This is a genomic window from Pseudomonas protegens CHA0, from assembly GCF_000397205.1.
Lineage (GTDB): Bacteria > Pseudomonadota > Gammaproteobacteria > Pseudomonadales > Pseudomonadaceae > Aquipseudomonas > Aquipseudomonas protegens.
Genome location: NC_021237.1, coordinates 2496657 through 2553218, shown reverse-complemented (window position 1 = coordinate 2553218; position 56562 = coordinate 2496657). Strand labels below are relative to the sequence as shown.

At 65.8% G+C, this 56562-nt stretch carries 50 protein-coding genes and 1 riboswitch (1 of these 51 cut by a window edge); of the genes, 24 read left to right on the top strand and 26 right to left on the bottom strand.

Annotation, left to right across the window (positions count from 1 at the left end):
• The 5 genes from PFLCHA0_RS11525 to PFLCHA0_RS11505 form a co-directional block, all read left to right on the top strand.
• On the top strand, positions 1-616 hold the 3' portion of the coding sequence (locus PFLCHA0_RS11525; protein WP_015635038.1) for an arginine N-succinyltransferase. 401 nt of this gene lie to the left of the window's left edge; the window shows 616 of its 1017 coding nt (coding positions 402-1017); the start codon falls outside the window, past its left edge; its stop codon occupies positions 614-616.
• Between the two features lie 49 nt (positions 617-665).
• On the top strand, positions 666-1739 hold the full coding sequence (locus PFLCHA0_RS11520) for an arginine N-succinyltransferase (protein WP_011060539.1): 1074 nt from the start codon (positions 666-668) through the stop codon (positions 1737-1739).
• 216 nt (positions 1740-1955) lie between these two features.
• Positions 1956-2159: riboswitch (cobalamin riboswitch) on the top strand.
• 152 nt (positions 2160-2311) lie between these two features.
• Positions 2312-4237 carry a TonB-dependent receptor plug domain-containing protein gene (locus PFLCHA0_RS11515; RefSeq protein WP_121528523.1) on the top strand — a complete coding sequence of 642 codons (1926 nt, stop codon included), beginning with the start codon at positions 2312-2314 and terminating at the stop codon, positions 4235-4237.
• 11 nt (positions 4238-4248) lie between these two features.
• Positions 4249-5001, top strand: coding sequence for a (2Fe-2S) ferredoxin domain-containing protein (locus PFLCHA0_RS11510; RefSeq protein ID WP_015635035.1), 753 nt, complete (start codon positions 4249-4251; stop codon positions 4999-5001).
• Positions 4994-5911, top strand: coding sequence for an ABC transporter substrate-binding protein (locus tag PFLCHA0_RS11505; protein WP_015635034.1), 918 nt, complete (start codon positions 4994-4996; stop codon positions 5909-5911). The genes PFLCHA0_RS11510 and PFLCHA0_RS11505 overlap by 8 nt, the downstream gene beginning before the upstream one ends.
• A 96-nt stretch (positions 5912-6007) precedes the next feature.
• Here the strand turns inward: PFLCHA0_RS11505 and PFLCHA0_RS11500 are convergent, their stop codons facing one another.
• Positions 6008-7090: a diguanylate cyclase gene (locus PFLCHA0_RS11500; RefSeq protein ID WP_015635033.1), complete on the bottom strand. Its 1083-nt coding sequence runs from the start codon at positions 7088-7090 to the stop codon at positions 6008-6010.
• Between the two features lie 236 nt (positions 7091-7326).
• On the opposite strand from PFLCHA0_RS11500, the gene PFLCHA0_RS11495 reads away from it, so the two are divergent.
• From PFLCHA0_RS11495 to PFLCHA0_RS11485, 3 genes are all read left to right on the top strand, one after another.
• Positions 7327-8253 carry an alpha/beta fold hydrolase gene (locus tag PFLCHA0_RS11495; protein ID WP_015635032.1) on the top strand — a complete coding sequence of 309 codons (927 nt, stop codon included), beginning with the start codon at positions 7327-7329 and terminating at the stop codon, positions 8251-8253.
• A 135-nt stretch (positions 8254-8388) separates the two neighbouring features.
• On the top strand, positions 8389-9783 hold the full coding sequence (gene hglS, locus PFLCHA0_RS11490) for a 2-oxoadipate dioxygenase/decarboxylase HglS (protein WP_015635031.1): 1395 nt from the start codon (positions 8389-8391) through the stop codon (positions 9781-9783).
• A 140-nt stretch (positions 9784-9923) separates the two neighbouring features.
• A complete protein-coding gene (locus PFLCHA0_RS11485; RefSeq protein ID WP_015635030.1) occupies positions 9924-11345 on the top strand; it encodes an FAD-binding oxidoreductase in 1422 nt (473 codons plus the stop codon).
• Between the two features lie 12 nt (positions 11346-11357).
• Here PFLCHA0_RS11485 and PFLCHA0_RS11480 read toward each other — a convergent pair whose 3' ends face one another.
• Positions 11358-11723, bottom strand: coding sequence for a hypothetical protein (locus PFLCHA0_RS11480; RefSeq protein WP_041752133.1), 366 nt, complete (start codon positions 11721-11723; stop codon positions 11358-11360).
• A 185-nt stretch (positions 11724-11908) separates the two neighbouring features.
• Here PFLCHA0_RS11480 and PFLCHA0_RS11475 point away from each other — a divergent pair, with 185 nt between their 5' ends.
• Entirely contained in the window at positions 11909-12295 is a 387-nt protein-coding gene (locus PFLCHA0_RS11475) for a hypothetical protein (protein WP_015635028.1), read from the top strand.
• Between the two features lie 269 nt (positions 12296-12564).
• Here the strand turns inward: PFLCHA0_RS11475 and PFLCHA0_RS11470 are convergent, their stop codons facing one another.
• From PFLCHA0_RS11470 to PFLCHA0_RS11455, 4 genes are all read right to left on the bottom strand, one after another.
• Positions 12565-13152, bottom strand: a complete 588-nt coding sequence (locus PFLCHA0_RS11470) for a hypothetical protein (protein ID WP_026020035.1) — start codon at positions 13150-13152, stop codon at positions 12565-12567.
• A 108-nt stretch (positions 13153-13260) separates the two neighbouring features.
• Positions 13261-14346: a lipocalin-like domain-containing protein gene (locus PFLCHA0_RS11465; RefSeq protein WP_015635026.1), complete on the bottom strand. Its 1086-nt coding sequence runs from the start codon at positions 14344-14346 to the stop codon at positions 13261-13263.
• The gene (locus PFLCHA0_RS11460; RefSeq protein WP_015635025.1) at positions 14336-16816 is read right to left on the bottom strand and encodes an ABC transporter permease; all 2481 of its coding nucleotides are present in this window, start codon (positions 16814-16816) and stop codon (positions 14336-14338) included. Before PFLCHA0_RS11460 ends, PFLCHA0_RS11465 begins: the two co-directional genes overlap by 11 nt.
• A 1-nt stretch (position 16817) precedes the next feature.
• Positions 16818-17486, bottom strand: a complete 669-nt coding sequence (locus tag PFLCHA0_RS11455; RefSeq protein WP_011060526.1) for an ABC transporter ATP-binding protein — start codon at positions 17484-17486, stop codon at positions 16818-16820.
• A gap of 164 nt (positions 17487-17650) precedes the next feature.
• Between PFLCHA0_RS11455 and PFLCHA0_RS11450 the strand changes: the two genes are divergently transcribed.
• Entirely contained in the window at positions 17651-18199 is a 549-nt protein-coding gene (locus tag PFLCHA0_RS11450; RefSeq protein WP_015635024.1) for a YniB family protein, read from the top strand.
• 44 nt (positions 18200-18243) lie between these two features.
• Here PFLCHA0_RS11450 and PFLCHA0_RS11445 read toward each other — a convergent pair whose 3' ends face one another.
• The 10 genes from PFLCHA0_RS11445 to pedF all read right to left on the bottom strand — a co-directional run bounded on the left by PFLCHA0_RS11445 (position 18244) and on the right by pedF (position 29991).
• Complete coding sequence (locus PFLCHA0_RS11445; RefSeq protein ID WP_015635023.1) at positions 18244-19971, bottom strand: PAS domain-containing hybrid sensor histidine kinase/response regulator; 1728 nt, start codon at positions 19969-19971, stop codon at positions 18244-18246.
• Complete coding sequence (ercA, locus tag PFLCHA0_RS11440) at positions 19955-21118, bottom strand: alcohol dehydrogenase-like regulatory protein ErcA (protein WP_011060523.1); 1164 nt, start codon at positions 21116-21118, stop codon at positions 19955-19957. Before ercA ends, PFLCHA0_RS11445 begins: the two co-directional genes overlap by 17 nt.
• A gap of 582 nt (positions 21119-21700) precedes the next feature.
• Positions 21701-22615 (bottom strand): pyrroloquinoline quinone biosynthesis protein PqqB, encoded by a 915-nt coding sequence (gene pqqB / locus PFLCHA0_RS11435; protein WP_015635022.1) that lies wholly within the window; start codon positions 22613-22615, stop codon positions 21701-21703.
• Between the two features lie 61 nt (positions 22616-22676).
• Positions 22677-22748, bottom strand: coding sequence for a pyrroloquinoline quinone precursor peptide PqqA (pqqA, locus tag PFLCHA0_RS31185; protein WP_011060521.1), 72 nt, complete (start codon positions 22746-22748; stop codon positions 22677-22679).
• 275 nt (positions 22749-23023) lie between these two features.
• A complete protein-coding gene (exaC, locus tag PFLCHA0_RS11430; protein ID WP_015635021.1) occupies positions 23024-24544 on the bottom strand; it encodes an acetaldehyde dehydrogenase ExaC in 1521 nt (506 codons plus the stop codon).
• 267 nt (positions 24545-24811) lie between these two features.
• Positions 24812-26587 carry a PQQ-dependent alcohol dehydrogenase PedH gene (gene pedH, locus PFLCHA0_RS11425; protein WP_015635020.1) on the bottom strand — a complete coding sequence of 592 codons (1776 nt, stop codon included), beginning with the start codon at positions 26585-26587 and terminating at the stop codon, positions 24812-24814.
• A gap of 323 nt (positions 26588-26910) precedes the next feature.
• Entirely contained in the window at positions 26911-27840 is a 930-nt protein-coding gene (locus PFLCHA0_RS11420) for a quinoprotein relay system zinc metallohydrolase 1 (protein ID WP_015635019.1), read from the bottom strand.
• A gap of 35 nt (positions 27841-27875) precedes the next feature.
• Positions 27876-28640: a quinoprotein dehydrogenase-associated SoxYZ-like carrier gene (locus tag PFLCHA0_RS11415; RefSeq protein WP_015635018.1), complete on the bottom strand. Its 765-nt coding sequence runs from the start codon at positions 28638-28640 to the stop codon at positions 27876-27878.
• 8 nt (positions 28641-28648) lie between these two features.
• Positions 28649-29524 carry a substrate-binding periplasmic protein gene (locus PFLCHA0_RS11410; RefSeq protein WP_041752130.1) on the bottom strand — a complete coding sequence of 292 codons (876 nt, stop codon included), beginning with the start codon at positions 29522-29524 and terminating at the stop codon, positions 28649-28651.
• Between the two features lie 5 nt (positions 29525-29529).
• Positions 29530-29991: a cytochrome c-550 PedF gene (gene pedF / locus PFLCHA0_RS11405; protein ID WP_041752128.1), complete on the bottom strand. Its 462-nt coding sequence runs from the start codon at positions 29989-29991 to the stop codon at positions 29530-29532.
• Positions 29992-30244: 253 nt separating this feature from the next.
• On the opposite strand from pedF, the gene exaA reads away from it, so the two are divergent.
• The gene (gene exaA / locus PFLCHA0_RS11400; RefSeq protein WP_015635016.1) at positions 30245-32140 is read left to right on the top strand and encodes a quinoprotein ethanol dehydrogenase; all 1896 of its coding nucleotides are present in this window, start codon (positions 30245-30247) and stop codon (positions 32138-32140) included.
• A 78-nt stretch (positions 32141-32218) separates the two neighbouring features.
• Entirely contained in the window at positions 32219-32878 is a 660-nt protein-coding gene (locus tag PFLCHA0_RS11395; RefSeq protein ID WP_015635015.1) for a pentapeptide repeat-containing protein, read from the top strand.
• Between the two features lie 819 nt (positions 32879-33697).
• Here the strand turns inward: PFLCHA0_RS11395 and PFLCHA0_RS31175 are convergent.
• From PFLCHA0_RS31175 to PFLCHA0_RS31680, 5 genes are all read right to left on the bottom strand, one after another.
• Positions 33698-33922 (bottom strand): type II toxin-antitoxin system RelE/ParE family toxin, encoded by a 225-nt coding sequence (locus PFLCHA0_RS31175; protein WP_230493603.1) that lies wholly within the window; start codon positions 33920-33922, stop codon positions 33698-33700.
• 101 nt (positions 33923-34023) lie between these two features.
• On the bottom strand, positions 34024-34260 hold the full coding sequence (locus PFLCHA0_RS11385; protein WP_041752124.1) for a ribbon-helix-helix domain-containing protein: 237 nt from the start codon (positions 34258-34260) through the stop codon (positions 34024-34026).
• A 42-nt stretch (positions 34261-34302) separates the two neighbouring features.
• On the bottom strand, positions 34303-34941 hold the full coding sequence (locus PFLCHA0_RS11380) for a response regulator (protein WP_015635011.1): 639 nt from the start codon (positions 34939-34941) through the stop codon (positions 34303-34305).
• The gene (locus PFLCHA0_RS11375) at positions 34941-36212 is read right to left on the bottom strand and encodes a sensor histidine kinase (protein WP_015635010.1); all 1272 of its coding nucleotides are present in this window, start codon (positions 36210-36212) and stop codon (positions 34941-34943) included. Before PFLCHA0_RS11375 ends, PFLCHA0_RS11380 begins: the two co-directional genes overlap by 1 nt.
• 2 nt (positions 36213-36214) lie before the next feature.
• Positions 36215-36373, bottom strand: a complete 159-nt coding sequence (locus PFLCHA0_RS31680) for a hypothetical protein (RefSeq protein WP_015635009.1) — start codon at positions 36371-36373, stop codon at positions 36215-36217.
• A gap of 119 nt (positions 36374-36492) precedes the next feature.
• Here PFLCHA0_RS31680 and PFLCHA0_RS11370 point away from each other — a divergent pair, with 119 nt between their 5' ends.
• From PFLCHA0_RS11370 to PFLCHA0_RS11345, 6 genes are all read left to right on the top strand, one after another.
• Entirely contained in the window at positions 36493-37677 is a 1185-nt protein-coding gene (locus PFLCHA0_RS11370; protein ID WP_015635008.1) for an ABC transporter substrate-binding protein, read from the top strand.
• 30 nt (positions 37678-37707) lie between these two features.
• On the top strand, positions 37708-38682 hold the full coding sequence (locus PFLCHA0_RS11365; RefSeq protein ID WP_015635007.1) for a YVTN family beta-propeller repeat protein: 975 nt from the start codon (positions 37708-37710) through the stop codon (positions 38680-38682).
• Positions 38679-39437, top strand: coding sequence for an ABC transporter ATP-binding protein (locus PFLCHA0_RS11360; protein WP_015635006.1), 759 nt, complete (start codon positions 38679-38681; stop codon positions 39435-39437). Before PFLCHA0_RS11365 ends, PFLCHA0_RS11360 begins: the two co-directional genes overlap by 4 nt.
• Complete coding sequence (locus PFLCHA0_RS11355) at positions 39434-40225, top strand: ABC transporter permease (RefSeq protein ID WP_015635005.1); 792 nt, start codon at positions 39434-39436, stop codon at positions 40223-40225. The genes PFLCHA0_RS11360 and PFLCHA0_RS11355 overlap by 4 nt, the downstream gene beginning before the upstream one ends.
• Positions 40226-40456: 231 nt before the next feature.
• Positions 40457-40999, top strand: coding sequence for a PQQ-dependent catabolism-associated CXXCW motif protein (locus tag PFLCHA0_RS11350; protein ID WP_015635004.1), 543 nt, complete (start codon positions 40457-40459; stop codon positions 40997-40999).
• Positions 41000-41053: 54 nt separating this feature from the next.
• Positions 41054-41719, top strand: coding sequence for a response regulator transcription factor (locus PFLCHA0_RS11345; RefSeq protein ID WP_015635003.1), 666 nt, complete (start codon positions 41054-41056; stop codon positions 41717-41719).
• Between the two features lie 94 nt (positions 41720-41813).
• Here PFLCHA0_RS11345 and nahK read toward each other — a convergent pair whose 3' ends face one another.
• From nahK to PFLCHA0_RS11325, 4 genes are all read right to left on the bottom strand, one after another.
• Positions 41814-44456: a hybrid sensor histidine kinase/response regulator NahK/ErcS' gene (gene nahK / locus PFLCHA0_RS11340; protein WP_041752122.1), complete on the bottom strand. Its 2643-nt coding sequence runs from the start codon at positions 44454-44456 to the stop codon at positions 41814-41816.
• Positions 44386-45549, bottom strand: coding sequence for a nitric oxide-sensing protein NosP (gene nosP / locus PFLCHA0_RS11335; protein ID WP_015635001.1), 1164 nt, complete (start codon positions 45547-45549; stop codon positions 44386-44388). Before nosP ends, nahK begins: the two co-directional genes overlap by 71 nt.
• 262 nt (positions 45550-45811) lie before the next feature.
• Positions 45812-46996 carry a porin gene (locus tag PFLCHA0_RS11330; RefSeq protein WP_011060501.1) on the bottom strand — a complete coding sequence of 395 codons (1185 nt, stop codon included), beginning with the start codon at positions 46994-46996 and terminating at the stop codon, positions 45812-45814.
• A 224-nt stretch (positions 46997-47220) separates the two neighbouring features.
• On the bottom strand, positions 47221-48267 hold the full coding sequence (locus tag PFLCHA0_RS11325) for an Ldh family oxidoreductase (RefSeq protein WP_015634999.1): 1047 nt from the start codon (positions 48265-48267) through the stop codon (positions 47221-47223).
• A gap of 131 nt (positions 48268-48398) precedes the next feature.
• On the opposite strand from PFLCHA0_RS11325, the gene PFLCHA0_RS11320 reads away from it, so the two are divergent.
• The 6 genes from PFLCHA0_RS11320 to PFLCHA0_RS11295 all read left to right on the top strand — a co-directional run bounded on the left by PFLCHA0_RS11320 (position 48399) and on the right by PFLCHA0_RS11295 (position 53649).
• A complete protein-coding gene (locus PFLCHA0_RS11320; RefSeq protein WP_041752120.1) occupies positions 48399-49274 on the top strand; it encodes a MurR/RpiR family transcriptional regulator in 876 nt (291 codons plus the stop codon).
• A gap of 16 nt (positions 49275-49290) precedes the next feature.
• The gene (locus tag PFLCHA0_RS11315; protein ID WP_015634997.1) at positions 49291-50043 is read left to right on the top strand and encodes a transporter substrate-binding domain-containing protein; all 753 of its coding nucleotides are present in this window, start codon (positions 49291-49293) and stop codon (positions 50041-50043) included.
• 86 nt (positions 50044-50129) lie between these two features.
• On the top strand, positions 50130-50849 hold the full coding sequence (locus tag PFLCHA0_RS11310; protein ID WP_015634996.1) for an ABC transporter permease: 720 nt from the start codon (positions 50130-50132) through the stop codon (positions 50847-50849).
• Entirely contained in the window at positions 50846-51556 is a 711-nt protein-coding gene (locus PFLCHA0_RS11305; protein ID WP_015634995.1) for an ABC transporter permease, read from the top strand. The genes PFLCHA0_RS11310 and PFLCHA0_RS11305 overlap by 4 nt, the downstream gene beginning before the upstream one ends.
• Before the next feature lie 46 nt (positions 51557-51602).
• Complete coding sequence (locus tag PFLCHA0_RS11300; protein ID WP_015634994.1) at positions 51603-52844, top strand: NAD(P)/FAD-dependent oxidoreductase; 1242 nt, start codon at positions 51603-51605, stop codon at positions 52842-52844.
• A 16-nt stretch (positions 52845-52860) separates the two neighbouring features.
• Positions 52861-53649: an amino acid ABC transporter ATP-binding protein gene (locus tag PFLCHA0_RS11295; RefSeq protein ID WP_015634993.1), complete on the top strand. Its 789-nt coding sequence runs from the start codon at positions 52861-52863 to the stop codon at positions 53647-53649.
• 503 nt (positions 53650-54152) lie between these two features.
• Here the strand turns inward: PFLCHA0_RS11295 and PFLCHA0_RS11290 are convergent.
• Positions 54153-56429: a KAP family P-loop NTPase fold protein gene (locus PFLCHA0_RS11290; protein WP_121528527.1), complete on the bottom strand. Its 2277-nt coding sequence runs from the start codon at positions 56427-56429 to the stop codon at positions 54153-54155.
• Positions 56430-56562 lie beyond the last annotated feature (133 nt).

The window sequence follows — 56562 nt, the reverse complement described above, 5'->3', positions numbered from 1 at the left end:
TACGCCACTGGCCCAGCTCACCTCCCGCGGGCGGTTGCTGTTCATCGCCGCCCACCCCCAGCGCTTCGCCGACAGCTGCATCAGCGAGATCGTCGGCTACAGCGACGCCAACGGCGAGTCGCCGTTCTGGCAAGCCGTGGGCCAGCACTTCTTCGACCTGCCCTATGTCGAGGCCGAGCGCCTGTGCGCCCTGCAGGGCCGCGGCTTTCTCGCCGAACTGATGCCCCAGTATCCGCTGTACATCCCGATGCTGGCGCAGGCGGCCCAGGACTGCATCGGCCAGGTTCACCCGGATGCCCGGGAGGCCTGCCAGATCCTGATCGACGAAGGCTTCGCGCCGACCCAGTACGTCGACCTGTTCGATGCCGGGCCGACCCTGCAGGGGCGCAGCCACCAACTGCGCTCGATCGCCCAGAGCCGGGTCGCCACCAGCTACCCCAGCCCCCAGAGCGGCCAGGGCCAGCAGTGGCTGCTGAGCAACGAGCGGCTGCAGGGCTTTCGCGCCATAGTCGCGGCGCTGGACACCGCCCCGGGCGCTGAAATCGGCCTCGACCCGGCCATGTTCCAGGCCCTGCAACTGGCGCCGGGCGAGCCGGTACGGAGCGTTGCCTTATGAACCGGCCCCTGTTGCCCCCCTGCCCGGCGTCATTGCCAGGAGCCCGCCAATGATCGTCCGTCCGATCCGCGTCACCGATCTGCCGGCGGTCTTGAGCCTGCTCGAAGGCAGCTGTCGCGAACTGAACAACCTGTCCACCGACCCCGAGCGCCTGGCCCATCGGGTGCGCTGGGCGCAGCGAGCCTTCGCCAACCAGGTGGAGCGGGCCGATGCCGACTACCTGTTCGTCATGGAGGATGACGAGCAGCAGGTGATCGGGGTCTGCGGCCTGAGCGGCGCCATCGGCCTGCGCGAGCCCTGCTACAACTACCGGGTCGGCACCACCCACGGCAGCGCCCCGGTGCTGGGCATCGAAAAGCACATCCCGACCCTGTTCCTGTGCAACGAGATGACCGGGCAGTCGCTGCTGTGCTCGCTGTTCCTGCGCCGCGATCACCGCCAGGGCTACACCGGCCGCCTGCTGTCCACGGCGCGCCTGCTGTTTGTCGCCGAATTCCCCCGGCTGTTCGGCGACAAGCTGGTGGCCGAACTGCGCGGCCAGCTCGACAGCCAGGGCCGCTCGCCGTTCTGGGACAGCCTGGGGCGGCACTTCTTCAAGATGGGTTTCCAGCAGGCCAATCGCCTGTCCAGCCACGGCAGCAAATCCTTCATCGCCGAACTGATGCCGCGCCAGCCGCTGTACACCTGCCTGCTCAGCCCCCAGGCGCAGGCCGCCATCGGCCAGGCCCACGCCAGCACCGAACAGGCGGTGAGCATCCTGCGCGACGAAGGCTTCAGCCATCAGGGCTGCATCGACATCTTCGATGGCGGGCCGCTGATCGAGGCCGAGGTGGCGAAGATCCGCAGCGTGCGCGAAAGCCAGACCCTGCCCCTGCTGGTGGGCACTCCGGACGCACAGGCGCCGGTGTGGCTGATCCACAACCGGCGCCTGGAAAGCTGCCGCATCACCGCCGCCCCCGGGCGCCTGGTTTCGGGTTGCCTGCTGGTGGACCGGCTGACCGCCAAGCGCCTGCAACTGCAGCCGGGCGACTCGGTACGGGCGGTGCCGCTGCTGGCCTGCGAGTCACGCACGGCCCTGCACGCACAGCGGCACCTGGCCCCGCAAAGCGCCCTGCTCCTGTAGCCGCAGCCGCAGGCTCGGGCCGCGTTCGGAAGCACGGCCCGCAGGGGCGCGAAATCTCAAGACCGCTGAGGCGCTCGACATGAGACTGCCAAGCAAGGCCCTGCAGGCCTTTGCGCAGCCTCGCGGGCTCGGCAGCGGCTACAGAGGCGTCAGGGCGATGAATCCGGTAACACCTGGCGGCAGGCGCAACGTTGACGAACGCCGGGGCGGATGTTCATATGCCGCCCAGTTTCAGGTGCCTCCTGCCGCCGTGCAGGAGGTGAAACGGGAAACCGGTGCGCCCCTTTTCGGGCAAGTCCGGTGCTGCCCCCGCAACGGTAAGCGAGTGCTGCATTCAACAGGCCACTGTACCCAAGGTATGGGAAGGCGAATGCCGCCAGACTCGCAAGCCCGGAGACCGGCCTGTGACGTCTGTTTGGCAATCCTGCGGTGGGCGGGCATGGGCCGGTATGGTCGCGTGCCCGTGGCCGATACCCTCTCCTGCGTGCTTCCCGAAGACACTTTCGAGAAGACCAACAATGACAACACCTGACACTTTGCCTGCACGCGACTGGCGTGCACCTCGCCGCACCATGAGCGGCGCCCTGCTCGGCTGCCTGTTCAGCCCCCTGCTGCTGGCGGACGACAGCCCCCTGACGCTGGACCGACAATTTGTTTCCGCCCCCTCGGTGGAGTCCACCACGGTGGCCGAAATGGCCCGGTACGGCAGCAAGGTGGAGATCATCGACCGCCAGCAGATCGAACGCGCCGGCCCTAGCAGCGACATCACCAGGGTCCTGCAGATGTACGTGCCGGGGCTGTATGTGGCGCCCAAGAATGGCCCCTTCGACTACGGCACCTACTCCCTGCTGGGCGGGCGCAACGACGACACCCTGATCCTGCTGGACGGCGTGCGCCTGAACAACCGCCTGTACGGCGGCCTGTACCTGGATACCCTGCCGGCCAACGCCATCGAGCGCATCGAGGTGCTCAAGGGTGGCCAGAGCCTGCTGTTCGGTACACAGGCGGTGTCCGGGGTGATCAACATCATCACCCGCAGCCCGCAGACCCGCGACGTCTCCGGCGAGGTCAACCTGGGCCTGGACAGTTTCATGGGCACGAGCGGCGATGCCCGCGCCGAGCAGATCCTCAGCAACGGCCTGGGCGAGCTCGGGCTGTTGGCCTATGTCAGCCACAACGTCTCCGATGGCTACCAGCCATTTCGCAACAGCGCCTACAACGCCAACACCCGGGACAAGAAACGCAGCTATGAAGTGACCACCTTCGGCGCCAAGGCGATCCAGGGCCTTGGCGACGCTTCGCGGCTGGAACTGTTCTACCAGTACAGCGACGCCAACCTGGATTTCGCCCGCCCGGTGAACAACCGGAAAACCACCAACGACCGCATCCAGCAGATCGCCACCGCGACCTTCGAGCAGCGCCTGGACGAAGGCTTCAGCTACTTCGTCAAGGGCCATGTCAACGACTGGGACACCCGCTACACCAGGATCGACAGCCTCGACGACGCCAGCCTCAAGGTGCGCAACCACAACGACTACTGGGGCTTCACCGACTGGGGCCTGCAGGCCGAGGGCAAGGCCGAGCTGGACGGCGGCCACGTGCTGGTATTGGGCACCGACAACCAGTGGTTCAAGGGCCAGGACGACGTGCTGAAGATCGATAACAAGCAGGCCCAGGCCAATGCCCTGTACACCCAACTGCGCCCGGTGTTCGACGCCCTGCCCGACTGGCACCCGAGCCTGGGCGTGCGCCACGAGAAAATCAGCGGCGGCGAGAGCGCCACCGTGGGCATGCTCACCTCGCTCTACGACCTGACGCCCCACTGGCAACTGCGCGGCCAGTACGGCAGCGCCTTCAAGCTGCCCAACGCCGAGCAGCTGTACGCCAACGAGGACTACGAAAAAGGCAACCCCGACCTCAAGCCGGAAAAGAGCCTCAATGCCGAGCTCGGCCTGGACTACAAGGGCAGCCTGCTGGCCGGCGAATTCAACGCCAGCGTCAGCGCCTTCCACCGCAAGATCGACGACCTGATCACCCTCGACGCCAACGATGTCTGGAGCAACGGCCAGGGCCGGATCAAGGTGCGCGGCATCGAACTCGACGGGCGCTGGCAGTTCAGCCCGCAATGGACCCTGCAGGCGGACATGACCCGCAACCTGTTGGAGTCGCGCAACGGCGTGACCCTGAGCAACATCCCCGGTTTCTTCGCCCGTTCGCGGCTGGGCTTCGAAGCCCCGGACCGGATGTGGGGCGTGGGTGGTACGGTCCGCTACATCGGCCAGATCGACAGCCCGAAGAACGTCGACTACGGCCACTATTCGGTGGTCGACGCCGATGCCTATCGCTACCTGGATACGGCCCAGCAGCACCGCCTGAGCCTGCTGGTGGAGAACCTGTTCGACCGCGACTACAGCACCAGCATGACCAGCACCTCGCCCTCGGTGGACAACCTGGGGCGACCCTTCACCACCGAAGTGCGCTACACCTACCGCTTCTGAGGCCGACCGACATGCATGAGAACTATCAACGGGTGCTGTTCGTCGGCCCCGGCCTGCACGGCGGCGCCCTCGGCGAAGCCTTTCGCAAGGAGCTCCAGGCCCTGCGCGGCGACGGCGCCGACACCCGGGTGATCGACACCCTGGACAGCTTCGACAGCCTCTGGGCGGCGCTGGGCGAAGCCCTGCCCGAGGACGGCGCGAAGCTGCTGGTGGTGGACCTGGAACCCAGCTCCGACAGTGCCTACCTGGACTGGCTGCGCGATGAGCTGGGGCGCCTGGCCCAGGCCCACCCCCAGGCACCGCGGCTGTGGATCACCGCCCAGGCCCTGGGCCGGCGCGGGCTGGACGCGGCCCTGGCCTGCGCCAGCATCGGCCAGCGCGAGCGCCACCTGGCCTGCGACAACGTCAACGCGGTGCAGAGCGACCCGGACTGGTCGCGGGTGCCGCCCCATGCCCGCCAGGTGTTCCTGTGCACCGGCCCGCGCTGCGTGCGGCGCGGCGCCCTGGCGCTGTGGAAGACCCTGCGCCGCGAACTGCTGCGCCTGGAGCACATGGAGACGCCCGGTGGCGTGCTGCTGACCCGCACCGCCTGCCAGTTCCCGTGCAACCTGGGGCCGGTACTCACCGTGCACCCGGACGGCTGCTGGTACCGGGTGCGCGATGACGGCGAGGTGCTGCGCCTGGTGCAGCAGCACCTGGTCCAGGGCGAACCGGTGGCGGACCTACGGATTCCCGCGCCCTACGGAGGAACCGCGGATGCCTAGCAGACTGCTCGGCCTGCTGCTGTGGCTGGCGGCCCTGCCAGCCCTGGCACACAGCTACCAGAACTGTGGCCGGACCTGGACGGTGGACGGCCCGCCCCAGCGCATCGTCGCCCTCAACCAGCACAGCGCCGACCTGCTGCTGGCCCTGGGTGCCGGGCCGTCGATGATCGGCGTCGCCTATCTGGACGACGATGGCCAGGCGCAGGCCGAAGGGCTTTACCACGGCGTGCCGGTCATCGCTCGCCAGTACCCGTCGGCAGAAGTGCTCTATAGCCTGAAACCCGACCTGGTGGTGGGCGGCTTCGCCTCGGCCTTCCCGGAAAACTTCAGCTCCCGGCAACGCCTGGGGGCCATAGGCGTGGGCAGCTACCTGCTGGAATCGGCCTGCGCCGGGCATGACCAGGACTACTTCGGGCATATCCGCCGCGACCTGCTGACCCTGGGCCGGCTGCTGCGCCAGGAGGCCCGCGCGCAGCAACTGGTGGGCCAGATGGATGCCGACCTGGAGGCCGCCGCGGCCCTGTACCGCGGGCGCCCGACGCCTTCGGTGTTCTACCTGGACAGCGAAGTCAACGGCCTGGCCAGCCAGGGCCAGCGCGGGTTTGTCGGCGTACTGCTGCAAGCGGCCGGTGCGCGCAACAGCTTTGCCGCCATCGACCGCCCGCGCCTGACCGTGGACAGCGAGACCCTGCTGGCCAACGACCCCGACGCCATGCTCCTGGCCGACGCCCTGTGGTCCCCGGCCCGGCGCAAACGCCAGCTGCTGCACAGCGACCCTGTGCTGTCGCGATTGCGCGCAGTGCGCGAAGACCGGCTGATCGACATCCCCTTCGCCCGACTGGTGCCGGGCATCGCCAGCGGCCGCACCGCCCTGGAACTGGCCCGGCGCCTGCACCCCACCCACGACTGACCCCCACCCCTGTAGGAGCCGGCTTGCCGGCGAAGGGAACACCCCCGATCCCTCGGCGTACCCACAGACGCCTTCGCGGGACACAAGGAACAGCGGCTACAGGGAGTTGAGCAAACGCCTGGACGGCTGCTCCGGCGGGTGGCAGGTGACGTTGTTGCGGCCGCAGGTCTTGGCCGCATACAGGGCCTGGTCGGCATCGTTGAGCCAGCCCATGGCGTCGTCGTGCAGGGGGTTGAAGGCCGCCAGGCCGATGCTCAGGCTGACCTGCAGCGCCGGGCTCTGTTCATAGCCCAGGGCCCCAAAACGACCGCGCAGGGCCTCCATCAGTTCGGCGGCATGGGCCAGGGGCACGTCCGGCAGGATCACGCAGAACTCGTCGCCGCCATAACGCCCGGCCTGGTCGCTGACCCGCAGGTTCTGCCGCAGCAGCTTGCTCAACTGGCGCAGCACCACATCCCCGGCCACATGGCCGTAGGTGTCATTGATGGCCTTGAAGTGGTCGATGTCGATCAGGGCGATGGCGCCACCATGGGCCTGGCGCTTGCAGCGCTGGAACTCGATCTCCAACTGGTCCTTCCAGGCGCCATGGTTGAGCAGCCCGGTCAGGCTGTCGGTGCGGCTCAGGGCCAGCAGCTCGCGCTTGTGCCGGCCCAGGGTCACCGCCTGCTGATAGCAGATGTAGCCCAGGGCCAGCGGGTACAGGGTCAGCATCGGCAGGCAGGCATACACCTGCTCGGGGGTGGTCTGGGCGACAAACGCCAGCCCGAACAGCCACAGGGCAACGCCCATGCCCAGCACTTGGGCCGCACTGCCGGCGAGGAAGAAACGTAACCCGCCCAGGGCCATGTTGTTCATGGCCATCATCCCCAGGGTGGTGGCCAGCGGCAGCGGATTGAAGTGCATGGCGCCGACCCAGAAGCCCCCCAGCAGCGAATCCACCAGCAGGTTGCGGTACTCGGCACGAAACGGCACCCGGGCCAGCCGCGCCCATTGGTAGGCCAGGTGCGGCCAGGCAAATGCATTGAACAGCATGAAGCCCCAGACCCAGGGCGCCGGTTGCAGGGGCGCCATCCCCGCGGCCACGCAGAAAAATCCCAGGGCCAGGCCCAGGGTCCGTGACCGATAAAGCCTCCTGGCCAATGACAGTCCCTTCCCTCTGGTGTCCTGCGCAGGGAGCAAGTCGCCTCCGATCAGCAATGGGTAAAGGTGGAACGAGCGGGTGGCAAGCAACCGGTGAAAGTCTATCAGTCGCGTTTCAAAGCGCCATCACTGCCAACGCCCAGTTTCGGCCTGCCAGCGCCAGCAGGTGGGGAATATTTGGCTATAACTGAGGGGCGGCCGATAACCGACTTCGCAGTGGCGAGCACGGCGCGCGCCGCCCCTGAGCCGATCCACCCTGCCCCTGGAGGCCACCGATGCTGGTGATCCTGGTCCTGCTGCTCCTTGCCGCACTCTGGTGCTACCGCACCTACCCGCGCATCGGCCACCTGCTGTACGACGCCAGCGTGGCCCTGGAAGCACGCCTGTACCGACTGCAGAAAGTCCCGGTGCAGATCGGCGAAGAGACCCTGATGACCTACCAGGGCGGCCCGGCCCAGGCGCCGGTGATCCTGCTGCTGCACGGCCTGAGCGCGGACAAGAGCATCTGGCTGCGTTTTGCCCGGCACTTCAACCGCGACTACCGGTTGCTGATCCCGGACCTGGGCGGCCATGGCGAAACCGCCTATGCCGCCCACCAGGACTACCGCGTTCCGGCCCAGGCCCAGCGCCTTTTGCGCTTGCTCGACGCCTGCGGCATCCAGCGGGTGCAGGTGATCGGCAACTCCATGGGCGGCTATATCGCCGCCTGGCTGGCCGCCCATGCCCCGCAACGGATCAGCGGCCTGGCGCTGTTCGACCCGGCCGGCGTCGAAGCCCCCGAGACCAGCGACCTGCAGCACCTGCTGGAACAGGGCAAGAACCCCTTCCTGGTCCGCTCCCGCGCCGACTTCCAGCACTTCTACAGCCTGACCATGGCCACCCCGCCCTGGGTGCCCGAAGCAGTGCTGGCGGCCATCGCCGAACGCTATCAGGCGCGCCGCGGGCAACTGGCGCGGATCTTCGCCGAGCTCCAGGCCAGCCCGCCCATGGAGCCCGAGCTGGCGAAGATCCAGGCCCCGACCCTGCTGCTCTGGGGCCGCGAGGACCGCCTGCTGCACCCCAGCAGCGCCCAGGTCTGGGCCAAGGGCCTGCCCCAGGCCCAGGTGCAACTCTGGGAGGGCATCGGGCATATGCCCATGGTCGAACGCCCGGTGCGCAGTGCCCGGCTGTACCAGCAGTTCCTGGAACGCCAGCGGCACTGACAGCGGCCCGCTCATGCATTCATTTGCAGAATGAAGTTCAGAGGAAACTTCGTTTGTCAGCCTCGGGCAGGCCCAGCAGAATCGAGGCCGATCCGCCCTTTCACGCCTCGCCCCTCTACCACGGGAAGCCTGTTCATGAGCAACCAGCACTTCGTCAGCCCGGACCTGATCCGCCAGGGATTTTCCCGGGCGATGTCGGACATGTACCGCGAGGAGGTGCCGCTCTACGGCGCCCTGATGGAGCTGGTGGCCGAAGTCAACGCCCAGGTCCTGGAGCGGCAGGCGGCACTTGCCCGGCACCTGCAGAGCAGCGGTGAACTGCAGCGCCTGGACCTGGAGCGCCACGGCGCGATCCGCGTCGGCAGCGCCGCCGAGCTGGCGACCCTGGCCCGGCTGTTCGCGGTGATGGGCATGCAGCCGGTGGGCTACTACGACCTGACCCCCGCCGGGGTGCCGGTGCATTCCACGGCCTTTCGCGCGGTGCACGAAGCGGCCCTGCAAGTCAGCCCGTTCCGGGTCTTCACCTCGCTGCTGCGCCTGGAGCTGATCGACAACCCGGAGCTGCGCAGCTTTGCCGAACAGGTCCTGGCCCGGCGCCAGATCTTCACCCCCCAGGTGCTGGAACTGATCCAGCAGGCCGAGGCTGCCGGAGGCCTGGACGCCGAAGACGCCGAGCGCTTTATCCGCCAGGCCCTGGAAACCTTCCGCTGGCACCACCACGCCACGGTGACCGCCGCCCAGTACGCCAGCCTCAGCGCCCAGCACCGGCTGATCGCCGACGTGGTGGCCTTCAAGGGCCCGCACATCAACCACCTGACCCCGCGCACCCTGGACATCGATGAAGTGCAACGGCTGATGCCTGCCCGCGGCATCACCCCCAAGGCGGTGATCGAAGGCCCGCCGCGCCGGGAATGCCCGATCCTGCTGCGCCAGACCAGCTTCAAGGCCCTGGAGGAATCCGTGGCCTTCACCGACCAGGCCCAGAGCCAGGGCAGCCACAGCGCGCGTTTCGGCGAGATCGAACAGCGCGGCGCGGCGCTGACCCCCAAGGGCCGCGAGCTCTACGACCGCCTGCTGAACGCCGCCCGCGACGCCCTGGGCGACTTCCCCAACGAAGCCAATGCCCAACGCTACAACCAACTGATGCAAGAGCACTTCAGGGAATTTCCCGACAGCCACCCGGCCATGCGCGAACAGGGCCTGGCCTACTTTCGCTACTTCGTCAGCGAAACCGGGCTGGCCGCGCGCAACCAGCCCCAGCGGCCCACCACCCTGGCAGCGCTGCTGGCGGCCGGGCACCTGAGCGCCGAACCCCTGGTGTATGAAGATTTCCTGCCGGTCAGCGCCGCCGGGATCTTCCAGTCCAACCTGGGGGACGACAGCCAGAGCCACTACGCCGGGCAATCCAACCGCCAGGCGTTCGAAGCCGCCCTGGGCCGCCCCACCCTCGACGAACTGCTGCTCTACGCCCAGACCCAGCAGCGCTCCCTGGAGCACTGCGCCGCCACCCTGGGCCTGCCGGCGCTCTAAGGCGCAGGGCAGGCCCGCGGGTCGATGCCGGCCTTGCAGCCGGTGCGCTGCCCCCATGGTCATGGACCCGTCGCGGCGTTATTCTGCCGCCACTTGCGCGCCCATCAGCGGCGCGCCACCACCAGGGATGGACAAGGCGAATGAGATTCGCGATCGGCCTGTTTTTATGTGCGGCACTCGGCGGCGCACTCACCACCCACGCCGCAGAAACCGTCAACGACATCACCCAGCTCAACCCCATAGTGGTAGACCAGGTGGTGCGCCCCACCCGCCTGGAGCAGATCGTCCAGCTGGTGGCCGGGCACCCCGGCCCTATCGCCATTGGCGGCGGGCGCTACAGCATGGGCGGCCAGACCGCCACCGAACAGGCCTTGCAGATCGACATGCGCGGCTTCAACCGGGTGCTCGACTTCTCCAAGGAACGCAAGGAAATCACCGTGCAGCCGGGCATCACCTGGCGCGCCGTGCAGGACTACATCGACCCCCACGACCTGTCCGTGAGCATCATGCAGAGCTACGCCAACTTCACCGTCGGCGGCGCCCTGAGCGTCAACGCCCATGGCCGCTACATCGGCCACGGCCCGCTGGTGAGCTCGGTGAAATCCATCAAGCTGGTGCTGGCCGACGGCCAAGTGGTGGACGCCAGCCCGCAGCACAACCGCGACCTGTTCTACGGCGCCATCGGCGGCTACGGCGGCCTGGGGGTGATCGTCCAAGCCACCCTGCAACTGAGCGACAACGTGCGCCTGCTGCGTAGCGTCGACGAGATGCCCCTGGGGGACTACCGCCCCTACTTCCAGGCCCGGATCCAGAACAACCCCAAGGTCATCCTGCACAACGCCGTGCTCTACCCCGACCAGTACCAGACCCTGCGCGCGGTTTCCTACAGCCAGACCGACCTGCCGGTCACGGTCAAGGAACGCCTCACGCCCCTGGACCAGAACTACTGGAAAGAACAGAAGGCCCTGAAAGTGGTGAGCCAGTGGCCCGGCGGCAAGACCCTGCGCCAGGAAGTGATCGACCCCCTGGTGCTGAAAAAACCGCAAGTGTCCTGGCGCAACCACGAAGCCAGCCTCGATGTGCGTGAACTGGAACCCGACTCCCGGGCCAAGCGCACCTACGTGCTGCAGGAATACTTCGTGCCCCCCGACCAGCTGGAAAGCTTCGTCCAGGAGATGGGCGCGACCCTGCGGGCGCACAAGGTCAACGTGATCAACCTGTCGATCCGCCACGCCAAGGCCGACCCCGGCACCCTGCTGGCCTGGGCCAAGACCGAGGTCTTCGCCCTGGTGCTGTACTACCAGCAGAGCACCGCGCCAGAGGAACGGGAAAAAGTCGGCGTATGGACCCGCGCCCTGGTGGACAGCGCCATCGAGCGCGGCGGCAGCTACTACCTGCCGTACCAGATCCACGCCACGGCCCAGCAGTTTCGCGCGGCCTATCCACGGGCCGGGGAGTTCCTGGCGCTGAAGGCCCGGGTCGATCCGCAGAACAAGTTCCGCAACAAGTTGTGGGATGCCTATGGGCTGGGGGCCACAGGGGATGGGGCTGCCCAACCTTAAGGCTGGGTGCCATCAATGGGCCGCGGAGCGCAGTGGCGCCAATACCTTGCGTTGCTGCAGGTAAATCACTCCGTCACCGTCGAAGGCCAGCACCTTGTCGGTGGTCAGGACGCTGGCGTCGCCGTCCTCGTACTTGAGCCAGCCCTCATCCCACAAGTCGCCACTTTCATGACGCACCTGCACAAAGAAATAAGGCGGCTCGGAGCGGGTGATCTCAATGTAATGCCCACCATCGCCCCCCCCCTGCCACCGCGCATCAGGGTGCTCGGCCAATACATGGGCCGGCGTCGTGGAGAAGCCGTTCTTGAACACGACCACCGCCAGCAATACCAGCGCCAGTACGCCCACCGACATGAGCAAACGTTTTAACCAGATCAATCCAGGATCTCCGCTATCATTCACCGCCCTCGACCTGTCCCGGTCGGGCAATCGCGCATTCTGTTGAAGGCCCGCGTACTGTGCAATAACAAGCGCAGTGGCCGCTTGCCATCCAGCCCGGCCGCCCCCCCCGGAAAGCCGGCTGGACGCCTCTTGAACCCGCAGTACCAAGGAAAGGATTGGCCATGCGTATCACCCTCAACACCCTTTATGTAGAAGCCGACCATAGCCTGTGGGTCAATTTCAGCAGTGCGTTCGGCGAAGGCCGGGGCCAATGGCTGGGCACGCTGCCACAGATGGGCCAGGTGCATGAGGTGGAGTTGAGCCTGGAGGACGATTTTGTCTGGGATCACAACCTGTGGGCCGCGACCCAGGACAGGCCAAGCATCAGCCGGGAACAGGCGGGGCTGCGGGTCACCGGGCAGTTGCTGCCCCGGGAAGACGAGGCTGTCGCGGCGCTGGCCATAGGTCCGAACATCGTCCTGCTGTCGCTGCAGGGTGGCCACGCGCAGCCAGGCGGCTTCGTCAGCCTGCTTGCACGCCAGGTCAGCTTGAGTCCGGTGGCACTGTAGAGGGAGCACGGCAGGCTCGCGCCGGAGCATCCAGCCAGGGTCGATTCAGGGTGATGTACAGCGGGAAAGTCGCAGGACGCGACAGGGAAAGGTGTTCGCCCAGTGCTCTGGCCTTGGCAATCCTTGCACCGGTAAAGAGCCCTTGCACCGGGCGAACGGTTGGCATTCTAGTGCAACTGGCGGGGAAAGTCCGTGGGCAGATTCTGAATAAAACTGCACAGTGCAGTTAACCCGATTGCCCATTGCCTCCCCCGCTCAGTCCTGCCCCCTCAGCCTTCGTGGGCAGTGCTGACCTGCAGGATGTCGGTGTAGGTCACCAGCACGCTCTGGCCCACCTTGAGGTCCTTGAGGCGCTGCTGGACTTCGGGTTTCTCCACGCTCACCACTTTCTTGTTGCCCGCCGGGCCTTCGAAGGTCAGCTGGTTTTTCTTCAAGTCGATGGCGGTGATCTTCAACTGCACCTGCACCTGGCGATAGGCCGCGCCGCCGGGGTTGGGGTTGTCTGCGGTAGCGCGGACCACGCCGCTGGCTTCGCTGGAATCGGGCTTGCCCTTTTCAACGTCGGTGTCGAGCACCGCCACCACCGAGTGGGTGACCGTGACCTTGACCTGATCGCCGACCTTGAGGTGGCCCAGGTCCTTGGCCTGATCGCTCAATTGCACATGCACCGGCTTGCCCCCGGCGCCTTCGAGCACCACCTGGTGCTTGGCGGCGTCCACCGACAGGACCTTGGTCACCACCTGATCGGCCTCGATGGCCCCGGACAGCGGGATATCGGCGGCGTGTGCGGCAAGGCTGGCGGTGCCCAGCACAGTGGCCAGGGCGATGGCGCGGGCCAGGGTATTGAGGGTTTTCATCATGAACATTCCTTGTGGTTGAGAAACACACTGACTTTCAGTCAGGCCCTTGAGCATAGACGCCCTGCCAGCTTTCACCGGGGGATGGGTGCAAGCGTCGCGGCGCCCTCAATAACCGGTCATCTCCAGGTAGCCGCTGCCACTGTGGCTGCCAGCGAATTGCAGCGGCCCTTCCCAGTAGGGAATGCTCAGGTTCATCCAGGCCTGGGGGTTCAGGGCCCGGGTGGTGATATCCAGGCCCTTGGCGGGGATCTTCAGTTGCCAGGTGGTGGGCAGGCTGCGGCCCTGGACCCTGGACTGGGCCAGCGGCAGCAACTGGATCTGCTCCTTGCCCAGGCTCTGGGTGTGGCCATCGGTGCTGATCCAGGTGCCGGTGATATAGGGCGCCTTGTCCCGCTCGCGAACCCGGAACAGCATTAGCCGCTCGCCGCTGTCCAGGTGCAGAGAGAACCAGTCCCAGCCGCTCTGGTCGGCGCCCAGGGGCTGGCTGCTCCATTCCCGGTCGAGCCAGGCCGGCCCGCTGACCTGATAGCGCTGGCCATCGATCTGCAACTCCCCCGCGGCCTGGAAGAACGGCTGGCTGTAGTAGTAGGAGGCCTGCCCCTGGTCGGACTTGCGGCTGTAGCCGCCCTCACCCTGCAGCACCAGCGGCCGGCTGCTGGAAAGTTGCAGGCGATAGGCGAACCCCGGCCCCGCGGCCTGCACCTGCATCCGCGCCAGGGGGTCGCCGGCGCTGTTCAGGGTGCTCAGCTGCCAGTCGTCGATCCAGGCCTGGAACGGCTGCGCGATCACCCCGGCCTGGCCGACGCCACCCCGGGCATAGCGCTCGGCGGCGTGGTGGCTCTGGGCCGACGTGGCCGCTGCATGGCCCAGCCACACCAGCGGCGCGCCCCAGCCCGGTTGTTCGGGAGCGGCCCGCAGGGCACTGCGAAACAGCGTCCACTGCACGCCGAAGTGGCGGCCCTGGGCGTCACTCAGGTCTGCCGTGAGGTACCACCACTCGATGCGAAACCCGTCGTGGGCACCGTGGTCGGCAGGAAAGCTGAAACTGCGCCCCGGCAACACCGGGGTGAAGGCCGCGGCCTCGCTGCCCAGGCCGGCAAAACCCTGGGGCGGCTCGGCGGGCTGTTCACAACCGGCCAGCAGCGCCAGCAGCAACCCCGCCAGGGCCCGGCCCAACACATCATTCTTCATGGGCAAAAGTCCTCAGCAGGTCCGCCGGTTGCGCGCGGTACAAACGCAGCAGCGGCCAGGCCGATGCCAACAGAGTCGCCAGCATGGCCAGGCCCAAAAGTTGCAGAAGCTGCCCGGGGAACACCCGCAACGGCAGGCGCCAACCAAAGGCCTGGACATTGATCACGCTGTCCAGGCACCAGGCCAGGAGGATGCCCAGCGGCAGCGCCAGGACCAGGGTGAGCAAGGCCAGCAGCCAGGTCTGCCCGAGGTTCAGCAGCATCAGTTGACGCCGCCCCACCCCCAGGGCCCAGAGCGGCGCCAGCTGGCCCAGCCGGCTCTGGCTCTGGGTCAGCAGGCTGATGAACAGCGCCACCCCGGACACCCCCAGGGTCAGGCTGTTGAGGGCGGCGGTGGCGGCGAAGGTGCGTTCAAAGACCTGCTGCGACCAGCCCTTGAGCCGGGCCTGATCGATGATCCGGCTGTCGTCCAGGGCGAACTGCTGTTGCAAGGCGCCGACCAGCCCGGGCATCGCTCCCGGCGCCAGGCGCAGGTTGAAACGGCTCGGCGTCAGCGCTGGCCAATGCGCCAGCAAGTGCCCGGCATTCACCAGCAGGTGGCCCTTGGGGTTGCCATAGTCGGCGTAGATCCCCACCACCCGGGGCGCCCACTGCCCGGCGGGCACCGGCAGGCTCAGGCGGTCGCCGGGGCGCACCTTCAGGCGTCGGGCCAGCTGTTCACTGAGCATCAGGGTGTCCTGGCTCGCCAGTTGTGCCCAGGGCTCGGCGCCGTCGCTTTCCAGGAGCGGCCAGTGCTGGCGGTAGCTGGGATGGTCGATCACCCCATACAGGTCCGCCGGCCAACCCTGCACCTGCAACGCCACCTGCCAGCTGGGCAGCACCGCGGCAACCTGGGCCTGTTGCGGCAACCAGTCCAGCAACTGCCGGGCCTGCTCCGGGCTCTGCGGATTGACATACAACTCGGCGCTCAGGCGTTGCTCCAGCCAGTCGTTGAAGGTTTCGCGAAACCCTGCCGTCATGCTGCCGGCGCCGATATTCGCCGCCAGTGCCAGCAGCAGCGCCATCAGGGCCAGGCTCAGGGCCGGCAGTTGCTGGCGGCAATCGGCAAGAAACCACTGCCCCAGCACCCCACGCCGGCGCCCGAGCAAGGTCCCGAGCAAGGCATCGAGCAGCACCGGCAGGCCCAGGGCCGCCGCTAGCAGCAAGGCCGCCATCAGCACAAAGCCGCTGGCCAGGCTGTCGCCCCACTGCCACGCCGCCAGGGCCAGCAGCAGCGCCACTACGGCCACCACACCCTGGCGGCGCAGCCAGCGGGCATGGGCCTGATGCCAGGCCTGGGGGTTGGCCAGGGCCAGCAGCGGCAGGCGCGCCGCCCGCAGCAGGCTGGCGGCGCCGGCCAGCAAGGCCCCCAACAGGCTCAGGCCGATACCGCTGAACCACCACCCGGGGCTGAGGCTCAACTGCCCCGCCACCTCGGCGCCGTACAAGCCGCGCAGGCTGGCGGCCACGTCCGGCAGCAGCAGCCCGGCCAGCAGGTAGCCGCTGATGACCCCCGCCACTCCACCCAGCAGCGCCAGGGCCCCCAGTTCCAGAATCAGGCTGAAGATCAGCAGCCGCGCACTGACCCCGCAGGCGCGCAAGGTCCGCAGCAGGCCACGACGCTGCTCCAGGGCCAGGCCGATGGCGGCATGCACGATGAACAGCCCGACCACGAAGGACAGGAAACCCAAGGCATCCAGGTTCAGGTGAAAGCTCTCGGTCAGGCGCGCCAGGGTGTTTTCCGACTCGCCCGAATGCAGCACCAGTTGCCCCGCCAGCTCGGCCGGCAAGGGCGGCGCGCGGGCGGCAAAGTCCCGGGGCAGCAGCAGGCGGCTCAGTTGCCCCGGCTGGTCGAGTACCTGCTGGGCAAAGCCGATGTCCATCAGCAGCAGCCCCGGGGCCATGTCCGCCTGCACCTGCAACGGCGGCAGCAGCCGGCCATTGCTGGCACGGGGCTGCTGGCCCTCGCGGTAGCCGAGGCTGGCCAGGGTCTCTGGGGCAACCCAGGTACGCCCCGGCGGGCTGAAGAATTCCACCACCTGCTGCATCGCCAGTGGCTTGCCGGCCACTGCGGAACCGGCGGGCAAGGACAAAGGCTCGATGCCCATCAATTGCAGGCGCAGCGCCTCGAAGCCCTGCAACTGCACCCGCCCTTGCAGCACCGGCGACACCGGCCAGCCGGCCCGGCGCAGGTCGACGAACCATTGCTGGGCAAAGCTTGCGCCAGTGGCCGTGCCCAGGCTGGCCTGGGGTTCACCGCCAATCAACTGGCTGGCCCGGGCATAGCTGTCCCGGGCCTGGCTGTTGAGGGCCAGGACCCCGGTCAGCAGGCTGGTGGCCAGCCACAAACCGGTGAGCACACTGAAGAACTGCACCGGGTGCTGGCGCCAGTGGCTCAACAGCGCCTGCAAGGTGCCACGCAGCACCCGCATCTCAGGCCCCGCCCGCTGCGGCCAGGCGGCCACGCTGCAGGACCACGGTGTGTTGCAAACGGCTGGCCACGCGCTGGCTGTGGGTCACCATCAGCAAACTGGTGGGGCTGTCGGCCAGCAATTCCAGCAGCAAATCCAGCACCTGGTCACTGGTGGTTTCATCGAGGCTGCCGGTGGGCTCATCGGCCAGCAACAGCCCGGGCCTCGACGCCAGGGCCCGGCCCAAAGCGACCCGCTGCTGCTGGCCGCCGGACAACTGTTCGGGGTAGCGGCGCAGCAAGTCCCCCAGGCCCAGGCGCTCCACCAACTGCGCCTGCCAGCGCGGATCGAAGCGCCCGGCCAGGCGCGCCTGGAAGCCCAGGTTGTCCTCGACCCGCAAGCTGCCGATCAGGTTGAACTGCTGGAACACCAGGCCGACTTCGGTGCGGCGCCAGTTGGCCAACTGGCTTTCGCTCATGCGCTCCAGGCGCTGGGCGCCGATGCGAATGCTGCCGCCATCCACCTGGTCCAGCCCGGCCACCAGATGCAGCAAGGTGCTCTTGCCGCTGCCGGATTCGCCCATCAGCGCCAGGCTGCTGCCCTGCCCCAGGTGCAAATCGACACCCTGCAGCACCGCCAGCGGCCCCTGGGGGGTGGCATAGCTCTTGAACACTCCTTGTACTTCCAGCATGGGCTGACTCGTCCGACCTGAAGGGGGCTCAAGGATAACCCGTGTCGCCCATGGCACCAGCGCAAACCTGCAACGCGGCAACCGATGAGCCAGGGCGCGCCCCTATCGCCCAGCGGCCACGGAATATAGTATTGCGGCCCTTTTGTTCATTGCAGGAAGCACCCATGACCTACACCAGGGCCCAATTGCAGTACCGGCTGTACATCGCCGCAGGCGCACTGTTGTTTACCGGTGCCTTGATCTCGACCTTTTTCTCGACCCTGAAAATGCTCTACTGGCGCCTGGACAGCTACACCACCATGGCCTCGACCATCAATCGCCCGATCAAGTACTTCGTGTACCAGGTCAATGCCAACACCCAGCCTTTGAACTGGTTCTGGGACAACAGCCCGACGCCCAGCTTCCTCGACCTGAGTTACTCCTCCCACTGGAAATTCCTGGTGATCTACCTGCTGATCTTCGTCGGCGCGGCGCTGTTCGCCACGGGCCGGGGGATGATACGCAAGGTCGAAGAAGTCGAGCCGCTGATCGAGGCCCAGCTCCAGGCCCCGGTGGAGGAAGGCGTCCCCGCCAAGACCCTGCAACAGCTGGAGGACTCGACCCTGGTGGGCAAAGCGCCGTCGTTCTTCAGCCAGACCCGCCTGCTGGTGGTCTGGCCCCTGGGCGGTGCAGCGGTCTACCTGGGCCTACTGTGGATGCTGGGCATCATCTGAGCCCCGCGCCGGCGCATCGATTTGGCCGCACCCCCTTGCCACCACTAGCCCAGCAACTGGCTGAGCACGGCCCGCAATTTGCCCGGCTTCACCGGTTTGTTGAGCAGCGGCGCGCCCAGTTGCTGCAAGGCGCGGCGACACTGGTCGCTGCGGTCGGCGGTGATGATCACCGCCGGCAGCGGTTGTTGGAAATGCTCGCGCAAGCGCCTGACCACCTGGCAGCCGGTGACCCCGTGATCCAGGTGAAAGTCCGCCAGGATCAACTCCGGCGCCCGGCCCTGCAGCACCTCCAGGGCCGCGGCCTGATCGGTGGCGGTCAGCACCTCGCAGCCCCACTGGCCGAGCAGCGCGGCCATGCTTTCAAGAATGCTCAACTCGTTGTCCAGCACCAGCAGGCGCCGCCCCGGCAGCGGGTTGCCGGTGCCCGGCTGCGGCGCCTGCTGGCTCAAGGGCAAGGGCACCCGGGCCGCCAATGGCACCTCGATGCTGAACCGCGAACCGTGCCCCGGCCGCGACGCTACCTGCACCCGATAGCCGAGGATCTTGGCGATGCGCTCGACAATCGCCAGCCCCAGTCCCACCCCTTTGCGGTCGGCGGCGCGGCCCACATCCAGCTGGTTGAACTCCAGGAAAATCGACTCCAGGCGGTCGGCGGCAATGCCGCGCCCGGTATCCCACACCTCCAGCCGCAACTGGTCGCCCCGGCGCCGCGCCGCCAGCAGGATGCTGCCGCGCTCGGTGTAGCGGCAGGCATTGCTGAGGAAGTTGCGCAGGATCCGCGTCATCAGCCGCAAGTCGGTGAACAGGGCAAAGTCACCGAAGCGCACCCGCAGCCCCAGCCCCGCCGCCTCGGCCACCGACTGGAACTCGGAAACCAGGGGCGCGAGCATTTCATCCAGGCGGTAGGTGGCCAGGTCCGGCTTCACCGCCGCCTGATCGAGCCTGGAAATATCCAGCAGGTCGGTGAGCAGGTCCTCGGCGCCCTCCAGGGCCTGGTGGGTGCGTTCCACCAGCAGTTGCTCCGGGGCCGGCAGGCTGCGCTCGCGCAGGGTGGAAATCAGCAGGCGTGCGGCATTCAGAGGTTGCAGCAGGTCGTGGCTGGCGGCGGCCAGGTACTTGTCCTTGCTGCGGTTGGCCGCCTCGGCGGCGTCCCGGGCCTCGCGCAGGTCGCGCTCGATGCGCTCGCGCCGGGCGATCTGCTGCTGCAGGTTGCGGTTGGCGTCCAGCAACTCATCGGTGCGCGCCGCCACCCGCTGCTCCAGCTGGTCGTTGAGCTGTTCCAGGTGCTGCTGGGCCAGCTTGCGCTCGGTGATGTCGGCGACGAACCCTTCCACCAGCCCGTCCTGGTCGGGCTTGAGCAACAGGTTCATCAGCACATCGATGCTGCTGCCGTCCTTGCGCCGCAGCTGGGTTTCGTAACCCAGCAGGCTGCGCTGGTTCTGCAACTGCTCGCCGATGGCCGCCAGTTCCCCGGCGCCGCCCACGAACAGGTTGCCCGCCAGGTCGGCCAGGGAAAACAGCACTTCCTGGGGGTCCTGATACCCCAGCATGCGCGCCAGGGCCGGGTTGGCGGCACGCATGCCGGCCTGCAGGCTGGCCTGGAAGATGCCGTGCACTGCGTTCTCGAACAGCCACTTGTAGCGGTTGCGCTCGGTTTCCAGGTCTTCCAGGCGCGCCGCCAGTTCCGGGTAATGGCTCTTGCGCGCCGAGTGGTTGCCCAGCCCCAGGAGCCCGGCCAGGGCCCGTTGCTGTTCGTCAGAGGGCCTCGCCATAGACCACCTCGACATCACGCTGGCTGGATTCACGAGGGTTGGTGAGGATGCATGGGTCGCCCATTGCGTGCTGCGAGAGGAACGGAATATCGCTGCTGCTGACCCCATGCAGGCCCAGGGTCTCGTGGAAGCCGATGGCGCGCTTGAGGGCGATCAGGTGCTCCACCAGGCGCCCGCAGATCTGCCGCTGGTTGAGCCCGCGGCAGTCGATGCCGAAAGTCTCGGCAATCACCTTGAAGCGCTCCGGCGCCGCGCTGTAGTTGAAGGCCACCACATGCTCCACCAGCACCGCGTTGCACAGCCCGTGAGGCAGGTCGAGAAAGCCCCCCAGGCTGTGGGACATGGCATGCACCGCGCCGAGGATCGCGTTGGAGAACGCCAGCCCGGCCTGCATGCTGCCGAGCATGATCTTCTCGCGCAGGGCGATGTCCGAGGGGTTGGCGATCATCTGCACCAGGTTGCCGTTGATCAGGCGCATGGCTTCCAGGGCGTGGGGATCGGTCAGCGGCCCGTGGCCGGTGGAAACGAAAGCCTCGATGGCATGCACCAGGGCGTCGATGCCGGTGCAGGCGGACAGGAACGGGTCCATGCCCTGGGTGGTTTCCGGGTCGATCAGCGACACATCAGGGACCACCGCCTTGCTGACGATGGAGAACTTCATCCGCTCCTGCTGGTTGGAGATGATCACGAACTGCGAGACATCCGCCGAGGTGCCGGCAGTGGTCGGGATCATGATCAGCGGGGGGCTGGGCATGCGGATGGTGTCCACCCCCTCGAACTCGAGGATGCTGCGCCCGTGGGCGGCGACGATGCCGATGCCCTTGCCGCAATCCATGGGGCTGCCGCCACCGACCGCGACGATCACATCGCAGGCGTTTTCCCGGTAGATCTGCGCGCCGTGCATCACCTCCTCCACCCGCGGGTTGGGCGACACCGCGCTGTACAGGCAGTACTCGACGCCCTGGGCCAGCAGGCTGGCCTCGACATCGGCGACCCAGCCGGCGGCGATCACCCCGGGGTCGGTGACCACCAGCACCTTGCGCGCACCGAAGGTCTTCGCATAGTTGCCGACGTTGTGCCGGCAACCGGCGCCAAAGATGATTTCCGGAGAGACGAACTTGCGCAGCAGACTGAGATTCTGGCCCATGGGGGAAGCCTGTTTTCTTATTGTTCTGGAGAAGAACGCCAGCCTAAAGCATCCGTTGCTGAAAGCAATCCGACCATCGGCGGACTTCGCAGCCTCGGCAGCGGCTACAGGCCATGTAGCCGCTGCCGCAGGCTGCGAACGGCACGAAGGGCCGCAGCGTGCTTGAGGCCGCTGCGGGTTCGGTGGGAGATGGTCAGGCAAGGCCCTGCGGGCCTTTTCGCAGCTTCGCCAGGGCTCAGCAGCGGCTACAGGGCCAGTGCCGATCCGAGGTTGGTGTAGCCGCTGCCGCAGGCTGCGAACGGCACGAAGGGCCGCAGCGTTCTTGAGGCCGCTGCGGGTTTGGCGGGTGATCGCCAGGCAAGGCCCTGCGGGCCTTTTCGCAGCTTCGCCAGGGCTCAGCAGCGGCTACAGGGCCAGTGTCGATCCGAGGTTGGTGTAGCCGCTGCCGCAGGCTGCGAACGGCACGAAGGGCCGCGGCGCTCTTGAGGTCGCTGCGGGTTTGGCGGGAGATGGTCAGGCAAGGCCCTGCGGGCCTTTGCGCAGCCTCGCGGGCTCGGCAGCGGCTACAGGGACCGGGTGGCGTCAGAGATGGATGTCCATGCCGTCATGCGCCACTTCGATGCCGCGGCGGGTCAGTTCGGCGCGCTCGGCGGAGTCCTCGTCGAGGATCGGGTTGGTGTTGTTGATGTGGATCAGCACCTTGCGCGCCCGGGGAAAGCGCTCCAGCACCTCAAGCATGCCGCCGGGGCCGCTTTGCGCCAGATGGCCCATCTCGCTGCCCAGCTTGTCGCCGACGCCACAGACGCGCATTTCATCGTCGCGCCACAAGGTGCCGTCCACCAGCAGGCAATCGGCGCGCTCCATCCACGCCAGCAGGGCCTCATCCACCTGCCCCAGACCCGGGGCATAGAACAGGCTGGCGCCGCTGCGCCGGTCCTCGATGAACAGGCCGATATTGTCCCCCGGGTGCGGGTTGCCGCGATGGGGCGAATACGGCGGCGCGCTGCTGCGCAGGGCAATCGCCCGCAGCGCGATGTCCGGGCAGGCCGGCAGGCTGAATTCCCGGCCATCGAGGTGGATGGGCTGCCACTGCAAGCCGCCGTTCCAGTGGCTGAGCATGTTGAACAGGGGGAAGCCGCTGCACAGGTCCTGGTGGACCATCTCGGTGCACCAGACCTGATGCGGGCAGCCTTCGCGCAGGCTGAGCAGGCCGGTGCAATGGTCGATCTGGCTGTCCAGCAGTATCACCCCGGCCAGGGCGGTGTCCCGAAGCTGTCGGGCCGGTTGCAGCACCGGAAAGGACTCCAGCTGCTGGCGAATGTCCGGGGAGGCGTTGCACAGGATCCACTCGCTGCCATGGTCGCTCAGGGCGATGGACGACTGGGTGCGGCGCCGGGCGCGCAGGCTGCCGTCGCGCACGCCGGCGCAGTTGCGGCAGTTGCAGTTCCACTGGGGAAAACCGCCCCCCGCCGCGGACCCGAGAATGCGGATATGCATGAGGTGCTCCTGAAGGGCAAAAGGCTCCGGCCGACACCAGTACCGGCCGGAGCGGGACGGCTCAGCGGTTGGCGAAGTACATGGTCACTTCAAAGCCGATACGCAGGTCGGTGTACGCGGGTTTATGCCACATGGGGTCAAGCCTCTTGTTGTGCCGGGGGATTCCGGTAAAGGCATTAATGCACGGGGAGCGCGGGGGCCGAATGCTACTTTGGGACGAACCGGCGGGGTGCGTTGGTAGGGGGAAATGGGGGTGGTCTTGCGGGCCTCTTCGCCAGCAAGCTGGCTCCTACAGGGTTGGCGGTGCTGCGCCCACAACGCACACGGGGAGGTGCCCACCCATGAGCCCTCCCCGTGTCCGTCCCGCACAAGCGCGGTGGCACCCAACCCCCGCGCCTGTTGTTGCCCTTAGAAAAAGCCCAGGGGATTGATGTCGTAGCTCACCAGCAGGTTCTTGGTCTGCTGGTAGTGGTCGAGCATCATCTTGTGGGTCTCGCGGCCCACCCCGGATTTCTTGTAGCCACCGAACGCGGCGTGGGCCGGGTACAGGTGGTAGCAGTTGGTCCACACGCGGCCGGCCTTGATCGCCCGCCCCATGCGGTAGGCGCGGTTGATGTCGCGGGTCCACAGCCCGGCGCCCAGGCCGAACTCGCTGTCGTTGGCGATCGCCAGGGCCTCGGCTTCGTCCTTGAAGGTGGTCACGCCCACCACCGGGCCGAAGATCTCTTCCTGGAACACGCGCATCTTGTTGTGGCCCTTGAGCAGGGTCGGCTGGATGTAATAGCCGCTGGCCAGGTCACCTTCCAACAGCTCGGCGGCGCCACCGGTGAGCAGCTCGGCGCCCTCCTCCTGGGCGATCTGCAGGTAGGAGAGGATCTTCTCGTACTGCTGCTGCGACGCCTGGGCGCCGACCATGGTCTCGGTGTCCAGCGGGTTGCCGCGCTTGATCTTGACGATCTTCTTCATCACCTCGGCCATGAACGGCTCGTAGATCGACTCCTGGACCAGGGCCCGGGATGGGCAGGTGCAGACTTCCCCCTGGTTGAAGAACGCCAGCACCAGGCCTTCGGCGGCCTTTTCGATGAACTTGGGTTCGGCCTGCATGATGTCTTCGAAGAAGATGTTCGGCGACTTGCCGCCCAGTTCGACGGTGGACGGAATGATGTTCTCGGCGGCGCATTTCATGATGTGCGAGCCCACCGGGGTCGAGCCGGTGAAGGCGATCTTGGCGATGCGCTTGCTGGTGGCCAGGGCCTCGCCGGCTTCGCGGCCAAAGCCCTGGACGATGTTCAGCACCCCGGCCGGCAGCAGGTCGGCGATCAGCTCGGCGAAGACCATGATCGACAGCGGGGTCTGCTCGGCGGGCTTGAGCACCACGCAGTTGCCGGCGGCCAGGGCCGGGGCGAGTTTCCAGGCAGCCATCAGCAGCGGGAAGTTCCACGGGATGATCTGCCCGACCACGCCCAGGGGTTCGTGGAAATGGTAGGCGGTGGTCAGTTCGTTGATCTCTGCGGCGCCGCCTTCCTGGGCACGGATGCAACCGGCGAAGTAGCGGAAATGATCGGCGGCCAGGGGCACGTCGGCGTTGAGGGTTTCGCGCACGGCCTTGCCGTTGTCCCAGGTTTCGCTGACCGCGAGGATCTCCAGGTTCTGCTCGATGCGGTCGGCAATCTTCAGCAGCACCAGCGAACGGTCCTGGGCGCTGGTCTTGCCCCAGGCATCGGCGGCGGCATGGGCGGCGTCCAGGGCCTTGTCGATGTCCGCGGCAGTGGAGCGCGGGAATTCGGCGATCACCTCACCGTTGACCGGCGAGGTGTTGCTGAAGTACTGGCCGTCCACCGGCGGCACGAACTGGCCACCGATGAAATTGCCGTAGCGTGGCTTGAAGGACACGACGGCGCCTGGGGTTCCGGGTTGTGCGTAGATCATGCTGGGCCTCTGCTGGTCGATGCCTGTCCACGACAGGCGATGGCTCGATGGTAGAGAGCCCCGCGTGCCGGACGAATGCATCGTTGGCAGGGGGGCTCTCGTCATTTGGTCGTAGGTTGATTGCCTCCGCCCACCCCGCACCGAGGCGGGAATGAAGCGGCAGACCGGCCTGTAGGAGCCGGCTTGCCGGCGATGGCGCTCTTGCGGGCCTCTTCGCCAGCAAGCTGGCGCCTACGGTAGGCAGGGACATTGCGGTGGCGCCTACGATCAGCGTTTGCTCACCAGATCCTTGGGCAGCTTGAAGGTCCAGAGCATGCCGCCCTGGTTGAAGTCCTTGACCCGCTTGGCCACTTCGCCTCCCCACAGCGGCACCGCGCCGCCCCAGCCGGAGAGCACCGAGACGTACTGCTCGCCGTCCATTTCCCAGGTCACGGGCGAGCCCAGGACCCCGGAGCCGGTCTGGAATTCCCAGACCTTCTCGCCGGTCTTGGCGTTGAACGCCTGGAGGAAGCCCTCAGGCGTGCCGGTGAACACCAGGTTGCCCTTGGTGGTCAGCACCCCGCCCCACAGCGGCGCGAAGTTCTTGTGGCGCCAGACTTCCTTGCCGCTGATGGGGTCGATGGCCCGCAGCACGCCGATGTAATCCTCGTTCAGCGGCTTGATGGTGAAGCCCGCGCCGAGGAACGCCGCGCCCTTCTTGTAGGCGATGCCTTCGTTCCAGATGTCCATGCCCCATTCGTTGGACGGCACATAGAACAGCCCGGTGTCGCGGTTGTAGGCCATGGGCATCCAGTTCTTGGCGCCGAGGAAGGCCGGGGCGACGAACACCGAGCTGCCCTTGGCTTCGCTACCCGGGGCGCCAGGGCGGCTGGCCTCGTTGTAGATCGGCCGGCCGTTCTTATCCAGGCCGGTGGCCCAGGTGATCTTGTCGACAAAGGGGAAGCCGCGGATGAACTTGCCGTTGGTGCGATCGAGCACGTAGAAGAAGCCGTTGCGGTCGGCGGTGGCGGCGGCCTTGATCTCCTTGCCGCCTTCCTTGTAGTTGAAGGAGATCAGCTCGTTGACGCCGTCGAAGTCCCAGCCGTCGTGGGGGGTGCTCTGGAAGTGCCACTTGATGGTGCCGTCGTCCGGGTTCAGGGCCAGGCGCGACGAGGAATACAGGTTGTCGCCAGGGCGCAGGTGGGAGTTCCACGGCGCCGGGTTGCCGGTGCCGAACAGCAGCAGGTTGGTTTCCGGGTCGTAGTAGCCGCCAAGCCACGGCGCCGCGCCACCGGTCTTCCACAGGTCACCCGGCCAGGTCTTGCCCGCCTCGCCACCGGAAATGCCGTTCTCGATGGCCTTGCCGTCCTTGTACACGTAGCCCATGTGGCCTTCCACGGTGGGGCGCATCCACAGCAGCTCGCCGTTTTTCGGGTCGTAGGCCTGGATCTTGCCGACCACGCCGAACTCGCCGCCGGCGACCCCGGTGATCAGCTTGCCGTTGACCATCATCGGCGCCGCGCTGATGGAGTAACCCTCTTTGTGGTCGGCGACCTTCTTGCTCCACACCACCTTGCCGGTGTCCTTGTTCAGGGCCACCAGCTTGGCGTCCAGGGTGCCGAAGAACACCAGGTCGCCGTACAGCGCCACGCCGCGGTTGATCACGTCGCAGCACGGGCGGATGTCGTCCGGCAGGCGCGCGTCGTACTGCCAGAGCTTCTTGCCGGTGCGCGCGTCCACCGCGAACACCCGCGAGTAGGAGCCGGTCATGTACATCACCCCGTCCTTGATCAGGGGCTGGGCCTGCTGGCCGCGCTGCTTCTCGCCGCCGAAGGAGAAGGCCCAGACCGGCCGCAGCTCCTTGACGTTATCAACGTTGAGCAGGTCCAGCGGGCTGTAGCGCTGGCCCTGGACGCCCAGGCCGTTGGTGACGATCTGCTGCGGGTTCTTCGGGTCCTGGAGGATCTCTTCATCGGTGACGGCGGCCAGGGCCGCGCTGGACAGCAGCATGGCGCTGAGCACCAGGCTCACGGCGAAAAAGGGACGACGTGGGGGTTGGGTCATGACGGCTACCTCGGCGGTTATTGTTGTTCCCGGGAAATTTTCCCGGTCTGCCCGGAATTCTTGGTCCCGGCCTGCCTGCCAACAATTGCCCGCAGTGCGGAGTTTTCTAGTTCCTTGGTACAGGAGCGGCCGCCAACGCCGACAAAACCCCACAAGCTGTCCCTGCCCACCGTAGGAGCTGGCTTGCCAGCGAAGAGGCCCGCAAGACCGCCATCGCCGGCCAGCCGGCTCCTACAAAGCCCTCGCGATGTACCTGCCTACCGTAGGAGCTGGCTTGCCAGCGAAGAGGCCCAGCAAGTCCGCCTTCGCCGGCCAGCCGGCTCCTACAGGCCGTCGATACGCTGCAGGCGCTGGCGTTCGTAACGCGGGTACAGGTGGCTGACGCTGCGGATCAGCTCATAGCGGGTCAGGCTGATGCCGGCAAAACGCTCGGGGATCGGGCGGCGGATCATCTCCGCCATGTCGTCGCCCTGGGCCGCGCCGTCGCGCATCAACCCGTCCAGCCAGCCCAGGTAGTCCCGCATCTGGGCAAAGGGCGCGGTATCGCTGGCCACCGGGCCATGGCCAGGCACGATCAGCTTCCATGGCAGGGCCTGCAAGGTGTCCAGGTCCTTGAGCCAGACCCCGAGCCCCGGGCTGTTGGGGGTGGTCAGCGCGCGCTCGTAGAACACCAGGTCACCGGCAAACAGCACCCCGGTGTTCTCATCGAGAATCGCCAGATCAGCGCCGGTGTGCCCACTCAGGCCCAGCAAGCGCAAGCGATGCCCGCCCACCTCAAGCACCCCGGGCTCAAGCACCTGGGTCGGCAGCACCACCTCGGTGCCGCGCATCCAGTCGCCGACCATGCGGTACATGTTCTCGGCCATGCCCTCGCCCTGCTGGCGCAGCAGGTCGCTGGTGCCGGCCAGGGCGCCGATGGGCACATCGCCAAAGGCCTGGTTGCCCAGCACATGGTCGGGGTGATGGTGGGTCAGCAGCAACTGGATCACCGGCTTGTCGGTGGTGGCGGCAATCGCCCGGCGCAAGGCTTCGCCGTAGCGTTTCGACGGCCCGCTGTCGATCACCACCACCCCGCTGTCGGTGACGATGAAGCCGGTGTTGACGATGTTGCCGCCATTGGCCTTGGCGAAATTGTCGGTGCTGCCTTCCAGCAGCCAGGTGCCCGCGGCGATCTGCCGGGGCTTGAGTTGATAGTCCAGGTCGGCCCGGGCCGGCAGGCCCAGGCACAGCAGCAACAGCAGGATCCAACGCATGGCGCGCCTCGGCTCGGGTGGGTCAAAGGATGCGGTCAGGGCAGCCTGGCCTCGAACTGGTTGCCGCTGTTGTCGCGCAACAGCAAGCGGGTCTGCCCCGGCCCCTGGATATCGAACCCCAGGTTGGGGTTTTCGCTGACCGCCGGGAACAGTTCGAGGCTGGCCAGGCGCTGATCGTTCTGGTCGCGCAATTCGGCGTGGTTGAGGAAGAACTCGGGAATGCCGCTGACCAGGCCGTTGTCCATCGGGTGGGACACTTGCAAGCGCAGGCGGCTGACATCCCCCCGGGGGTAACGCCCGCCCAGCACTTCGCCGATGTGCTCTTCCCAGCCGGGCTGGGTGCGCACCACGCTGGGGGCGGTGCAGCCGCCACCTGCGGCATCGATCAGGGTCGAGCCCACGTGCCACAGGCCATCGCGGGTCAGCACTGCGGCGCGCAGCGGCGTGGCCTGCTCGATGCGGATGCGGATCGACAGCCACGGCAGCACTCGCTCCCCCGGTTCGAAATCGACAATGCGCGGCAAGGGGTTGAGCTCGGCCCAGGCGAGGATGCGCACCACGTCGCCGCTGAAGGCCCGGGCGTCGATTTCCAGGGGCACCTGCCGCGCATCCTCGGCAAAGGGCGGCGCCAGCAGCTTGACCCGGTCATCGAAGACGAACGCCGCGTCCCCCAGCAGTTGCTTGTGGTAGAAGGCCCACATCACCGAGGGCACCGGGTCCGGGGCCTGGGGATCGGCGGCCAGCGCCGGGGTCGCCAAGGGCAGCCAGCACGCCAGCAGACAGGTCGCTCGCCAGTTCATCGCAGCTCCTATTGATACATCTGTGGGACCTCGTAACGCAGGCCATAACGGGCGTACAGCGCCTGCAGGCGACCGTCGCGGATCAGCCCTTCCAGGGCCTCTTCCACGGCATAGGCCAGCTGGCGGTTGCTTTCATGCACCGCCATGCCGATCTCCCACACCTGCTTGCCCATGTTCGGGTAGGCGTTTTCCGCCAGGGCCAACTGCGGATCAGCGGCCTTATGCAACTGCCAGTCAATCTCGCCGCGCATGGCCATCACCGCGTCCACCTGCCCGGCCCGCAAGGCGCCGAACGCCTGTTGCACGCTGGGGTAATGGTGGGTCTTGGCACTGAGCATGCCGTTGAACACCGAAGTCAGGTAGAACGACGGCACGCTGTCCACCTCGACGCCAATGGGGTGCTCCTGGAACACCGCGACACTGGCCACCGAATCCAGCCGGCGGCGGTCGAATGCCACCTGCCAGCGCTCCTCCTGATAGGGGCCGAACATCACCACGTGATCGTTGGCCAGCTCCCCCAGTTCGTTGCGCTTTTGCGCGTAGTCGTGGTCGTAGGGCACGCGCATCATCAGGTCGGCCAACTGCTGGTGGCGCAGCGGGCTTCCGCGCCAGATGTAGTCCCGCAAATCGTCGTCGAGCTTCTCCCCGGGGGGCGCCCAGATCAGTTGCAGGCGCACCCCCAGGGCCTCGGCCAGGGCTTGCGCCAGCTCCACATCGACGCCCCGCGGCTGGCCCTGGTCCTCGAAGCTGTAGGGGGCAAAATCCTGGTACACCGCCACCTTCAACTCACCGGAGGCGATCATCGTGTCGTAGTTGCGCACCTCGGCCTGGGCCGTGGCGCAACACAGCAGCAGGCCAGCCAGGAACAGGGCGAAGCGGCCCATGGCGATCACTCCTCGACGCGCACGCTGTCCAGGTAGGTGCGCACCGCCCACAGGGCTTCCTGGCTCAGGTAGTCGGCCATCTTCGGCATGTACACCCGGCCATCGCGCACCGCGCCGTGGCGCACCCGTTCGACGAACCATTCATCCCCGGCTTCGCCGGCGTCGAGCATGCGCAGGTCCGGGGCGATGCCGCCGGACTTGGCTTCCAGGCCATGGCAAGCCGCGCAGTTCTGGTTGTAGGCCGAGGCGCCGATTTCCACCGCCTTGTCGTGCTCGGGCGAGGTGCGGTACGGGTTGACCGAAGCCCAGCCGTCGCCATCGACGCTCACCCCGGCGTCCTTGATCGGCGTCAGGCCCTTGGTCTCCACCGCCTGGGGCACCACGTTGCCATGGGCCCACACAGCACCGGTGGCCAAGGCACCGGTCAGCAGCCCTACCACGAGCAAGGCGTTGCGTTTTGTTGTCATTGTTATGCCCTCAAGATTGCACGCAAGACCTCGCTACAGAGGCCATGGCGCCATCTTAGAAACAGCCGGCGGGCGGCCGTATGCTGCTTTGGTGGCCGCGCCCTACTCCCTTGGTAGTAGGGCTTGTGGCGCGGGCCTAAATCAGGTGCCGCCCGGGAACTATTCCCGGCAAGGGCGGGACTTTTTCCGTATCTCAAAGCGCCTCGCGCGGCAGACCCTAGTCAGGCCAAAACCTCCACTGGGAACCGCAACCATGACAATAAGATCGCTACCCGCCCTCTCCCCCCTGAGCCTTGCCGTCCAGGCCCTGCTGCTGGCCGGCAGCCTGTCCCTGGGCGCGGCGGCCACAGCGGCCACCGCCCCGGCGGCACCTGCCGGCAAGAACGTGACCTGGGAAGACATCGCCAACGACCACCTGACCACCAAGGACGTGCTGCAGTACGGCATGGGCACCAACGCCCAGCGCTGGAGCCCCCTGGCCCAGGTCAACGACAAGAACGTGTTCAAGCTGACCCCGGCCTGGTCCTACTCCTTCGGCGACGAGAAGCAGCGCGGCCAGGAATCCCAGGCCATCGTCCGCGACGGCGTGGTCTACGTCACCGGTTCCTACTCCCGGGTGTTCGCCCTGGACGCCAAGACCGGCAAGCGCCTGTGGACCTACAACCACCGCCTGCCGGACAACATTCGCCCGTGCTGCGACGTGGTCAACCGCGGCGCGGCGATCTACGGCGACAAGATCTACTTCGGCACCCTCGACGCCCGGGTCATCGCCCTGGACAAGAACACCGGCAAGGTGGTGTGGAACAAGAAGTTCGGCGACCACAGCGCCGGCTACACCATGACCGGCGCCCCGGTGCTGATCAAGGACAAGACCAGCGGCAAGGTGCTGCTGATCCACGGCAGCTCGGGCGATGAATTCGGCGTGGTCGGCCAGCTGTTCGCCCGCGACCCGGAGACCGGCGAAGAGGTGTGGATGCGGCCCTTCGTCGAAGGCCACATGGGCCGCCTGAACGGCAAGGACAGCACCCCCACCGGCGACGTCAAGGCGCCGTCCTGGCCCGACGACAAGACCACCGAAACCGGCAAGGTCGAAGCCTGGAGCCACGGCGGCGGCGCCCCTTGGCAGAGCGCCAGCTTCGATGCCGAAACCAACACCATCATCGTCGGCGCCGGCAACCCCGGGCCGTGGAACACCTGGGCGCGCACCGCCAAGGACGGCAACCCCCACGACTACGACAGCCTGTACACCTCGGGCCAGGTCGGCGTCGACCCGAGCACCGGCGAAGTGAAATGGTTCTACCAGCACACGCCGAACGACGCCTGGGACTTCTCCGGCAACAACGAACTGGTGCTGTTCGACTACAAGGGCAAGGACGGCAAGGTGGTCAAGGCCACCGGCCACGCCGACCGCAACGGCTTCTTCTACGTGGTGGACCGCAACAACGGCAAACTGCAGAACGCCTTCCCCTTCGTCGACAACATCACCTGGGCCAGCCACATCGACCTCAAGACCGGCCGCCCCGTGGAAAACGAAGGCCAGCGTCCGGCCAAGCCGCTGCCGGGTGAAACCAAGGGCAAGCCGGTGGAAGTCTCGCCGCCGTTCCTGGGGGGCAAGAACTGGAACCCCATGGCCTACAGCCAGGACACCGGGCTGTTCTACATCCCCGGCAACCAGTGGAAGGAGGAGTACTGGACCGAGGAAGTGAACTACAAGAAAGGCTCGGCCTACCTGGGCATGGGTTTCCGTATCAAGCGCATGTACGACGACCACGTCGGCACCCTGCGCGCCATGGACCCGACCACCGGCAAGCTGGTCTGGGAGCACAAGGAACACCTGCCGCTGTGGGCTGGCGTCCTGGCGACCAAGGGCAACCTGGTGTTCACCGGCACCGGCGACGGCTTCTTCAAGGCCTTCGACGCCAAGACCGGCAAGGAGCTGTGGAAATTCCAGACCGGCAGCGGCATCGTCTCGCCGCCCATCACCTGGGAACAGGATGGCGAGCAGTACATCGGCGTGACCGTGGGCTACGGCGGCGCGGTGCCGTTGTGGGGCGGCGACATGGCCGAACTGACCAAGCCGGTGGCCCAAGGCGGCTCGTTCTGGGTGTTCAAGATCCCGAGTTGGGATAACAAGACCGCCCAACGCTGATCATCCCCGCCTTGTCTGTGGCGAGGGAGCCCGCTTCCTCGCCACACCCGCCTTCACTCCTGCCTGGAGAATCGCACCATGAACTACCTGCCCCTGGCCCTGCTGTTGGGCCTCTCCCCCGCCTTGGCAATGAATGTCGACGACGACGGCAACGATGTACCGCTGACCGTCAACGGCTGCCTGATCGCCGAATCCAGCCAATGCCCCGGCGCCAACCTGCGTGGCGCTAACCTCGCCAACCAGGACCTGCGCAAGATGAACCTGGCCGGCGCCGACCTCTCCGGCGCCGACCTGCGCCACGCCCAACTGGACCTGGCCAACCTGGAAAAGGCCCGCCTGCAAGGCGCCAACCTGACCCGCGCCAGCCTGCAACAGAGCAACCTGCGGCTGGCGGACTTCACCGACGCCAAGCTGATGGCGATCCAGGGCTGGGGCCTGTTTGCCCAGGGCGCGCAATTCGAAAAAGCCGACCTCAGCGCGGCCTATCTGCAATTTGCCCGCCTGTCCGGGGCCAAGCTGCACCAGGCCAAACTGCGGGCGGCGGACCTGGAGATGGCCTGGTTGAGCAAGGCGGATCTGCAAGGGGCCGATCTGAGCGATGCCAATCTGCAGGAAGCGAAGTTTGGCGAGAGCAATCTGGAAGGAGCCGACCTGCGCGGGGCGCGGCAGCACTATGGGAATTTTCAGGATGCCAATATGGAGGGGTGCCAGGGGTGTCCGGGGAGTTGGGATAAGTGAGGGGGCTGTGTACATATCCGTTGCTGCGGTCACGGCCACTTAGGGTTTCGCTCTTACAGCGACTCACTTTTGAAAAGCGCAAAAGGTGAGCAAAACGCTTCTGCCCCTCCACTCGGTGCCTCGCCTAGGCTCGGCATGCCCTCACTCCGGCATTGCTCCGTGGGCCGCCGCCACCGGCCATCCATGGCCGGGTGGCGGCTAACCCGGCATCCCTGCCGGGTTACCCACGGCTCAATGCCTGCGTTCGGCCATCGTGTCTAAGGGGGCAGGCAGATCAAAAGCAAAAGCAAAATCTGACGGCGGCGTTGCGGCCGGCCTGAAGATGGAATGGGGCGTCCCTCCCACCACCTCCTGTAGGAGCTGGCTTGCCAGCGAAGACGTCCGCCCAGACGCTGCATGACTCACGGGCCTCTTCGCCGGCAAGCCGGCTCCTACGAACAGCGCGTAAAACGCGCTTTGCTTTTGCTTTTGCTTTTGCTTTTGCTCTTGATCTTGATCTTCAGGCCCCTTCCCAGCAGGCCGAGCGTAGGCGTTGCGTAGGGGGCAGCTCGGCAGGGATGCCGAAGCGAGGGAACACCGAGCCTCAGCGAGGGGCCCATGGAGGGGCAAGCGTTTTTGCTTACTTTTTGCTGGGCCGGCACTCCGGCGTTTGAAAAAAGTGAGTCGCCGTAAGGGCGAAACCCTAAGTGGCCGTTACCGCAGCAATGGATATGTACCCAAACCCCAAACCATCAAGACGAAACCACCAGCAGCCACACCCACAGCAACGGATATACACCCCACCCCCTCACCACAAAAAGCCCCCAACATCCCCCACCACTACCGGAAAACACCTTCAGCCAACCACTCAGGAAAGTCCCGCATACCATGCAAAACCCGCCATACGTCGATGTAGTCATCGCGTTCAACGTAGAACACCAGATAGGGACAGCGCTTCAGCGGCAAGCAAAGCACCCCCGGCAGATCCAGCTCGTGGGCGTAGCGAGACATACCCAAGGCCGGATGGCGGCCGATATGAAGATAGGCCTTTTCCAAAGCATCGATAAAACCGAGCGCAGCCTGCTCGGCCTGTTGGTCAAGCTAGTCGCTGATAGCGCCTCCCACGTCATGGCTGGCAAGGGCACCTGGCATGACCGGCTTGGCTTTCATCCTCGCGCCTTGTGAACCCTGGCACGCAGGGATTCGAAATAGTCACCCTGCACAGCAGTGCCCGGCGCCGATTGAGCACCGGCCAACAACAGGCCACGCAGATGTTGCCGATCCTGATCCTTGCGAATCAGCTCACACACATATTCACTGCTGGTGCTGTAGCCGCGCTGGCTGACTTGATCATCGACAAAGGACTTGAGAGCGTCCGGCAGGGAGATGTTCATGGTGCTCATGGCTTTGTCCGCTTTTGACAAAATTTGCCAAACCATACCCCCTCACCCCGCCACCCGCACCACCCCCATATCAATCCCCAAATGCACCAACTCCGCATGGGAGCTGACCTGCAGCTTGCTCTTGAGCAAGGTCAAATGGTTGGACACGGTCTTGGCGCTGATGCACAACTGCTCGGCAATCACCCGCGCCGGGGTGCCCTTGGCCAGCATCACGAAGATCTCCAGCTCGCGCTGGGTCATGCTCTGCAAACGCGGGTCGCTGCTGTTCTGCGCCGGGGTGCAGGCCAGTTGCGTGGCCAGGGGCTGTTCGATGTAGGCGTGCCCGGCCAGCACACGGTGCACCGCTTCGATCAGCACCTGGGGCGCGGAGTTCTTGGTCAGGTAGCCCGAGGCTCCCGCCTCCAGGGCCTGGCGCACCAGGGGCAGTTCGTCGTGCATGCTGAAAAACAGCACCCGCAGCTGCGGCAGGCGCTGGCGCAGGCGGCGGGTGGTCTCCAGGCCGCTGATGCCCGGCAGGCCGAAATCCATGATCACCAGCTGCGGCACTTCTTCGGCGACCCGGGCCAGGGCCTCTTCGCCGCTGGCCGCTTCGCGCACCTGCATCGCCGGCAATACCGCGCGCAGCAGGCTGGCGTAACCCTGGCGGACCACGGCGTGGTCATCCACCAACAAGATGTTCATCAGGCCTCCATGGGCATGTTCAGGGGCATGTTCAAGGCCAGTGCCCAACCGGCGCCGGGACGGCTGAGGATGTGCAGTTCGCCGCCCAGGCTGCGGGCCCGCTCGGCCATCGAGTGCAGGCCGACGCCGGGGCGCTGGGGCTGGTGCGCGCCGCAACCGTTGTCGCGCACCAGCAGGCGCAGGCCCCGGGCGCTGCGTTGCAGGCGCACCCGTACCTGGCTGGCATCGGCGTGCCGGGCGACATTGGTCAGCGCTTCTTGCAGCAGGCGGTAGAGGTGGGTCTTGCTGGCGCTGGGCAACGCTGGCAGGTCGGCGCCGACCCGCAATTGGCAGTCGATGCCCTGGCTGTCCTGCCATTGGCTCACCAGCAGGCCGAAGGCTTCGGCCAGCGGCAGGTGCTGCAGCACCACCGGGTACAGGTCCTGCACCAGGGCGCGAAAGCCTTGCTGCAAGCGCTCGCAGTTGAGCTCCAGGGCCTGGGCCGTGTGTTCCACCACCGTCGGCTGGTCGGCCACCATGCGCAGCAGGCAGACCTGGGCGCGGATGCCCGCCAGGTATTGCCCGAGGTCGTCGTGCAGGGTCTGCGCCAGGTAGGTGCGCTCGCGCTCCTGCACCGCCAGCAGGGCCTGGGTCAGTTGCGCGTTGTCGGCGCGGGTCTGTTCCAGGGTCGCGGTCATGCGGTTGAAGTGCCCGGCCAGTTGCCGCGCTTCCGGCAGGCCGGCTTCGCGCAGGCGCACCGCCAGTTGCCCGCCGGACACCTGCTGCAAGGCCCGCAGCAAATCATCCAGCAAGCCCATGCCGCGGCGCACGGCCCAACGGATGGTCAGCAGGCTCAGGAACAGGGCCAGGCCGCACAGGCTCAAGAGCTGTTGCAGGGAGTCCCAGACTTCGTCGATCTCATCCCGCGCGTCCACGGCGATCAGCACTCGGCGGCCGTCGCCCAGGTCCAGCTCGCGGGCGCTGTGGCGGCGCTCGCTGAACAGCTGGCGGCCGAGCCAGGCGTCCAGCCCGGCCTCTTCCGGCATGCGGGCCGCCTCGTCCGCCGCCAGCCAGTGCACCCGTACATGGCGCAGGCTCTGGGTCAGGTGCGGTTGCAGGCCCGCCGGGTTGCGCGCGGCGCTGTCGCTGAGGTACTCCACCACCGCCTCGGCGGACTGCAACTCACGCTCGACATCGGCCACCGCCTGATGCAGCAGCAAGGCGGCGCAGGCCAGGGTCACCACAGCAAAGAATGCCGTAACCCACAGGTTGATCCGCCACAGTGCCGACATGCCTAGCGCCCCGGCACCAGCGGCAGCGCTTGGGGCAGCACCGGGCGCGGGCCGTGCAGGCGATCGACGCCGATCAGGCTGAGGATCAGCAGCAAGGGCAACAGCAGCAATTTGAGGATGCGCATGACGGTGTTCTCCAGGGTCGGGGCCGCTGCAACCATGCTAAGACCGCCGCACCCGCGCCGGGCTACTACCTTGGTACTGCCCGGGCGCTACTTTCTGCATATTTCCCCGCCCCGGTACTCTTCCTATGCTGGCGCCACCTGCCGTGGAGTGCCTTATGCACCAGCCTGCCCCGCTTATCCCGACCTGCCTGCTGGCCCTGGCCTCGGTCCTGTTGCCCCTGGCCGCGAGCCAGGCCAGCGAGGACCCCTTGCAGGTACGCATCGGCTACCTGGGCTATCACCCCGACCCCGGCCCGCTGCTGTCCAACATCATTCCCGAGCCAGCCGACGCCGGGCTGCAGGGCGCGCAGCTGGCGATTGTCGACAGCAACAGCACCGGGCGCTTTCTCAAGCAGCAGTTCCAGCTCGACAGCGCCAGCGTCGACAGCCCCGAGGCGCTGCTGCAAGCCGCCAAGGCCCAGCATGACCAGGGCCTGCGGCTGTTCGTGGTGAATGCCCCGGCGGCCAGCCTGCGCGAGTTGTCCGCCGCCCTGCCCGACAGCCTCTTGTTCAACGCCGGCAGCCCCGACGACGCCCTGCGCAGCAGCCAGTGCCTGGGCAACGTGCTGCACAGCCTGCCCGGCCGGGCGATGCTGGCCGACGCCCTGGTGCAGTTCATGGTGCTGCGCAAATGGCAGCGGGCCTTGCTCGTCGTCGGCCAGACCGAAGACGACCGGGCCTACGCCGACGCCTTGCGCCGGGCCACCCAGCGCTTCGGCGTGAAGCTGGTCGCCGAGAAGAACTGGAGCTTCGACAACGACCAGCGTCGCAGCGCCCAGACCGACATGCCGCTGTTCACCCAGACCGCCGAATACGACGTGGTGCTGGTGGCCGACGAGCGCGGCGACTTCGGCGAGTACCTGCCCTACCAGACCTGGTTCCCGCGCCCGGTGGCCGGCACCCAGGGCCTGACTCCCACCGGCTGGCACAAGAGCGTCGAGACCTTCGGCGCCGCGCAGTTGCAAAAGCGCTTCGAAGCCCAGGCCGGACGCTGGATGAACGACCGCGACTTCGCTGCCTGGATGGCGGTGCGCAGCGTCGCCAGCGCGGTGAGCAAACTGCGCCAGGCCGACCCTCGGGCCCTGCAGACGCTGCTGCTCAGCGACCAGCTGCCGCTGGACGGGTTCAAGGGCCGCAAGCTCAGCTACCGGCCGTGGAACGGCGAACTGCGCCAGCCGATTCCCCTGGTGCAACCCCGAGCCCTGGTCAGCACTTCGCCCCAGGACGGTTTCCTGCACCCCTTCAACGAAATGGACAGCCTGGGCTACGACCGCCCCGAAGTGACCTGCCGCTACCCCTGATCCGATAACCACAACAACAAGGAATCCGCCATGCGCCGCCCTCTTCTCTGCCGCTCCGCCCTCTGCGCGGGCCTGCTGCTCGCCGCCGGGCACGCCATGGCCGCCACGGCCTGGGTCTCCAATGAAAAGGACAACAGCCTGAGCCTGATCGACCTGCAGACCCTGGAAGTCACCGAGACACTGCCGGTGGGTCAGCGCCCGCGGGGGTTGCTGCTGTCCCATGACAATAAGCTGCTGTACATCTGCGCCAGCGACTCGGACCGGGTCCAGGTGATGGACGTGGCGACCCGCAAGATCATCAAGGAGCTGCCCTCCGGCAAGGACCCCGAGCAGTTCGCCCTGCACCCCAACAACCGCTGGCTGTACGTGTCCAACGAGGACGATGCGCTGGTCACGGTGATCGACACCGAGACCGCCAAGGTCCTCGGCCAGATCAACGTCGGGGTCGAGCCCGAAGGCATGGCGGTGAGCCCCGACGGCAAGTGGGCGGTGAACACCAGCGAAACCACCAACATGCTGCACTGGATCGACACCAGCACCCAGACCCTGGCCGACAGCACCCTGGTGGACCAGCGCCCGCGCTTCGTCGAGTTCAACCAGGACGGCTCAAGGCTTTGGGCCTCGGCGGAAATCGGCGGCACCGTGACCATCCTCGACGTGGCCACGCGCCAGGTGCTCAAGACCCTGAATTTCAAGATCAAGGGCGTGCACCCGGACAAGGTGCAGCCGGTAGGGATCAAGCTCAGCGCCGATGGCAAATACGCCTTCGTCGCCCTGGGCCCGGCCAACCACGTGGCGGTGATCGACGCCAAGACCTACGAAATCCTCGACTACCTGCTGGTGGGGCGGCGGGTCTGGCAGCTGGCATTCACCCCGGACCAGAGCCAGTTGCTGGCCACCAACGGGGTCAGCGGCGATGTTTCGGTGATCGATGTGAACAGCCTCAAGGTGCTCAAGTCGGTGAAGGTCGGGCGCTATCCCTGGGGCGTGGTGGTGACCCCATGAACGCCCTGGAGGTCAGCCAGCTGAGCTTCGCCTACGGCCCGCGCCAGGCCCTCGATCAGGTCAGCCTGAGCCTGGCTCCCGGGCGCTTCGCCGCGCTCTTGGGCCCCAACGGCGCCGGCAAGTCGACCCTGATCGCCCTGCTCACAAGGCTCTACGACCTGCAGCAGGGCGACATCCGCGTCGGCGGCTGCTCGCTGCGCAACGCCGCCCGGGCCGCCCTGCGCCAGCTCGGCGTGGTGTTCCAGCAAAGCACCCTGGACCTGGACCTGAGCGTGGAGCAGAACCTGCACTACCACGCCGCGCTGCATGGCCTGTCGCGGCGCCAGGGGCAGGCGCGGATCGACGCCGAACTGGCGCGCCAGGGCTTGAGCGAACGGCGCCGGGATAGCGTGCGCGCCCTCAATGGCGGCCACCGCCGGCGGGTGGAGATCGCCCGCGCCCTGCTGCATGAACCGCGCCTGCTGCTGCTCGATGAAGCCAGCGCCGGCCTCGACCCCGCCAGCCGCCTGGCGCTCAACCGGCACATTCGCCAGCTGTGCCAGGAACAGCGTCTGAGCGTGCTCTGGACCACCCACCTGCTGGATGAGGTGCAGGCCGACGACCAGTTGCTGATCCTGCATCAGGGGCGCCTGGTGGCCAGTGGCGTGGCCGGCACCATCAGCCAGGAACAGGGCGGCGACCTGAGCGCGGCCTTCGCCCGCCTGACCCAGAATCCCCAGCCACGCCCGGCCCCGATCGGAGAACCGCTCGCATGAACGCCTACTGGCAATGCCTGCGCGGCATCGTGCTGCGCGAATGGCTGCGCTTCGTGCTGCAGCGCACACGCTTTCTCAGCGCCCTGGTGCGCCCGCTACTGTGGCTGCTGGTGTTTGCCGCCGGCTTTCGCGCGGCCCTGGGCATCGCCATCATCGAGCCCTACAGCACCTACATTCCCTACGAGGTCTACATCGTCCCGGGGCTGGCCTGCATGATCCTGCTGTTCAACGGCATGCAGGGCTCGCTGTCGATGGTCTACGACCGGGAAATGGGCAGCATGCGCGTGCTGCTCACCAGCCCCCTGCCCCGGGCCTTCCTGCTGGCCAGCAAGCTGTTGGCCACCTCATTGATCTCGCTGCTGCAGGTCTATGCCTTCCTCGCCGTGGCCTGGCTGTATGGCGTGCAACCGCCGGCCATGGGGCTGCTCAGCGCCCTGCCGGCGCTGCTGCTGGTGGCCCTGATGCTCAGCGCCCTGGGGTTGCTGCTGTCCAACGCCATCCGCCAGCTGGAGAACTTTGCCGGGGTGATGAACTTCGTGATCTTCCCGCTGTTCTTCCTGTCCTCGGCGCTGTACCCGCTGTGGAAGATGCTCGAAGCCAGCCCCTGGCTGTACTGGCTGTGCGCCCTCAACCCCTTCACCCACGCCGTGGAACTGGTGCGCTTCGCCCTGTATCAACGCCTCAACCTGCTGGCCCTGGCCGTGTGCCTGGGCCTGACCCTGGTGTTCTCCCTGCTGGCGGTGCTGACCTTCAACCCCCAGCACGCCGCCCTGCGCAAAAGCACCTGAGCCACACCCCTCACCCCCACCTCCCCCCCCGTAGGAGCTGGCTTGCCAGCGAAGAGGCCCGCAAGCCCAACGCCAGACCCAAGGCCCCTTTCGCCGGCAAGCCGGCTCCTACACAGCGCTTGCCCATGGGCGATCTACGACTTTGGTACTGCTTTTGCTGTCGATGGTCGCATTCACAAAAGGCCCTGCCCTGGCATGTAATGGGCCTATAACAAGAAGGACAAATCCCTTATGCCCCGTGCCCTGCAGACCCTGGCCCTGCTGTCCCTGAGCCTGACTCTGGGAATGGCCCATGCCGAGACTCCGCTGTTTTCCACCGAGGGCTATCGCACCAGCCTGTACCGCAGCCCGACCCCGCTGCAGATCGACCAGGGCCGGATCATCGACACCCCGGGCCTGCAAGAGCTGCTCAAGGAGCAACCGGCGCCCCTGCTGATCGACGTCTACCGTCGGCAATGGCTGCAAGGCCGCTTCATCGACAGCGAGCCCCACGCCAACCTCCCCGGCAGCCACTGGCTGGCCAACACCGGCGACGGCGAACTGAGCCCCGAGTGGCAGGCTTATTTCGCCGGCAACCTGCAACGGCTGAGCCACGCCGACCCGCAGCGCGCCCTGGTGTTCTATTGCCGTGCCGATTGCTGGCTGAGCTGGAACGCGGTAAAACGCGCGGCAGCCCTGGGCTATAAGAACATCTACTGGTACCGCGACGGCCTGGATGCCTGGGAGGCCGCCGGCCTGCCCGTGGAGGCGGCCCGGCCGCAACCCTTTCCCTGAGCGCCGCAGCACGGCGTTGCCGCCCCCATAACCACAATAACGAGGTGAAAGGCCATGTATAAAATTCTGATAGCCGACGATCACCCACTGTTTCGCGAAGCCATCCACAACGTCATCAGCGACGGATTTCCCGGCAGCGAGGTGATGGAAACCGCCGACCTGGACAGCGCCCTGGCCCTGACCCAGGAACACGACGACCTCGACCTGATCCTGCTGGACCTGAACATGCCCGGCATGCACGGCCTCAACGGCCTGATCACCCTGCGCAACGAAGCGCCGACCATTCCGGTGGTGATCGTTTCCGCCGAGCAGGACAAGCAGATCGTGCTCCAGGCCATCACCTACGGCGCCGTCGGCTTCATCACCAAATCCTCGGCGCGCTCGCAGATGACCGACGCCATCGAACAGATCCTCAATGGCAACGTGTACCTGCCGCCGGACATCATCCGCACCCAGAAAAGCCAGCCGGGGCGGCGCAGCAGCGAGACCCCGAGCTTCCCCCCGGAACTGCTCCAGGCCCTGACCCGCAAACAGCTGTTGGTGCTGGAACGCATGACCAAGGGCGAATCCAACAAGCAGATCGCCTACACCCTGGACATTGCCGAAACCACGGTGAAGGCCCACGTCTCGGCGATTCTGCGCAAGCTCAACGTGCACAACCGGGTGCAAGCGATCCTGAGTGCCGGGGACATCGATTTCGGTGCCTACCTGCGCCGCTGAATTGCGCTGATCGTGCACCGACCCTGTAGGAGCCGGCTTGCCGGCGAAGGCGATCTTGCGGGCCCCTTCGCTGGCAAGCCAGCTCCTACGGTTGTCAGGGATGCCGCGTTGGGCTCAGCAGGTGGCTGATGGCGGTCTTGAGTTTCATCGGGCGCACCGGTTTGTGCATCAGGGTGTGGCCCAGTTCGCGCAGTTGCTGTTTGAGCTCGTTGCTGTAGTTGGCGGTGATCATCATCGCCGGGATCGCCAGGGCGCGACGGGCGTTGATTCGCGCTACCGCATCGATGCCGTTCTGTTGCTGGTCCAGGTGGTAGTCGGCAATCAGCAGGTCGGCCTCGGCGCGGTAGTCGTCCACCTGGCGCGCCAGGTCTTCTTCGGACAAGGCGGTGATCACCTGGCAGCCCCAGCCTTCAAGCAAGGTGCGCATGCCGGCGCAGATCGCCGCGTCGTTATCCAGCACCCAGATCCGCGCGCCCTGCAAACGCTCCAGCAGGGCGTCGCCCAGCTCCGGGCGCGGCGCTGGCAAGGGCGCGCTGGCGCTGATCGGCACCTGCACGCTGAACACCGAACCACGCCCCGGCCAGGAGCGCACGCCAATGCGGTGCCCGAGAATCCCGGCAATCTTCTCGACGATGGCCAGCCCCAGGCCCAGGCCGCGGTCCTGGTCCGGGCGCTGTTCTTCGCCACGCTTGAACTCCTGGAAGATTTCCTCCAGGCGTTCGGCGGCGATACCCATGCCGCTGTCCCAGACTTGGATCGACAGCCAGCGCCCCTGGCGCCGACAGCCCAGCACCACCCGGCCCTGGCGGGTGTAGCGGATGGCGTTGCTCAACAGGTTGCGCAGAATCCGCGCCAGCAGCTGGATGTCGCTGCGCACCAGCGCCGAGCAGGCCACGAAGTGCAGTTCCAGGCCTTCGCTGCGGGCCACCTGGGCGTACTCGGCGGCGAGGTTTTCCAGCAGTTCGCTCAAGGCAAAGGGCGCGATATCGGCCTTGATCACCCCGGCATCGAGCTTGGAAATGTCCACCAGGGTACCCAGCAGGTTTTCCACGTCTTCCAGGGAGTTGCTGACATTGCGCACCAGGGCGCTGCTGGCCTGGGGATCGCGACGCTCCAGCAAGGCGCTGGTGAACAGCCGCGCGGCGTTCAGGGGTTGCAGCAGGTCATGGCTGACCGCGGCAAGGAACTTGGTCTTCGACAGGTTGGCCCGTTCGGCCTCGGCCTTGGCTTCGCGCAAGCGTGATTCCACCCGGCTGCGCTCTTCGATCTCGCGCAGCAGCTGCTGGTTGAGGGTGGTCAGCTCGGCGGTGCGTTCGCGCACCCGCAGCTCCAGGTTCTGGTAGGCCTGATGCAGGGCCTCGGCGGTGCGCCGGCGCTCGGTGATGTCGCGGATCAGCACGAAGATCCCCACCACCTCGCCATTGGCCAGGCGGTTGGGCACGTAGGAGCGCAGCATGTAGCGCTCCTGATTGTTGATGTTGGTCTCGGCGAATTCGAAGGTCACGCTCTCCCCGGCCAGGGCCCGTTCCACATAGCTTTCCAGGCGCTGGTAGTGCTGCTCGCTGTGCACCTCGCGCAGGCTCTGGCCGAGCATCACGCCGCGGGGCCAGCAGTACCATTCCTCGTAGACCTTGTTGGTGAACTCGTACACCAGGTCGGCATTGAGGTAGGCGATCAGCGCCGGCACATGGTCGGTGATCAGGCGGATCCAGCGTTCGCTTTCGCTCAGGGCCTCGGCGTGCTGGTAGCGCTCGGTGATGTCGGTGAAGGTGTTGACGAAACCACCGGTAGGCAGCGGATGGGTGCGGATCTCCAGCACCCGGCCATCGCTCAGGCGCTGCTCGCATTCGTGGATCGGCCGGCCGTTGGCGTCGCGGCTGTCGGGGCTCAGCAGGCGCAGTTCGCTGTCGCCGATGACCTCGGCAAACAAGCGATGCGCGGCCACCGGGGCCAGCCCGCTGAGCTCCAGGAAGCGCCGGTTCCACAACTCCAGCACGCCCTCGGCGCTGACCATGGCCACGCCCTGGGACAGGTTGTCCACCGCCCGTTGCAGCAGGTGGGACTTTTGCGCCACCGCCTGTTCCCGGCGCAGGGTTTCGCTGTGCTTGACCTCGGTGATGTCGGTGAACAGGATCACCCGCCCGCCTTCCCGGGTCGGCCGCTCGCTGACCTGCAGCCAGCGGCCGTTATGCAGGCGATACAGCAACTGCTCGTCACCGCCACTGCGCGGTTCTTCGCTGAACAGCCCGGTGCTGGTCAGCAACCTGCGCACTTCCGAGAGGCGCATGCCGGCCATGATCCGTACCCGGCTGTGGCTCCAGAAGGCACGGAAGCGGCTGTTGAACAGGACGATGCGCTGCTCCTGGTCGAACAGCACGAAGGCGTCGGAAATGCTCTCGATGGCGTCGATCAGGTGCTGGTGCGCCGTCTCGGCCCGCAGCCGCGCTTCGCTGAGCAAATGGTTGCCGGCCTTGAGCTCGGCCATGGCCTGGTTCAGGGCGTCGGTGCGTTCGCGCACCTGCTCGGCCAGCACCACCGAATGCTGGAACGCCGCATAGGGGTCGTTGCCACGGGTGATGCCGGATTCGACCCGTTCGATCAGCGCGCTGTTGATCCGCCGCAGCTTGCGGTTCTCGCGCTGCAGGTCATCGAGCTGCGCTTGCAGCTCAGCGGCGGGCCGGAGTTCGACTGCGGGCAATGGCGACCCCGGTGAAGGTCTGGTTGATGTGCATGCCATTGAACTGTTCTCCGTAGGTGTTGAAACCCATCACCCGCTGTTCCCGCAAAAAGGCCCCGATCTGCTCCAGGCTGCCCTGCCCCTCCAGCTCCAGACGGCGCAAAAAACAGTCGCAGCCAATGGTCAGCAGCAACCCGCCGAGGCGTTGCTGCAAGCCGTCGAACAGCTGTTGCAGGTTGGGCAGCAAGGGGCCGGGGGTCATGGCGGTGAGGACGATGCCGTTCTCCACCGCGCAGTAGAAACTCAGGCTCAGGTCCGGGTGCACCTGCTGCACCGCGCGCACGTAATAGTGCTGGTTGATCCGCACCGCCAGGGGGTGGGCGGCGAACACCCGGTGGTCGAGCTGCGCCAGGGGCACGCCGATCAGCCGCGCGTACTCCTCGGCGGCGGGCTCGGCGTTCAGTTCATAGACCCGGCGCAAGGTACTGTCGGCGCCGGTGACCACCAGTTTTTCTTCCCGGGGCTGGATGTGGTGGGTGGTGAACACCTCGAAATCCAGCCAGGTATTGACCAGCACCACCACCGCCGCGCCGCTGTGGAACTCGCCGCCGAAATACACGTGGGTGTGGGTCAGGTAGTTGTCATCGCCGGCCGAACCGCCGAAATGCGGAATGTCCCCCAGGGCCGCGCTGAGGGCAGCCAGGACCATTTCCTCGCGGCTCGACAGGCCGTCCAGCAGGGTCAGGGCGAAGCTGTTGCCCTTGATCGGCGCCAGGGTGTTGCTGCGGCAGCGGCCCACCAGGCGTTCGACCATCTGCTGGGCGTCGATCAGGCTGAAGTGTTCCATCTGGTCGATGAGTTCGGCGGCGATGGAAAAGTGCCGATGGTCGAAGCCGATGGCGGTCACGCAATTGCGTCCGTAGCCCAGGGGGGTGATTTCCCCGGCGCTGGTGCAGCCCACCAGGGGGATGCCGCCAAAGCTCTGTTGCAGGGCCGGGCCGAGGGTGTGCAGGGGGTATTCGGCGGAACAGAAGAACAGCACGAAGCCCAGGTGCGGATGCAGCAACTGGCTGGCCAGGTCCTGGGCCACCTGCTGCGGATCGGCGGCCTGGGACATGGCGCTGACCACGCCCTCGCTCTGGGCTTGCTGCATCGTCGCCTCCGGCGCGGGTTGTCTGAGCAATGAGTGTACGAAGCCGGCCCCGGGGCACGAATGCTACTTGGGTAGCGGGTAGCCGGTTCCATGGGTGTAGGCGCTGGCTTGCCAGCGAAGGTGTAGGCCGGGCTGGTGCAGGGCTTGAGGGCCTATTCGCCGGCAAGCCGGCTCCTACGGGGAAGGCGCCGTTGCGGAAAATAAGCGGGGAATACGGGGCGCCGGCCCGGGCGCGATGCGCACGCCAGGGCCGGCGCTGGGGTTACCAGGTCAGTACGGCACCCACGGCAAAGGTGTCGGTGTTTTCGTTCTGTGCATTGGTGTGGTGGCCGTCGATCTCGAACTGGTTGTACTCGGCCACCAGCTTGAGGTTGTCGTTGATGTCGTGGAACAGCGCCACGCCCCGGGTCTGGTAGTCGGCGCCGCTGCCGACCACACCGTTGCCGTCGTCACGGGTCTTGCCGTAGGACAGCGCCAGGCGGTTCTTGCCCACCTTGTACGAGCCCTGCAGCAGGTAGCCCTTGCTGTCGACATTGCGCAGGGTGGCCTCGCCGGCATTGTTGGTGAAGAACGGGTTGATGCCCTTGGCCTGGAACCCGGAACCGGTCAGCGACAACCCGCCCATCTTGGCCTGCAGGCCATAGCCCAGGCCCTTGGAGGTCACCGATTGCACGTTGGGGTCGGTGTTGTCGGAGGTCTGGTAGCTGCCGTTGAGCCAGCTGTAGAACTTGGCCCCGCCCAGGTCGAACTGGTAGGTGACCTCGCTCTCGGTGCGCGGGTTCTTCTGGTAGGCCTTGCCCAGGGCGCTGCTGTCGTTGGTGTCCACCGGATCGAGGATGCCCACCGCCACCCGCAGGCCGTCCATCACCGGGCTGCGGTAAGTGATCTGCGACGACGGAAAGGGATAGGGGTAACCGCTGCCGATGTTGCCGAACGACACCCCGCCGCCGTCCACCAGCCCCAGGCTGTCGCTGACCTGGCCGTACCCGGCGAGCATTTCATCGAGCAGGATGTTGGAACGGGCGAACAGGCCGAAGTCCTTGCCGATCAGCACCTCGCCCCACTCCGGGTTGGCCACGGTGCCGTAGAACTGGCGCACGTCGATGGCGGTGTCGGTGCCGTTGGTCTCGCTGTCGTTGATGGTCACCCAGAACGAGGCCCGGGCGCCGAGCTTGAGGTCGTCCACCTGCTTGCCCATGTTGAAACCCAGGTAGTTGGGCAGAAAGCCCATCTTCACCCGCGCCTGACGGCGGTCGTACTGGTCGCCGGCGCGGTCGACCTTGCTGTTGACGTAGAAGGCGTTGATGTAGCCGTCGGTGGAAAAGGTCGTCTGGTCCTTGTCGTACAGCATGATCTCGGCTTCGGCGACAGAGCCCAGGCCAAGGGTCGACAGGCCGACAAGCAGGGCCGGAATCAGAGGGTACTGGCAGTTCTTATTGTTATGCATGGCGCGCTCCGCAAACGGGGGACGAAATGTCGGAGGCGATTATCGAAACGGGGCAAGGCCGCCCATAGGCTGCCTTGGAGGCAAATTCAGCATGCTTTGGAGGGGCTGGCAGGGACCGGCAAATCCGATCCACGACCGGCCCGCTACCGGGCCCACTACCTGGAGTAACACCAAGGGCTCATGGACCCGGGTGCGAAGGGATGAAGTCCTTAGTCGTCGCCCGTTCAGTCGTCGCCCGCCAGGGCCCGCAGTCGCGCCAGTTCGGCAACGGCCAGGGGAATGCCGTGCTCCAGCGATTTGGCCCGGGTGCGGTAGCGCCGATCCCCCGGCATGCGCTCCAGGCCCACGGCCTGCATCTGCCGCACCAGCTCGCCGCTGCGCTGGGCAAAACGCCCGCCGCCCAGGTGGTTGGGGTCGATGACGATCAGCAGTTGCCCGGTCCAGGGCGTTTGCGCCCCGGGGTGTTGCGACCAGTCGAACTCGAAGGAGAAGTTGCCACCGGTCAGCGCCGCCGCCAACAGCTCCACCATCATCGACAGCGCCGAGCCCTTGTGCCCGCCAAAGGGCAGCAAGGCGCCACCGTCGAGAATCGCTGCCGGGTCGCAAGTGGGCTGGCCGTCGCGGTCCACCCCCATGCCCGGTGGCAGCTGCTGGCCCTGGCGCTTGGCGATCTGCACATCGCCGTGGGCAATGGCGCTGGTGGCCAGATCGAAGACGATGGGCTCGGCGCCCTCGCGGGGTGCGGCGAAGGCAATCGGGTTGGTGCCGAACAGCGGCCGCTGGGCGCCGTGGGGCACCACGCAGGTCATGCTGTTGACCAGGCTCAGGGCCACCAGGCCTTCTTCGGCGAAGGGCTCGACATCCGGCCACAAGGCGGCGAAGTGATGGGAATTGCGAATCGCCAGGACCGCGATCCCGGCGCTGCGGGCCTTGCTCAGCAGCAGCGCGCGGGCCGCCGCCAGGGCCGGCTGGGCAAAGCCGCCGCCGGCGTCCACCGCCACCACGCCGGGGGCCACATCCTCCACTTGCGGCACGGCCTGCCCATTCACCCAGCCACTGGCCAGGGACGACAGGTAACCGGGAATGCGGAACACCCCGTGGCTGTGGGAGCCGTCGCGCTCGGCGCGGGCGCAGTTGTCGGCCAGCACCCGGGCCACCTCGGCAGAGGTGCCGTGGCGAAGAAAAATGCGTTGCAGCAAGTCGGTCAAGGCAGGCAGATCGAGGTACTCGACGGGTGCCTGCGCCAGGGTCGCCTGGTTCGCTTCGGTCATTGTAGCTCCATTGGAATTGTTATTGGAAGGTGCCTGACTATCGCGTCACGCCAGTTAACTGTCAAATGTTGACTTCATGACAGAAAACATTCATTTTCCATTGTCAACGGCCCACAAGAATGAAAACAACCATGAGCCAGCCCATCAAGCAACGCCTTGAAAGCAGCCTGTCCAGCGCCACCGCGTCGGGCCGGGCGATTGCCAGCTACATGCTGGCCAACCTCTATGAACTGCCCTTCCAGACCGCCGCCGACATCGCCGAAAAACTCGGCGTCAGCGAATCCAGCGTCGGGCGTTTCTGCCGCGCCATCGGCTACAGCCATTTCAAGGACCTGAAAAACGACCTGAAGAACGACCTCGGCGAAGGCCCGTGGCTGGTGGGCGACCGCCTGCAGGAATTTCGCCAGCAGCCCAACCCGGCGGCCCAGGGCCTGCCCCGCAGCTTCGAGCTGGAAGTGGCGGCGCTGGTCAAGGTCTACGAATACAGCCTGACCCCGGCCTGGCAGACCGTGGTCCAGCGCCTGGCCAGCCGGCGCCGGGTGTACGTGGCGGGGTTCCAGACCGAGCGCGGCATCGCCGCCTCCATGGTCCACCTGCTGCAATACCTGCGCGATGGCGTGCACCTGGTGGACGGCTCCGCCGGGCATTTCGCCGACGTACTGCTGAGCCCCGCCGAAGACTGCGCCCTGGTGGTGTTCGAGGCAAGGCGCTACTCGCGCCACGCCCTGACCCTGTGCCACAAGGCCCGCGAGGCGGGGATTCCGGTGACCCTGGTCACCGATACCTTCTGCGACTGGGCCGAGCAGAACGCCGACGAGGTGTTCCGCGTGCCCACTGAATTCAACCTGTTCTGGGAATCCACCGCGGCCATGCTGTCGCTGGTGCACCTGTTGGTCAACGAGGTGTGCAAGCACCTGGGACCCGAGGTGGAAAAACGCCTGGAAGCCACCGCTGCCCTGCATAACGAGTTTGTTGGCTACACATCGTCCGCCCGACCAAAACAATAAATAACCGAGGTGCTCCATGAACAACGTCCTCCGCTTCGCCGGCGCTTGCGCCCTGGTCATCGCCGCCTCCACGGCCCAGGCCGAAACCCTGAAGATCGCCACCGAAGGCGCCTACCCACCCTTCAACTACGTGGACTCCAACAACCAGCTGCACGGCTTTGACGTGGACATCGCCAACGCCCTGTGCAAGCAGATGCAGGTCGAGTGCCAGATCGTCGCCCAGGACTGGGAAGGCATCATCCCGGCGCTGCTGGCGAAGAAATACGACGCCGTGGTGGCCTCGATGATCGCCACCGACGAACGCAAGAAGAAGATCGCCTTCAGCAACCACTACTACCGCACCCCGCTGTCGGTGGCGGTGGCCAAGGACTCGGACATCACTGACGCCCAGACCAACTTCAAGGGCCGCACCGTGGGCGCCCAGGCCTCCTCGACCCAGGCCATCTACGCCGAGGACCACTACGGCCCGGCCGGCGCCGACGTGAAGTTCTACCCGACCCTGGACGAAGCCAACAGCGACCTGGCGGCCGGGCGCGTGGACGGGGTGATCGCCGACAAGTTCCCGCTGCTGGCCTGGGCCGAAAGCGCCGGCAAGGACTGCTGCAAGATCATCGGTGACGTAAACGGCACCACCGCCGACGCCTCGATCGCCGTGCGCAAGGAAGACAACGCCCTGCGCGAGCGCCTGAACAAGGCCCTGGACGCGATCGTCGCCGACGGCACCTACAAGCAGATCTCCAGCCGCTACTTCACCTTCGACATCTACTGACCGCCCGCCTTTGCCGCTGCCCTTGCCCCGCGTTCCCTTGAGCGCGGCGGCGCCCTGCACGGTTCATTTTTCCAGAGGGTTCGCGCATGTTCGAACAGCTGTCACTCCTGTCCTTTGCCAGCGGCGGCTGGGGCTCGGCCCTGCTCGCCGGGGCCCTGGTGACCATCGCCCTGGCGCTGGCCTGCGTGCCCATCGGCCTGCCCCTGGGCTTGCTGGTAGCCCTGGCCGCACGCTCGAAAAACCGCTGGGCGCGGGCCTGGGCCACGACCTTTTCCACGGTGTTTCGCGGCCTGCCGGAGCTGTTGACCCTGCTGATCATCTATTACGGCTGCCAGATCGCCGCGCAGAAGATCCTCGGCGCCCTGGGCTACCCTGGTGAAGTGGCGATCAACACCTTTGTCGCCGCGATGATCGCCTTCAGCCTGGTGTTCGCCGCCTTCTCCAGCGAGATCTGGCTGGCCGCGTTCAAGACCCTGCCCAAGGGCCAGTACGAAGCCGCCAGCGCCCTGAGCCTGTCGCGGCGCACCACCTTCAGCCGGGTGCTGCTGCCGCAACTGACCCGCATCGCCCTGCCGGGGCTTTCCAACAACTGGCTGTCGCTGCTCAAGGACACCTCCCTGGTGTCGACCATTTCCCTGGTGGACCTGATGCGCCAGACCAACCTCGCGGTCAGCGTGACCAAGGAACCCATGCTGTTCTACAGCGTGGCCTGCTTTGGCTACCTGTTCTTCTCGGCGCTGTCCGGGCACCTGTTCAGCTTTCTTGAACGGCGCTTCAACCGTGCGCAACGGAGCCTGCAGCCATGAACCTGGATGACCTGCTGAACCTGTTCCTCAACCAGGAACTGCTGGAACGCTACGGCCCGCGCTTTATCGACGGCCTGCTGGTGACCGCCAAGCTGGTGGCAATTTCCTTCAGCCTGGGCGCCGTGCTCGGCCTGCTGATCGCCCTCGGCCGGCTGTCCAGCAATCGTTTCCTGCGGCGCTTCACCGGGGCCTATGTGTACTTCTTCCGCGGCTCGCCGCTGCTGGCCCAGCTGTTCATGCTGTATTACGGCCTGGGCTCGTTCAAAGGCTTCTGGCAGGACGTGGGCCTGTGGTGGTTCTTCCGCGACGCCTGGTTCTGCACCCTGCTGGCCTTCACCCTGAACACCGCCGCCTACCAGGCGGAGATCCTGCGCGGCAGCCTGCTGGCGGTAGCCCAGGGCCAGCGCGAAGCCTGCAAGGCCCTGAGCCTGTCGCGCTGGACCGCGTTTCGCAAAGTGATACTGCCGCAGTCGCTGCTGATCGCCATCGGGCCTCTGGGCAACGAGCTGATTTTGATGATCAAGGCCAGCGCCATCGCCTCCCTGGTGACCATCTACGACCTGATGGGGGTGACCAAGCTGGCCTTCTCCCGCAGCTTCGATTTCCAGATCTACCTGTGGGCCGCGGTGCTCTACCTGCTGATCGTCGAAATAGTGCGGCGCAGCCTCAAATACGTGGAAGGCCGCCTGGGCCGGCACCTGAACTGAACCCTTTAGCGGGCCGCCGCGCGGCCCCTGTCATAAGGACCCAAACATGCATTGCCAAACCCTCGTTCTGGGCGCCGGAATCGTCGGCGTCAGCAGCGCCCTGCACCTGCAGGCCCGCGGCCGCCAAGTGGTCCTGCTGGACCGCCAGCCGCCGGGCAACGGCACCAGCCACGGCAACGCCGGGCTGATCGAACGCGCCAGCGTGATTCCCTACGCCTTCCCCCGGGAAGTGACCAAACTGGTGCGCTACGGCCTCAACCAGCAATCGGACGTGCGCTACAGCCTGCGCCACCTGCCCAAGGCCGGCCCCTGGCTGCTGCAATACTGGCGCCACTCCTCGCCCAAGGGCCTGGCTGCCGCCACCCGCGCCATGCTGCCGCTGATCGAACGCTGCGTCACCGAACACCTGGCCCTGGCCCGCCCGGCCAACATGCTGCAACTGATCGCCGACGGCGGCTGGCTCGAAGCCTTCAATGACCAGGAGGCCTTCGACTTCGCCCAGCGCGCCGCCGCCGACCTGCGCGACTACGAACTCAACTACCGGGTACTGGACCGCGCCGAACTGCTGGCCCTGGAACCCGGCCTGCACCAAGGCGTGGTGGGCGGCCTGCACTGGCTCGACCCCAAGACCGTGAGCGACCCCGGCGGCCTGACCCGCGGCTACGCCGAACTGTTCAAGCAACGCGGCGGCCAATTCGTCATCGGTGATGCCCTGACCCTGACCCAGATCGAAGGCGGCTGGCAGGTGCAGAGCGAACTCGGCCCGATCACCGCCCAGGAAGTGGTGGTGGCCCTGGGCCCGCAAGCCAGCGGCCTCTTCGAGCCCCTGGGCTACCGCATTCCCCTGGCGATCAAGCGCGGCTACCACATGCACTACGCCGCCGTGCCCGGCACCCGCCTGCAGCACCCGATCCTCGACCCGGTAGGCGGCTACGTCCTGGCGCCGATGGTCGGCGGCATCCGCCTGACCACCGGCATCGAATTCGCCGACTGCGACGACCCGATCAACGAAATCCAACTGCGCCGCTGCGAAGCCCTGGCCCGGAACTTCTACCCCCTGGGCGAACGCCTCGATGCCGAACCCTGGCTGGGCCGCCGCCCGTGCCTGCCGGACATGTGCCCAGTGATCGGCCCGGCCCCGCGCCACCCTGGCCTGTGGTTCAACTTCGGCCACGCCCACCACGGCCTGACCCTGGGCCCGGTGAGCGGCCAGCTGCTGGCGCAGATGGTCACCGGCGAAACGCCCTTTACCGACCCCACCCCCTACCGCGCCGAGCGCTTCAACTGACCGACGGAGAACCGCCATGCTGACCCAGACCGCCCCGCTTCCCGCCGCGCCCGCCGTTGCCACCGACCACCGCGAAGTGGCGATCGATATTGCCGGGTTGAACAAGTTCTACGGCGCCTTCCACGTCCTGCACGACATCGACCTCAAAGTGCGCCAGGGCGAACGCATCGTCCTCTGCGGGCCTTCCGGCTCCGGCAAATCCACCCTGATCCGTTGCATCAACCGCCTGGAAATCGCCGAAAAAGGCCGGATCCTGGTGGACCGCACCGACCTCTCGCAAAACACCCGCGAAGCCGCCCAGGTGCGCAGCCAAGTGGGCATGGTGTTCCAGCACTTCAACCTGTTCCCGCACATGAGCGTGCTGGACAACTGCACCCTGGCACCGATGACCGTGCGCGGGTTGTCGCGGAAAAAGGCTGAAGAACTGGCGCGAGGGTTTCTGGCCAAGGTGGGGATCGAAAACCAGGCGGATAAATACCCGAGCCAGCTTTCTGGCGGGCAGCAACAGCGCGTGGCGATTGCCCGGGCGCTGTGCATGGAGCCGAAGATCATGTTGTTTGATGAACCGACTTCGGCGCTGGACCCGGAGATGGTGAGTGAAGTGTTGGATGTGATGGTGAAACTGGCGGGGAGTGGGATGACTATGCTTTGTGTGACCCATGAGATGGGGTTTGCGCGGCAGGTGGCGGAGCGGGTGCTGTTTTTGGATGGGGGGCGCATCGTTGAAGACGCGCCGCCGGAGGAGTTTTTTGGGGCGCCCAAGAGCCCGAGGGCTAAGGCGTTTCTTGCGCAGATTGTGCATTGAGATGGGTGGGCATATCCGTTGCTACGGTAACGGCCACTTATGGTTTCGCTCTTACAGCGAGTCACTTTGGAAAAGCCGGAGTGCCGGCCCAGCCCAAAGTAACCAAAGGGCTCCTGCCCCTCCACTCGGTGCCTCGCCTAGGCTCGGCATGCCCTCACTCCGGCATTGATCCGTGGGCCGCCGCCACAGGCCATCCATGGCCTGGGGCGGCTAACCCCTCCCCAGCCGCAACATCTACCAACGCAAGGAGAAAGTACTCCACCGCAATATCTGGAACAGCCCACAAGCCTCCTTCACGAAGAACTGCGCAAAAGGGTAAATCGACTAACCGAAAAAATTGCGTACTGCAATGATCACGGCTGACAGTAAACGACCATTAACTACCGCTAGTGACAGCCAAGAGCGGTCATTCAGCCTGTCTAACAAACTCGGGATGATTCAAACCGTGAAAAGCGTCGAGCCAATTTCTCTTTAGAGAAACGTCCTGATCGCCATCACTCAAATTACTCAGGGTCACTGCCTGATCCGTCGACATCCGCGGGCTGAGGAAGCTGTTCAGCGACAACCCTAAGATGTATAGAGGCGAACTGGTGGGCCGTTATCCTCGCTGGCTCTCCATCCTGATAGTACTGAGGGTCGTCCAGCTCGGCACCGTAACGGGTACGGAGGTTATCGAAAACGTAGTCTGGTGAAATTATTGACGCGATACTATTGTAGTTCTCGCGCCGTAGGTCAGACCTAACCGGCAGGCCGCTTTCCAATTCCCATCCTTCTCCAATGTAGGTGTCGAGGAAGTCATCCAGCTTCGCTGGGTCTTTATCAAAAAGCTCACGTAAACCCTCTTCGATCTCTTCTCGATTTCTTCCGTGCTGCCAGTACCAGTAAAGATTTGGTGCGTCTCTTCCTGCCTGCATGAACAACGGTTCAACTTCGTTCGCGTCACGGATGCGAACAGCAAACAGATGGTAAAGAACGTCGTCCGCTCCATCAGGAAGAACTCGGCGCTCTTCTGGTCTGTCCGTTGAGTGTGTGAGCCAACGAACGCACTCCATCCCCATTGCCAATGGATGTGCCTCTCCAAGTACTGCCTCAGCAGCTGACTGCCTGTCTGATAAGGGGATACGCCTGATAAATTGAGAAATCAGCATACCGGCGTACATCATCGTACTGCCTATTACGAGCGCTCCACGTTCGCGCGGAAGAAGATCTCCGTTCCTCGCGACGGCGATTGCGATCGCTAACGCCGAGACTTCATTCAGAGAGTCCGCTCGATTTCGAAGTACTTGGATCAATTGCGGCATGACGCGCTTGGAGTACGTGCTCAACAGACTACGCTGCGAATCGGCATCTGCTGTGACGAGGGCATCTACCAAGTTTGTTAAATGATTATCCGATATGTCTCCTTCAGGCACGCCGTAAACGAAGTAGCGTTTGAAATACCGGCTCGAACAGATTCTTCGCTCTCTCGCCCACCTCTCCTCCCAATCTCCCCCGTACATCATGTTGCTAATTCGCGGAAAAAGAGGTTTCAAGAGTCGCTCTCGCACCTGGCCTCGCTCTTCTGAGGCAGAACCCGGCATTGCGATTTCAAGGAGTCGATCAACGGCGGACGGAGAATTTTCCAAACCTCGCGAAGCTTCACGAGGCTCCCCTTTTAAAAACAAATCTGCGTTGTCGCGAATTGCGGCATGAAGCTTCGGGTACAACACCCTAAGTCCTTCAACAAGCATGAACTCAGCGATGTTGACCTCCCCCTTGACGAGTGGAAGTGCAAACATCAGTGCGTTTGTGTACAGCTTGGCCACTCGTGGAGTTTCAAGCTTCGGCTCAAGCCCGTCTACAAAATGGCGAGAGAATACGTCGATCTGACGCTGGTCAAGGACAATCCCTGCTTGATTGAGAGCATGTTCGACGCCCTCGAAAGCGATGTCTCGCAGACTCATTTGATCAGCAGGTGGTAAATGTAAAGGTACCTGAATGATTTTTTCGAGAAACGCGCGCCCTGCTTCTTGTCCACCGGCGCCGTAACGCTCACCCAATGCTGCAGCGACTACCTCATCATCGAAAGCCAAAACGTAGCAGGTGTACTTGAAGCTTGCCGAGAGTTTTACCAGCTTGAAAATGGCATGGGTTTCTTGTCTGTCCAGCCGGTCAATGTCGTCGATAAGGATGACCAATCTTTTCCCGCTTTGGCCCAGAAGAGCGTCAATTTGATCCTTAAGCTTATCGAGACTCACTTTGGATAATGACTCTCCGATCTGCTTAGCAGCTTCCCCTGGATTGATCTCTACACCCGGCAGAGCGACTGAGATGACAGACAGGATCCCTCCGTAGGACTCAAGCAGCGCAGCCGCTTTTTCTTTAAACGCTGGCTCTTTGCCCAGGGCCTCAGCCAGGGTCGCAAAAAAACCGCGCAAAAGTGCGTCTTCGGAAGGAAAGTGCCAAGGATTGAATCGTATTGTAACGACCTGTCCGTGCTGATCTAGCGACTCCTCCATCATCTTGAGAACTGAAGTTTTTCCATCTCCCCACGGGCCGAACAGGCCGATGACAATGCTTGAGGGATCGCGGCGCCTGGCAATCGTCTCAGCTATACGCGCTGCGTAAGGCGCTCGCCCGAACCTATCTTGATGTTTTGAGATGATGGGCTCGTCCGAGAAGTACTGATCGCCATCCTCGTCGTTTTTTCGATCATGACCAACCAGTACCTCTGCAGGAGCATCCGACGAGGCTGTTGAGCCTTGAGTGCCCATACCAAAAAGCTTGCGAATCCATTTCACGACTCTCTCCTTGATGTATCTGTAACTCATATGCGCTGATGCTCCTGCTTCGCTTTGTGCAAGCCTGCTGAGCTAGAACGAGATACGAACCACCTACCTCATGAATGTACGTTTTCTCTCATATTTGGCGGGT

Coding starts and splice junctions, on each gene's coding strand:
- PFLCHA0_RS11520 (WP_011060539.1), top strand. CDS start 666: ATGATCGTCCGTCCGATCCGCGTCACCGATCTGCCGGCGGTCTTGAGC.
- PFLCHA0_RS11515 (WP_121528523.1), top strand. CDS start 2,312: ATGAGCGGCGCCCTGCTCGGCTGCCTGTTCAGCCCCCTGCTGCTGGCG.
- PFLCHA0_RS11510 (WP_015635035.1), top strand. CDS start 4,249: ATGCATGAGAACTATCAACGGGTGCTGTTCGTCGGCCCCGGCCTGCAC.
- PFLCHA0_RS11505 (WP_015635034.1), top strand. CDS start 4,994: ATGCCTAGCAGACTGCTCGGCCTGCTGCTGTGGCTGGCGGCCCTGCCA.
- PFLCHA0_RS11495 (WP_015635032.1), top strand. CDS start 7,327: ATGCTGGTGATCCTGGTCCTGCTGCTCCTTGCCGCACTCTGGTGCTAC.
- hglS (WP_015635031.1), top strand. CDS start 8,389: ATGAGCAACCAGCACTTCGTCAGCCCGGACCTGATCCGCCAGGGATTT.
- PFLCHA0_RS11485 (WP_015635030.1), top strand. CDS start 9,924: ATGAGATTCGCGATCGGCCTGTTTTTATGTGCGGCACTCGGCGGCGCA.
- PFLCHA0_RS11475 (WP_015635028.1), top strand. CDS start 11,909: ATGCGTATCACCCTCAACACCCTTTATGTAGAAGCCGACCATAGCCTG.
- PFLCHA0_RS11470 (WP_026020035.1), bottom strand. CDS start 13,152: ATGAAAACCCTCAATACCCTGGCCCGCGCCATCGCCCTGGCCACTGTG.
- PFLCHA0_RS11465 (WP_015635026.1), bottom strand. CDS start 14,346: ATGAAGAATGATGTGTTGGGCCGGGCCCTGGCGGGGTTGCTGCTGGCG.
- PFLCHA0_RS11460 (WP_015635025.1), bottom strand. CDS start 16,816: ATGCGGGTGCTGCGTGGCACCTTGCAGGCGCTGTTGAGCCACTGGCGC.
- PFLCHA0_RS11455 (WP_011060526.1), bottom strand. CDS start 17,486: ATGCTGGAAGTACAAGGAGTGTTCAAGAGCTATGCCACCCCCCAGGGG.
- PFLCHA0_RS11450 (WP_015635024.1), top strand. CDS start 17,651: ATGACCTACACCAGGGCCCAATTGCAGTACCGGCTGTACATCGCCGCA.
- PFLCHA0_RS11445 (WP_015635023.1), bottom strand. CDS start 19,971: ATGGCGAGGCCCTCTGACGAACAGCAACGGGCCCTGGCCGGGCTCCTG.
- ercA (WP_011060523.1), bottom strand. CDS start 21,118: ATGGGCCAGAATCTCAGTCTGCTGCGCAAGTTCGTCTCTCCGGAAATC.
- pqqB (WP_015635022.1), bottom strand. CDS start 22,615: ATGCATATCCGCATTCTCGGGTCCGCGGCGGGGGGCGGTTTTCCCCAG.
- exaC (WP_015635021.1), bottom strand. CDS start 24,544: ATGATCTACGCACAACCCGGAACCCCAGGCGCCGTCGTGTCCTTCAAG.
- pedH (WP_015635020.1), bottom strand. CDS start 26,587: ATGACCCAACCCCCACGTCGTCCCTTTTTCGCCGTGAGCCTGGTGCTC.
- PFLCHA0_RS11420 (WP_015635019.1), bottom strand. CDS start 27,840: ATGCGTTGGATCCTGCTGTTGCTGCTGTGCCTGGGCCTGCCGGCCCGG.
- PFLCHA0_RS11415 (WP_015635018.1), bottom strand. CDS start 28,640: ATGAACTGGCGAGCGACCTGTCTGCTGGCGTGCTGGCTGCCCTTGGCG.
- PFLCHA0_RS11410 (WP_041752130.1), bottom strand. CDS start 29,524: ATGGGCCGCTTCGCCCTGTTCCTGGCTGGCCTGCTGCTGTGTTGCGCC.
- pedF (WP_041752128.1), bottom strand. CDS start 29,991: ATGACAACAAAACGCAACGCCTTGCTCGTGGTAGGGCTGCTGACCGGT.
- exaA (WP_015635016.1), top strand. CDS start 30,245: ATGACAATAAGATCGCTACCCGCCCTCTCCCCCCTGAGCCTTGCCGTC.
- PFLCHA0_RS11395 (WP_015635015.1), top strand. CDS start 32,219: ATGAACTACCTGCCCCTGGCCCTGCTGTTGGGCCTCTCCCCCGCCTTG.
- PFLCHA0_RS11385 (WP_041752124.1), bottom strand. CDS start 34,260: ATGAGCACCATGAACATCTCCCTGCCGGACGCTCTCAAGTCCTTTGTC.
- PFLCHA0_RS11380 (WP_015635011.1), bottom strand. CDS start 34,941: ATGAACATCTTGTTGGTGGATGACCACGCCGTGGTCCGCCAGGGTTAC.
- PFLCHA0_RS11375 (WP_015635010.1), bottom strand. CDS start 36,212: ATGTCGGCACTGTGGCGGATCAACCTGTGGGTTACGGCATTCTTTGCT.
- PFLCHA0_RS31680 (WP_015635009.1), bottom strand. CDS start 36,373: ATGGTTGCAGCGGCCCCGACCCTGGAGAACACCGTCATGCGCATCCTC.
- PFLCHA0_RS11370 (WP_015635008.1), top strand. CDS start 36,493: ATGCACCAGCCTGCCCCGCTTATCCCGACCTGCCTGCTGGCCCTGGCC.
- PFLCHA0_RS11365 (WP_015635007.1), top strand. CDS start 37,708: ATGCGCCGCCCTCTTCTCTGCCGCTCCGCCCTCTGCGCGGGCCTGCTG.
- PFLCHA0_RS11360 (WP_015635006.1), top strand. CDS start 38,679: ATGAACGCCCTGGAGGTCAGCCAGCTGAGCTTCGCCTACGGCCCGCGC.
- PFLCHA0_RS11355 (WP_015635005.1), top strand. CDS start 39,434: ATGAACGCCTACTGGCAATGCCTGCGCGGCATCGTGCTGCGCGAATGG.
- PFLCHA0_RS11350 (WP_015635004.1), top strand. CDS start 40,457: ATGCCCCGTGCCCTGCAGACCCTGGCCCTGCTGTCCCTGAGCCTGACT.
- PFLCHA0_RS11345 (WP_015635003.1), top strand. CDS start 41,054: ATGTATAAAATTCTGATAGCCGACGATCACCCACTGTTTCGCGAAGCC.
- nahK (WP_041752122.1), bottom strand. CDS start 44,456: ATGGCATGCACATCAACCAGACCTTCACCGGGGTCGCCATTGCCCGCA.
- nosP (WP_015635001.1), bottom strand. CDS start 45,549: ATGCAGCAAGCCCAGAGCGAGGGCGTGGTCAGCGCCATGTCCCAGGCC.
- PFLCHA0_RS11330 (WP_011060501.1), bottom strand. CDS start 46,996: ATGCATAACAATAAGAACTGCCAGTACCCTCTGATTCCGGCCCTGCTT.
- PFLCHA0_RS11325 (WP_015634999.1), bottom strand. CDS start 48,267: ATGACCGAAGCGAACCAGGCGACCCTGGCGCAGGCACCCGTCGAGTAC.
- PFLCHA0_RS11320 (WP_041752120.1), top strand. CDS start 48,399: ATGAGCCAGCCCATCAAGCAACGCCTTGAAAGCAGCCTGTCCAGCGCC.
- PFLCHA0_RS11315 (WP_015634997.1), top strand. CDS start 49,291: ATGAACAACGTCCTCCGCTTCGCCGGCGCTTGCGCCCTGGTCATCGCC.
- PFLCHA0_RS11310 (WP_015634996.1), top strand. CDS start 50,130: ATGTTCGAACAGCTGTCACTCCTGTCCTTTGCCAGCGGCGGCTGGGGC.
- PFLCHA0_RS11305 (WP_015634995.1), top strand. CDS start 50,846: ATGAACCTGGATGACCTGCTGAACCTGTTCCTCAACCAGGAACTGCTG.
- PFLCHA0_RS11300 (WP_015634994.1), top strand. CDS start 51,603: ATGCATTGCCAAACCCTCGTTCTGGGCGCCGGAATCGTCGGCGTCAGC.
- PFLCHA0_RS11295 (WP_015634993.1), top strand. CDS start 52,861: ATGCTGACCCAGACCGCCCCGCTTCCCGCCGCGCCCGCCGTTGCCACC.